42 protein-coding genes and 1 tRNA gene (2 of these 43 cut by a window edge) are annotated in these 57,671 nt (G+C 75.2%); 21 read left to right on the top strand and 22 right to left on the bottom strand.

Going from position 1 to position 57,671, the window contains the following annotated elements; genetic code table 11:
• Window positions 1-316 carry the 5' end (the start) of an MMPL family transporter gene (locus tag ACFY07_RS03980; RefSeq protein WP_390867244.1) on the bottom strand. The gene continues 1,865 nt to the left of window position 1, outside the view, so only the first 316 of its 2,181 coding nucleotides appear in the window; the start codon lies at window positions 314-316; the stop codon falls past the left edge of the window.
• A gap of 496 nt (window positions 317-812) precedes the next feature.
• Here ACFY07_RS03980 and ACFY07_RS03975 point away from each other — a divergent pair, with 496 nt between their 5' ends.
• Window positions 813-3,050: an MMPL family transporter gene (locus tag ACFY07_RS03975; protein ID WP_390867414.1), complete on the top strand. Its 2,238-nt coding sequence runs from the start codon at window positions 813-815 to the stop codon at window positions 3,048-3,050.
• Window positions 3,051-3,415: 365 nt separating this feature from the next.
• Window positions 3,416-4,312, top strand: a complete 897-nt coding sequence (locus ACFY07_RS03970) for a phosphotransferase enzyme family protein (RefSeq protein ID WP_390867243.1) — start codon at window positions 3,416-3,418, stop codon at window positions 4,310-4,312.
• 31 nt (window positions 4,313-4,343) lie between these two features.
• On the opposite strand, the gene ACFY07_RS03965 is transcribed toward ACFY07_RS03970, so the two are convergent.
• Window positions 4,344-5,054, bottom strand: coding sequence for a 3'-5' exonuclease (locus ACFY07_RS03965; protein WP_390867242.1), 711 nt, complete (start codon window positions 5,052-5,054; stop codon window positions 4,344-4,346).
• Window positions 5,055-5,384: 330 nt separating this feature from the next.
• Entirely contained in the window at window positions 5,385-6,611 is a 1,227-nt protein-coding gene (locus tag ACFY07_RS03960; RefSeq protein ID WP_390867241.1) for an SAV2148 family HEPN domain-containing protein, read from the bottom strand.
• 420 nt (window positions 6,612-7,031) lie between these two features.
• Here ACFY07_RS03960 and glgX point away from each other — a divergent pair, with 420 nt between their 5' ends.
• A complete protein-coding gene (gene glgX, locus ACFY07_RS03955; protein WP_390867240.1) occupies window positions 7,032-9,218 on the top strand; it encodes a glycogen debranching protein GlgX in 2,187 nt (728 codons plus the stop codon).
• A 232-nt stretch (window positions 9,219-9,450) separates the two neighbouring features.
• On the opposite strand, the gene ACFY07_RS03950 is transcribed toward glgX, so the two are convergent.
• From ACFY07_RS03950 to ACFY07_RS03930, 5 genes are all read right to left on the bottom strand, one after another.
• The gene (locus ACFY07_RS03950) at window positions 9,451-10,260 is read right to left on the bottom strand and encodes a hypothetical protein (protein WP_390867238.1); all 810 of its coding nucleotides are present in this window, start codon (window positions 10,258-10,260) and stop codon (window positions 9,451-9,453) included.
• Window positions 10,257-11,600, bottom strand: a complete 1,344-nt coding sequence (locus ACFY07_RS03945) for a UDP-glucose dehydrogenase family protein (RefSeq protein WP_390867237.1) — start codon at window positions 11,598-11,600, stop codon at window positions 10,257-10,259. The genes ACFY07_RS03950 and ACFY07_RS03945 overlap by 4 nt, the downstream gene beginning before the upstream one ends.
• A gap of 11 nt (window positions 11,601-11,611) precedes the next feature.
• Window positions 11,612-12,826 carry a right-handed parallel beta-helix repeat-containing protein gene (locus tag ACFY07_RS03940; protein WP_390867236.1) on the bottom strand — a complete coding sequence of 405 codons (1,215 nt, stop codon included), beginning with the start codon at window positions 12,824-12,826 and terminating at the stop codon, window positions 11,612-11,614.
• A 194-nt stretch (window positions 12,827-13,020) separates the two neighbouring features.
• Window positions 13,021-14,949, bottom strand: coding sequence for a right-handed parallel beta-helix repeat-containing protein (locus ACFY07_RS03935; protein WP_390867235.1), 1,929 nt, complete (start codon window positions 14,947-14,949; stop codon window positions 13,021-13,023).
• Complete coding sequence (locus ACFY07_RS03930; protein ID WP_390867234.1) at window positions 14,946-16,370, bottom strand: glycosyltransferase family 2 protein; 1,425 nt, start codon at window positions 16,368-16,370, stop codon at window positions 14,946-14,948. Before ACFY07_RS03930 ends, ACFY07_RS03935 begins: the two co-directional genes overlap by 4 nt.
• 416 nt (window positions 16,371-16,786) lie before the next feature.
• On the opposite strand from ACFY07_RS03930, the gene treY reads away from it, so the two are divergent.
• The 3 genes from treY (at window position 16,787) to ACFY07_RS03915 (ending at window position 22,447) form a co-directional block, all read left to right on the top strand.
• Entirely contained in the window at window positions 16,787-19,357 is a 2,571-nt protein-coding gene (gene treY, locus ACFY07_RS03925) for a malto-oligosyltrehalose synthase (RefSeq protein ID WP_390867233.1), read from the top strand.
• 171 nt (window positions 19,358-19,528) lie between these two features.
• Window positions 19,529-21,358 (top strand): malto-oligosyltrehalose trehalohydrolase, encoded by a 1,830-nt coding sequence (treZ, locus tag ACFY07_RS03920; RefSeq protein ID WP_390867232.1) that lies wholly within the window; start codon window positions 19,529-19,531, stop codon window positions 21,356-21,358.
• 249 nt (window positions 21,359-21,607) lie between these two features.
• Window positions 21,608-22,447, top strand: a complete 840-nt coding sequence (locus ACFY07_RS03915) for an SAM-dependent methyltransferase (protein ID WP_230648132.1) — start codon at window positions 21,608-21,610, stop codon at window positions 22,445-22,447.
• A gap of 74 nt (window positions 22,448-22,521) precedes the next feature.
• Here ACFY07_RS03915 and ACFY07_RS03910 read toward each other — a convergent pair whose 3' ends face one another.
• Window positions 22,522-22,950 (bottom strand): MerR family transcriptional regulator, encoded by a 429-nt coding sequence (locus tag ACFY07_RS03910; RefSeq protein WP_390867231.1) that lies wholly within the window; start codon window positions 22,948-22,950, stop codon window positions 22,522-22,524.
• Window positions 22,951-23,036: 86 nt separating this feature from the next.
• Here ACFY07_RS03910 and ACFY07_RS03905 point away from each other — a divergent pair, with 86 nt between their 5' ends.
• The gene (locus ACFY07_RS03905) at window positions 23,037-24,086 is read left to right on the top strand and encodes an aldo/keto reductase (protein WP_390867230.1); all 1,050 of its coding nucleotides are present in this window, start codon (window positions 23,037-23,039) and stop codon (window positions 24,084-24,086) included.
• Window positions 24,087-24,470: 384 nt separating this feature from the next.
• Here ACFY07_RS03905 and coaE read toward each other — a convergent pair whose 3' ends face one another.
• Together coaE and ACFY07_RS03895 are read right to left on the bottom strand one after the other, a co-directional pair.
• Entirely contained in the window at window positions 24,471-25,073 is a 603-nt protein-coding gene (coaE, locus tag ACFY07_RS03900) for a dephospho-CoA kinase (protein WP_390867229.1), read from the bottom strand.
• A gap of 9 nt (window positions 25,074-25,082) precedes the next feature.
• Window positions 25,083-25,601 carry a winged helix-turn-helix transcriptional regulator gene (locus ACFY07_RS03895; RefSeq protein ID WP_390867228.1) on the bottom strand — a complete coding sequence of 173 codons (519 nt, stop codon included), beginning with the start codon at window positions 25,599-25,601 and terminating at the stop codon, window positions 25,083-25,085.
• A 157-nt stretch (window positions 25,602-25,758) separates the two neighbouring features.
• On the opposite strand from ACFY07_RS03895, the gene ACFY07_RS03890 reads away from it, so the two are divergent.
• Complete coding sequence (locus ACFY07_RS03890) at window positions 25,759-26,715, top strand: NADP-dependent oxidoreductase (RefSeq protein WP_390867227.1); 957 nt, start codon at window positions 25,759-25,761, stop codon at window positions 26,713-26,715.
• A gap of 98 nt (window positions 26,716-26,813) precedes the next feature.
• Here the strand turns inward: ACFY07_RS03890 and ACFY07_RS03885 are convergent, their stop codons facing one another.
• Both ACFY07_RS03885 and rpsA read right to left on the bottom strand, forming a co-directional pair.
• The gene (locus ACFY07_RS03885) at window positions 26,814-29,342 is read right to left on the bottom strand and encodes an MMPL family transporter (RefSeq protein WP_390867226.1); all 2,529 of its coding nucleotides are present in this window, start codon (window positions 29,340-29,342) and stop codon (window positions 26,814-26,816) included.
• 269 nt (window positions 29,343-29,611) lie between these two features.
• Window positions 29,612-31,099: a 30S ribosomal protein S1 gene (rpsA, locus tag ACFY07_RS03880; RefSeq protein WP_230648139.1), complete on the bottom strand. Its 1,488-nt coding sequence runs from the start codon at window positions 31,097-31,099 to the stop codon at window positions 29,612-29,614.
• Window positions 31,100-31,541: 442 nt separating this feature from the next.
• On the opposite strand from rpsA, the gene ACFY07_RS03875 reads away from it, so the two are divergent.
• Together ACFY07_RS03875 and ACFY07_RS03870 are read left to right on the top strand one after the other, a co-directional pair.
• Entirely contained in the window at window positions 31,542-32,510 is a 969-nt protein-coding gene (locus ACFY07_RS03875) for a class I SAM-dependent methyltransferase (RefSeq protein ID WP_390867225.1), read from the top strand.
• Between the two features lie 313 nt (window positions 32,511-32,823).
• Entirely contained in the window at window positions 32,824-35,604 is a 2,781-nt protein-coding gene (locus tag ACFY07_RS03870; RefSeq protein WP_390867224.1) for an ATP-dependent RNA helicase, read from the top strand.
• Window positions 35,605-35,727: 123 nt separating this feature from the next.
• Here the strand turns inward: ACFY07_RS03870 and polA are convergent, their stop codons facing one another.
• Window positions 35,728-38,424, bottom strand: coding sequence for a DNA polymerase I (gene polA / locus ACFY07_RS03865; RefSeq protein WP_390867413.1), 2,697 nt, complete (start codon window positions 38,422-38,424; stop codon window positions 35,728-35,730).
• 244 nt (window positions 38,425-38,668) lie between these two features.
• Between polA and ACFY07_RS03860 the strand changes: the two genes are divergently transcribed.
• A complete protein-coding gene (locus ACFY07_RS03860; RefSeq protein WP_390867223.1) occupies window positions 38,669-39,175 on the top strand; it encodes a PaaI family thioesterase in 507 nt (168 codons plus the stop codon).
• A 65-nt stretch (window positions 39,176-39,240) separates the two neighbouring features.
• On the opposite strand, the gene ACFY07_RS03855 is transcribed toward ACFY07_RS03860, so the two are convergent.
• The 5 genes from ACFY07_RS03855 to ACFY07_RS03835 form a co-directional block, all read right to left on the bottom strand.
• Window positions 39,241-40,167: an anti-sigma factor gene (locus ACFY07_RS03855; protein WP_390867222.1), complete on the bottom strand. Its 927-nt coding sequence runs from the start codon at window positions 40,165-40,167 to the stop codon at window positions 39,241-39,243.
• Window positions 40,154-40,705 carry a sigma-70 family RNA polymerase sigma factor gene (locus ACFY07_RS03850; RefSeq protein ID WP_230648144.1) on the bottom strand — a complete coding sequence of 184 codons (552 nt, stop codon included), beginning with the start codon at window positions 40,703-40,705 and terminating at the stop codon, window positions 40,154-40,156. Before ACFY07_RS03850 ends, ACFY07_RS03855 begins: the two co-directional genes overlap by 14 nt.
• A gap of 46 nt (window positions 40,706-40,751) precedes the next feature.
• Complete coding sequence (locus ACFY07_RS03845; protein ID WP_390867221.1) at window positions 40,752-41,450, bottom strand: class F sortase; 699 nt, start codon at window positions 41,448-41,450, stop codon at window positions 40,752-40,754.
• Between the two features lie 168 nt (window positions 41,451-41,618).
• Window positions 41,619-42,440: a DUF4397 domain-containing protein gene (locus tag ACFY07_RS03840; protein ID WP_390867220.1), complete on the bottom strand. Its 822-nt coding sequence runs from the start codon at window positions 42,438-42,440 to the stop codon at window positions 41,619-41,621.
• 300 nt (window positions 42,441-42,740) lie between these two features.
• Window positions 42,741-43,346, bottom strand: a complete 606-nt coding sequence (locus tag ACFY07_RS03835; RefSeq protein ID WP_390867219.1) for a GNAT family N-acetyltransferase — start codon at window positions 43,344-43,346, stop codon at window positions 42,741-42,743.
• Between the two features lie 289 nt (window positions 43,347-43,635).
• Here ACFY07_RS03835 and ACFY07_RS03830 point away from each other — a divergent pair, with 289 nt between their 5' ends.
• From ACFY07_RS03830 to ACFY07_RS03805, 6 genes are all read left to right on the top strand, one after another.
• Window positions 43,636-44,295, top strand: coding sequence for a Tat pathway signal sequence domain protein (locus ACFY07_RS03830; RefSeq protein ID WP_390867218.1), 660 nt, complete (start codon window positions 43,636-43,638; stop codon window positions 44,293-44,295).
• 304 nt (window positions 44,296-44,599) lie between these two features.
• Window positions 44,600-45,832 (top strand): branched-chain amino acid ABC transporter substrate-binding protein, encoded by a 1,233-nt coding sequence (locus ACFY07_RS03825; protein ID WP_390867217.1) that lies wholly within the window; start codon window positions 44,600-44,602, stop codon window positions 45,830-45,832.
• A 94-nt stretch (window positions 45,833-45,926) separates the two neighbouring features.
• Window positions 45,927-46,856, top strand: coding sequence for a branched-chain amino acid ABC transporter permease (locus ACFY07_RS03820; RefSeq protein ID WP_390867216.1), 930 nt, complete (start codon window positions 45,927-45,929; stop codon window positions 46,854-46,856).
• A 5-nt stretch (window positions 46,857-46,861) separates the two neighbouring features.
• Window positions 46,862-48,646, top strand: coding sequence for a branched-chain amino acid ABC transporter permease (locus ACFY07_RS03815; RefSeq protein WP_390867215.1), 1,785 nt, complete (start codon window positions 46,862-46,864; stop codon window positions 48,644-48,646).
• Window positions 48,647-48,654: 8 nt separating this feature from the next.
• Window positions 48,655-49,635: an ABC transporter ATP-binding protein gene (locus tag ACFY07_RS03810; protein ID WP_390867412.1), complete on the top strand. Its 981-nt coding sequence runs from the start codon at window positions 48,655-48,657 to the stop codon at window positions 49,633-49,635.
• A complete protein-coding gene (locus ACFY07_RS03805; protein ID WP_230648151.1) occupies window positions 49,632-50,348 on the top strand; it encodes an ABC transporter ATP-binding protein in 717 nt (238 codons plus the stop codon). The genes ACFY07_RS03810 and ACFY07_RS03805 overlap by 4 nt, the downstream gene beginning before the upstream one ends.
• Window positions 50,349-50,444: 96 nt before the next feature.
• Here ACFY07_RS03805 and ACFY07_RS03800 read toward each other — a convergent pair whose 3' ends face one another.
• Window positions 50,445-51,086 (bottom strand): ANTAR domain-containing response regulator, encoded by a 642-nt coding sequence (locus ACFY07_RS03800; RefSeq protein ID WP_390867214.1) that lies wholly within the window; start codon window positions 51,084-51,086, stop codon window positions 50,445-50,447.
• 98 nt (window positions 51,087-51,184) lie between these two features.
• Between ACFY07_RS03800 and ACFY07_RS03795 the strand changes: the two genes are divergently transcribed.
• Together ACFY07_RS03795 and ACFY07_RS03790 are read left to right on the top strand one after the other, a co-directional pair.
• Window positions 51,185-51,258 (top strand) — tRNA-Leu (locus ACFY07_RS03795).
• Between the two features lie 600 nt (window positions 51,259-51,858).
• A complete protein-coding gene (locus ACFY07_RS03790) occupies window positions 51,859-52,389 on the top strand; it encodes a helix-turn-helix domain-containing protein (protein ID WP_390867213.1) in 531 nt (176 codons plus the stop codon).
• 189 nt (window positions 52,390-52,578) lie between these two features.
• Here ACFY07_RS03790 and pyk read toward each other — a convergent pair whose 3' ends face one another.
• Entirely contained in the window at window positions 52,579-54,021 is a 1,443-nt protein-coding gene (gene pyk, locus ACFY07_RS03785; protein ID WP_390867212.1) for a pyruvate kinase, read from the bottom strand.
• Between the two features lie 286 nt (window positions 54,022-54,307).
• On the opposite strand from pyk, the gene ACFY07_RS03780 reads away from it, so the two are divergent.
• Window positions 54,308-56,128 carry a bifunctional metallophosphatase/5'-nucleotidase gene (locus tag ACFY07_RS03780; protein WP_390867211.1) on the top strand — a complete coding sequence of 607 codons (1,821 nt, stop codon included), beginning with the start codon at window positions 54,308-54,310 and terminating at the stop codon, window positions 56,126-56,128.
• 161 nt (window positions 56,129-56,289) lie between these two features.
• Entirely contained in the window at window positions 56,290-57,183 is an 894-nt protein-coding gene (locus ACFY07_RS03775) for a hypothetical protein (RefSeq protein WP_390867210.1), read from the top strand.
• Window positions 57,184-57,384: 201 nt separating this feature from the next.
• Here ACFY07_RS03775 and ACFY07_RS03770 read toward each other — a convergent pair whose 3' ends face one another.
• Window positions 57,385-57,671, bottom strand: the 3' portion of a protein-coding gene (locus ACFY07_RS03770; protein WP_230648157.1) for a glutamate synthase subunit beta. Its footprint extends 1,174 nt past the window's final position; only the last 287 of its 1,461 coding nucleotides appear in the window; its start codon lies beyond the right edge, outside the window; its stop codon occupies window positions 57,385-57,387.

The following is a 57,671-nucleotide window of genomic DNA, read 5'->3' as shown; positions in this document are numbered from 1 at the left end:
CCTCGACGGTGTCGATCCCCGCTGCGCCGAGGCCGGCGACGACCTTCTGCACGGCTCCCTGGTCGGCGGCGGTCAGGGCGCCGCCGTCGGTGCGCTCGAACAGGGCGATCGCCGAGGGGGTGAACGCCTGCGGGAAGGCCTTGGCCTGGACGTCCGCCGCCTTGATGGACTCGTAGTGGCGGGGCAGGAAGCTGCTCTCGTCGGTGTTGGTGGTGAGCTTGGGCGCGGTGGCCACGATGGCCGCCGCCGCGACGACCCACGCGAGGATCGTCCACCAGGGGTGGCGGACGACGGTGCGCCCCATGCGATGGAACATGCTCTGTGTGCCTCCTGGGCATGGCACCGCACAGCCCGGGGACGGGCACCCGCCGCCCGGAGCGGGGTGGCGGGGCATGGGGCTCGCGGCTGGGGACCGGACGCTCGCGGTCCGGTCGGCAGACAAGTACGCAGCGGCATCCCAGGAAGCTTGCTTGCCGACCGGCAAGTTGGTTGCGGCCTCCCCGGACACCGCACCCATCCTCCCGTTGCCGGAGGCCCCGCCGTCTCCTGCGCGGGGTGGATCCGCCTCCACCTGCGGGAGGAGCCACCGCCCCCGACAGCCCCTCAGGGGCGCCCGTAGGGAGAACCCCACCCCCCTCCTGGGGCCAGGACCAGGGTCGGGTCGGCCGCTGGCCGGATGTCCGCCCCGGCGCCGGATCCCTAGCGTCGTGGACAGCGCCGCAGCGAGCGGCGGCACCGATTCCGGCGGCCCGCACCGCCGTCTTCCCGAGGGGGGACCCGACGTGTCACACCGACCAGGCCTCGCCGCCGCCATGGGCGGCTGGAGCGCCCGGCACCGCTGGGCGGCCGTCACCGGCTGGCTGCTCTTCGTCGTCCTCGCCGCCTGGCTCGGCGGCGTCGCCGGCAGCGTGAGGATCGACGACTCCGAGCAGATGCCCGGCCAGGTCGCCCGCGCGCACCGGATCCTCGCCGACGCCGGGATCGAGCGGCCCTCCGGCGAGAGCGTCGTCGTCCAGAGCCCGTCCCTGACCGCCGCCGACCCGGCCTTCCGCAGCGCGGTCGCCGACGTGGTCCGCACGGTGCGCGCCACCGGCCTGGTCTCCGGCGTGAGGTCCCCGTACGACGGCGGGGCGGTCTCCGCGGACCGCCGCACGGCGCTGGTGGCCTTCACGATGACCGACGCCCGCGGGAAGGAGACCGACGCGGAGGTCGCCACCGTGCTGGACGCGGTCGCCGGGGTGCAGGCGCGCCACCGCGGCCTGGTGGTGGAGGAGTTCGGCGACGCCAGCGCCCACCGGTGGTTCCAGGACCAGTTCAGCCACGACTTCAAGCGCGCCGAGTGGACCGCCGTGCCGCTGGCGCTGGGCATCCTGCTGGTCGCCTTCGGCGCCCTGGTCGCGGCGGTGCTGCCGGTCGTCCTCGCCCTCACCGCCTTCGTCGCCGCCGGCGGCCTGGTCGCGCTCTCCAGCCACCTGCTGCACACCAGCGACGACGCGAGCTCGGTGATGCTGCTGGTCGGCCTCGCCGTCGGCGTCGACTACTGCCTGTTCTACCTGCGCCGCGAGCGCGAGGAGCGCGCCGCCGGGCACGACCCGGCGACGGCGCTGCGGATCGCCGCCGCCACCTCGGGCCGGGCGGTCCTGGTCTCCGGCCTCACAGTGGTGGTCGCGATGGCCGGCATGTTCCTCACCGGCATCGCCGACTTCCGGGCCATGGCCGCGGGCACCATCGTGGTCGTCGTCACCGCCGTCCTGGGATCGCTCACGGTGCTGCCCGCCCTGCTCTCCCTCCTCGGCGACCGCGTCGAGAGGGGCCGCGTCCCGCTGCTCGGCCGGCTGCGCCGCGCCGGCACCGCCGAGGGCGGCCGCGTCTGGAACGCGGTGCTCACCCCCGTGCTGCGCCGGCCGCTCGCCGCCGCCCTGCTCTCCACCGGCGTCCTGCTGGCCCTCGCCGCCCCGCTGCTGACCCTGCACACCGCGAACCTCACCTTCGAGCAGCAGATCCCCCGGGGCAACGCCCTGGTGACGACGTACCAGCGGATCCAGGCAGCCTTCCCCGGCGACCCGGCCCCCGCCACCGTCGTGGTCAAGGCGGCCGACATCGACTCCCCGCGGATGCGGCGGGCCGTCGCCGACTTCCGGCGGGCCGCCGTCTCCACGGGCCGCATGCACGAGCCGATCCGGGTCGAGGCGCACTCCGCGCAGGACGTCGCCGTGATCAGCGTCCCGCTGGCGGGCTCGGGCAACGACGCCGCCAGCGACGAGGCCCTGCGGACCCTCCGCGAGGAGGTCGTCCCGCGCACCCTCGGCGCGGTCCCCGGCACCGAGGCGCCCGTCACCGGTGAGACGGCCGGCAGCCACGACTTCAACCGGCAGATGTCCGACAGCCTGCTGCCCGTCCTCGGCTTCGTGACCGCCTTCGCCTTCCTGCTCATGCTGCTCTTCTTCCGCTCCCTGACGGTCGCGGCGACCGCGGTGGCGCTCAACCTGCTCTCGGTCGCCGCCGCCTACGGCGTGCTGGCGCTGGTCTTCCAGCACGGCGTCGGGGCCTCGCTGCTGGGCACGGCGGGGGTCGGCGCGGTGGAGTCGTGGGTGCCGCTCTTCCTCTTCGTGATCCTCTTCGGCCTGTCGATGGACTACCACGTCTTCGTGGTCTCCCGGATCAAGGAGGCCCGCGACCGGGGCATGGACACCCGCTCCGCCGTCTCGTACGGCATCCGCAGCACCGCGGGCGTGGTGACCAGCGCGGCCGTGATCATGGTGGCGGTGTTCTCGGTGTTCGGCACGCTCTCCGTGCAGTCGATGAAGCAGATGGGCGTGGGGCTGGCCGTGGCCGTCCTGGTGGACGCCACCGTCATCCGCGGGGTGCTGCTGCCCTCGGTGATGAGCCTGCTGGGCGAGCGCAACTGGTACCTGCCGCGGTGGCTGCGCCGCCTGCCGGAGCTCTCGCACGGCGGCCCGGTGCCCCCGGCGCCCGCGTCCGCCCCGCTGCCGTACCTCGTCGACGGCGAGGACGACCCGAGGAGCGAGCGGACCGCCGCCGAGGTGTGAGCGGCCCCGTGCCGCCCGCGTGCGGCGCCGGGTCCCGCGGCGTGCGGGGCCGGGCGCCGCACGGCCGTCCCCGGGGGCGGTCCCGGGGAGGGTCCCGGGGACCGCCTCGGAGCGCGGCGGGCGCGGGCGCGGAGGCGCCCTGCCCGGCCGGTCCGGGCACGCGCCGCCCCGATCGGCGCACCGGCCGCTCCGCCGACCGGGGCGCCCCCGGACAGGGCTGCCACAGGACAGGGCGCCCCGGGACGAGAAGCCTGGGACAGGCCTGCCACCGGGGGCCGAGCCGTCCGGCCGGGACGCCGACGCGGCCCGGCCGTCTGCGAGACTGGCCGGACCCGTACCGCCGCAGACCGGAGCACCGCCGCCGCATGAACAGCCTCCCCTTCGACGAGAGCCGCGCACGCACCGTCCTGGAGGCCGCCTGCGCCCGCGCCGGACTGCCCTCCCCCGCCGGCGCGCGCCTGCTCGCCCTCGGCGAGAACGCGGTCCTCGCCGTCGACCACGTGGTGGTGAAGATCGGCCGGGACGCCGGCCTCGCCGAGCGGGCCGAGCGGGAGCTGCGCGTCGCGGAGTGGCTCGCCGGGCAGGGCGTGCCCGCGCCGCGGCCGGCCGCGGCTCTGGCGGACGGCCGGCCGCTGGTCGTGGACGGCCACCCGGTGACCGTCTGGGAGCGGCTGCCGGACGCCGTACGCCCCGCCGGGCCGGCCGACCTGGCCGAGCTGCTGCGCGCCGTGCACCGGCTGCCCGCCCCGCCGGTGCCGCTGCCGCGCCGCGACCTGCTCTCCGGGGTGGAGCGCTGGCTGCTCGCCGCGGAGGGGCACATCGACCCGGCCGACGCCGCCTACCTGCGGTCCCGGCGCGACGGGTTCGCGGAGGCCGCGGCGGAGCTGGTGCCGCACCTGCCGCCCGGCCCGATCCACGGCGACGCCCTGACCCGCAACGTCCACATCGGGCCGGACGGGCCGGTCCTGCTGGACCTGGAGACCTTCTCCGGCGACCTGCGGGAGCACGACCTGGTGGTGATGGCGCTGAGCCACGACCGCTACGGCGTGCCCGCCGCCGCCTACCGCGCGTTCACCGGGACCTACGGGTGGGACGTGCGGGACTGGGAGGGGTGCGCGGTGCTGCGGGGCGCCCGGGAGACCGCGAGCGCCTCCTGGGTGGCGCAGCACGTGCCGGGCAACCCGGCGGCACGCGCCGAGTTCCGCCGCCGGGTGGAGTCGCTGCGCGCGGGCGACGCCTCCGTGCGCTGGTACCCCTTCTGAGGGGAGCGGCTGCGGCGGCCGCGCGCCCGGGTCACGGGCGCCGCAGCGGCCACCGGCCGTCCACCACGGCCCGGGGGTCCTTCTCCCGCCGCAGCCACGCCTGGAAGTCCTCCGCCCAGGCGGCGTACCAGCCGACCTGCTGCGTGTGGAGGTCGGCCGGGTGCGGCTCCCCCACCTGGCGCGGGTAGCGCTCGGCCAGCCGGACGGCGACCCGCACCGCGGCCAGGGCGTCGCTGCCCGCCTCGTGGGCGTCGGCCAGCTCCACGCCGTAGACCCCGCAGACGCTCTGCAGGCTGCGTGAGCCGCGGCGGTAGCGGTCGACCGAGCGGTCCACCACCAGCGGGTCGAGGACCGGTCCCACCGGGCGGCCCCCCAGCCGCTCCTCCAGGGAGGGCAGGCCGTGGCGGCGCAGCTCGGCGTCGAGCAGGCTGAGGTCGAAGGGCGCGTTGAAGGCCACCACCGGCACCCCGGTCTCCAGGCGGCGGCAGAGCAGCTCGGCGATCTCCCCGACCGCGCCGGGCGCCGGGCGCCCCTCGGCGGCGGCCCGCTCGGTGCTGATGCCGTGGATGGCCGCGGCCTCGGGCGGTATGGGCACGCCCGGGTCGACGAGCCAGGTGGTGGTGTGCACCGGCTCGCCGCCCTTGGTGTCCACCAGTGCGGCGGTGACGATGCGTGATGTGTCCGGGTCCGTCCCCGTCGTCTCCAGGTCGAACCCGACCAGCGGCTCGTGCCACCAGCTCATGTGCGGCGTCCTCTCCTCCGGCCCCCGTGAGGCGTCCATCATCCCGTGCGCCTCTGACAAGCGGACGCGGGACCCGGCGGCCCGGGCCGCGGAGCGGGGTCGCGGACCGAGGCCGCGGCACCGGCGGGGCCGGGGGCCGGGGCGTGCGGGGCCCGGTGCACAGGGCCCCGTCGGGGAGGCGGCCGCCCGGGGGCCGGTGCGCGCCGGGGGTCCGCGCGGCCCGGGCCGGGGGACGCGTGCGGGCGGACGGGGCGCGGCGCGGCGCGGCGCGGCGGAGAACCGGACCGGACGGCCAGGACGGACCGGACGGCCAGGACGGGGCCCGGCGCGTCAGGAGACCGGCCGGGAGTCGGCCCAGCTCCCCTCGAACTCCTCGCGGTAGACGTCCAGCAGCCCCGGCTCCGCGCCGGCCGCCTCCGGGTCGCGGGCGGTGCCGCGCAGCACCAGGGCGGGCGACTCGGCGCCGCGGGAGCGCCTCAGGTAGGGCTGGACCACGGCGAGGCCCTGCGGCCGGCCGCCCTCGACCAGGTAGGCGGTGAAGCGGGGCGTCTCGTCGAAGACCCGGATCTCGAAGCCGCGGGGATCGCGCAGCCGGGCCCGGACCCGGCGCACGTGCATGATGTTGGCCTCCACCGACCGGGCCAGTTCACCGCGCCCCAGGCCGAGCTCCCGCTCGCGGCGGCGCACCGCGCTGCTGGCGGGGTTGAGGAAGAGCAGGCGCGTCCGGCAGCCGCCGGCGGCCAGCCGGACCAGGCGCCTGCCGGTGAAGTTCTGGCAGAGCAGGGAGAGCCCTATGCCGACGGCGTCCAGCCGCTGCGCCCCGGCCAGGAGCTCCTCCACCGGCAGGTCGCGCTGGAGGCGGACCCGGTCGGAGTGGACCGAGGAGACGTCGGCGTAGCGGTCGCCGACGAGCTCCTCGACGACGTCGCCGGGGGTACCGGGCACGGCCGCCCGGCCGCCGTCCAGCAGGGCCAGCAGGCGGGCGGCGGCCCGCTCCGCCTGGGCGAGGACCGTCTCGGACAGCGCCCGGTTGCGGGAGACGACGTGCCGGGCCACCTCCAGCTCGTCCAGGGCGAGCTCCACCTCGCGCCGGTCGGCGAGGTGCGGCTCGAAGCAGGGCCAGTGCTGCACCATGAGCTCGCGCAGCTGCGGGAGGGTCAGGAAGACGACCAGCCGGTCGTCGGCGGGGTCGAGCAGGTAGCCCTTGCGGCGGCTGACCTCGCGGACCGCCCCGGCGCGGTGGGCCCACTCCTCGCCGGCGGGGCCGGCCGCGGCGGTGACCCAGTCCTCGCCGTGGGCGGGCTCGTACACGGGGCGCAGCACGTCGGAGACGAGGGCGCGCATCCGCTGCTCGACGAGGTTGAGCCAGACGTAGGCGCGGCCGGCGCGGCGCACCCGGCGGCGGGCCTCCTCCCAGGCGTCCGGCCCCCAGACGGGCCCGGCCTCCGGGCTCCCGCCCTGGCGGGGCACGGTTCGGCCGGCGGCCGCCCTCCCGGCGGCGGGCGCGTCTCCGCGCACCGTGCCTCCCGCGGCACCCCCGTCGGCGGGGACCACCATGGAGTACCTCACCCTCCCCTGCCGATCCGGACGATCAAGGGTACTTCGCCGCCGCCCGCCCCGCACGCGGATCGGCGGCCCGGACGTGCGTCCGAGGCCGCGACACGCGGGGGCGGTGCCGGGTCGCGCCCGGTTGCGGCGGTTTTCCGCCGGATAAGACACCCGTTCGGGCGAAGAAGTCACGAAAGGGCATCAGTACGGCCTTCCGGTCGGCAAGTATGCGGGGGAGGGACGCCGCAGGACCGCCGGCCGGAGGGGCGGTGGGAGAGGCCGAGGGGAGGGCCGGAAGGGAGGGCCCGAGGGTGCCGCGCCCCGGGGAGACATGGCGCCCGGCCCCACCGGGCATACGGCACGCATCGGCGGCGTGCCCAGGCACGGTCCGGGCAGCCGCCCGCCGCGACGACGGGAAGATGAGGGACGATGCAGGTCTGGCCGGGACACCCGTACCCCCTCGGTGCCACCTACGACGGGGCCGGAACCAACTTCGCGGTCTTCTCGGAGGCCGCCGACCGGATCGAGCTCTGCCTGATCGGCGACGACGGGTCGGAGACCGCGGTGGAGCTGCGGGAGACCGACGCCTTCGTGCGCCACGCCTACCTGCCCGGGGTCCAGCCCGGCCAGCGGTACGGCTTCCGGGTGCACGGCCCGTACGACCCGGAGCAGGGGCACCGCTGCAACAGCGCCAAGCTGCTGCTCGACCCGTACGCGAAGGCGATGAGCGGGTCGATCGACTGGCACGAGTCCGTGTACGGGTACCACTTCGGCGCGCCGGACCGGCGCAACGACCTGGACTCCGCCCCGCACACCATGCACTCGGTGGTGATCAACCCCTACTTCGACTGGGGCAACGACCGGCCGCCGCGCACCGACTACCACCGCACCGTGCTGTACGAGGCCCACGTGAAGGGGCTCACCAAGCTGCACCCCGGCATCCCGGAGGAGATCCGCGGCACCTACGCGGGCATCGCCCACCCGGCCGTGGTCGAGCACCTGGTGGACCTCGGGGTGACGGCGATCGAGCTGATGCCGGTGCACCAGTTCGTCCACGACCACCGCCTGGCGGACATGGGCCTGTCGAACTACTGGGGCTACAACACCATCGGGTTCTTCGCCCCGCACTGCTCCTACTCCTCGGTCGGGGACCGCGGGCAGCAGGTGCAGGAGTTCAAGTCGATGGTCAAGGCCCTGCACGCGGCCGGCATCGAGGTCATCCTCGACGTGGTCTACAACCACACCGCGGAGGGCAACCACCTCGGTCCGACCCTCTCCTTCCGCGGCCTGGACAACGACAACTACTACCGGCTGGTCGGCGACGACAAGCGGTACTACGAGGACACCACCGGCACCGGCAACTCCCTGCTGATGCGCAGCCCCCACGTGCTGCAGCTGATCATGGACTCGCTGCGCTACTGGGTCACCGACATGCACGTCGACGGCTTCCGCTTCGACCTGGCCGCCACCCTGGCGCGGCAGTTCCACGAGGTGGACCGGCTGTCGTCCTTCTTCGACCTCGTGCAGCAGGACCCGGTGGTCTCCCAGGTCAAGCTGATCGCCGAGCCGTGGGACGTCGGCGAGGGCGGGTACCAGGTGGGCAACTTCCCGCCGCTGTGGACCGAGTGGAACGGCAAGTACCGCGACACCGTGCGCGACCTGTGGCGCGGGGAGAACGCCACGCTCGCCGAGTTCGGCTCCCGGCTGACCGGCTCCTCCGACCTCTACCAGGACGACGGCCGCCGCCCGATCGCGTCCATCAACTTCGTCACCTGCCACGACGGCTTCACCCTGCGCGACCTGGTCTCGTACAACGAGAAGCACAACGAGGCCAACGGCGAGGACAACCGCGACGGCGAGAGCCACAACCGCTCGTGGAACTGCGGGGCCGAGGGCGAGACCGACGACGAGGGCGTGCAGGAGCTGCGCGCCCGCCAGCAGCGGAACTTCATCGCCACCCTCATGCTCTCCCAGGGCGTCCCGATGCTCTCCCACGGCGACGAGCTGGGCCGCACCCAGCAGGGCAACAACAACGCCTACTGCCAGGACAGCGAGATGGCCTGGATGCACTGGCCGAAGGCCGCCGCCCAGACCCCGCCCGCGAGCACCGGCGGCCTGCCGCACGGCACGGCGCAGCCGGAGGACGCGGCCGACCCGGCGGCGCAGCTGCTGGAGTTCACCCGGTCCATGGTGTGGCTGCGCCGCGACCACCCGGTCTTCCGCCGCCGGCGCTTCTTCCACGGCCGGCCCGTCTCCGGCACCCACGACGACCTCTCCGACATCGCCTGGTTCACCCCCGACGGCCGGGAGATGACCGACGACGACTGGAGCGCCTCGTACGCCAAGTCGATGACGGTCTTCCTCAACGGCTACGCCATCTCCGAGCCCGACCGGCGCGGCGGGAAGATCGTGGACGACTCCTTCCTGCTGATGTTCAACGCCCACTACGAGCCGCTGGACTTCGTGGTGCCGGTGAACCACGGCCGCGAGTGGCAGGTGGTGGTGGACACCGCCCTGCCCAGGACGATCACGCCGGGCACGGGGGCGCGGGTGAAGGCGGGAGACCGGCTGCGGCTGGCCGACCGCTCGCTGATCGTGCTCCAGCGTCCCGCGTAGCCCGCTCGGCCCCCACAGTCCGCGCGGCCCGCGCGATCCCGCCGGGTCCCGTACGACGGGGCGTGGCGGCAGCCGTCCGCCCCTCCCGGATGCTCCCCGGGAGGGGCGGACGGCTGCGTCACGGCCGCCGGTGACGGGCGGCCCCGCACGGCCGCCCGTCACGGGCGGCCGTGCGGGGGGTGCGCCGCCACGGGAGCGGACCGCCCCCGGCGGGGCGCGGAGGGCGGCCGGCTCAGCGGAAGGACGGGTGGATCTCGGCGGCCTTGTCGTCGCAGATCGCGAAGACCTGCGCGGGCGGCAGCAGGGCGAAGTCGGTCGCCCGGACCAGGCCGCGCGAGTACTTGGCCCGCACCACCTTGGTCTGGGACAGGCCGCCGTACACGTCCCTGACCGCGCCCTGCACGGTCAGCACCACCGAGCCGTAGGCGAACGACGAGTCCCGCACCGCGCCCAGCACGGCCAGGGCGTCGCGCCGGGCACGGTCCCGGGCCCCCCGGTCGGCGAGTGCGGAGCTGACCGTCCAGGTGACCGACAGCTGGTTGCCGGCGTGCGCGCTGAACGCCGTCCGCAGGTGGGCCGGCGGGTGGCCGCCGCGCTCCACGGCGGCGGAGAGCCGGGCGGTGAGGCGCACCAGCGCGGCATCGGTCGCCGCCCGGGCGGACCCGGCGCCGCCGCCGGGCGCCGACGGCCGGCCGCCCCCGCCCGGCGTCGCGGTCGCGGCCGGGTCGTAGACGCCGGACGCGGCGGCGGTGGGCAGCTGGTCGCCGGGCACGGCGGTCTGCGGGCCGACCTTGGCGGGGTCGGCGCCGTACCGCTGGGCGGGTCCGCTCGCGCAGCCTGCGGCGGCCAGGACCGGCAGCAGGACCGCGGCGACCGACCCGGCGGCCAGCGCCCGCCGGCGTCCGCGGGTCCGCCCCGGGCCGGCGGCGGACGCCGCGGGCGGGGCGGACGGCGCGCGGACCGCGGCCTCCGGGCGGGGGCCGGCCGCGGAAGCCGGGCCCGCCTCCTGCCCGCGCCCCCGGCGGGGGCCGGGGCCCGTCACGGACGTCCGAGCGCCCGGTACTCCCACCCGGCGGCGCGCCACCGGGCGGGGTCCAGGGCGTGCCGTCCGTCGACGATGCGGCGCCCGGCGACCACCGCGCCCATCGCCTCGGGGTCGATCTCGCGGAACTCGGTCCACTCGGTGAGCAGCGCCACCACGTCCGCCCCGGCGGCGACGTCCAGCGCGCTCTCCCCGTAGACGAGCTGCGGGTAGGAGCGCCGGGCGTTGTCCATGCCCGCCGGGTCGAAGACGCGGACCTCGGCGCCGGCCCGCTGGAGTGCGGCGGCCACGTCGAGGGCGGGGGCGTCGCGGATGTCGTCGGAGTTCGGCTTGAAGGTGGCGCCGAGAGCGGCGATCCGCACCCCGTCCAGCGAGCCGCCCGCCAGCTCCCGGACCAGGTCCACGGTCCGGGCGCGGCGGCGCTGGTTGATGGCGTCGACCTCGCGGAGGAAGGCCACCGCCTGGCCGACGCCGAGCTCCTCCGCCCGGTGCTTGAACGCCCGGATGTCCTTGGGCAGGCAGCCGCCGCCGAAGCCGAGGCCCGGCTTGAGGAACCGGCCGCCGATGCGGTCGTCGTACGCCAGCGCCTCGGCGAGGCGGGTGACGTCCGCGCCGGTGGCCTCGCAGACCTCGGCCATGGCGTTGATGTAGGAGATCTTGGTGGCCAGGAAGGAGTTGGCGGCGACCTTGACCAGTTCGGCGGTGGGCAGGTCGGTGACCACCACCGGCGAGCCCTGCGCGATGACGGGCGCGAAGGCGGCGCGCAGCCGCTGCTCGGCCCAGTCGGAGGCCACGCCGAAGACGAGCCTGTCGGGCCGCATGGTGTCGTCGACGGCGAAGCCCTCGCGGAGGAACTCGGGGTTCCAGGCGAGTTCGACCTCCTCCCGGGCGGGGGCGACGGCCTGCACGAGCGCGGTGAGGCGGGCGGCGGTGCCCACGGGCACGGTGGACTTGCCGACGATGAGGGAGCGCCGGTCCAAGTAGGCGGCGAGCGCCCGGACGGCGCCGTCGACGTAGCTGAGGTCGGCGGCCTGGGAGCCCTTCTGCTGCGGGGTGCCGACGCAGACGAAGTGCACGTCGCCGAAGGCGGCGGCCTCCTCGAAGGAGGTGGTGAAGGAGAGCCGGCCGGACTCCAGTGCCTTGGCGAGGAGCTCGGGCAGGCCGGGTTCGAAGAAGGGCACCTCGCCGGAGGCCAGCCGCTCGATCTTGCGCTCGTCCACGTCGACGCCGAGCACCTCGAAGCCGAGGACGGCCATGCAGACGGCGTGGGTGGCGCCGAGGTAGCCGGTGCCGATCACGGTGAGGCGGGGCGGTCTGTGCAGGTCGCTGTGCAGGTCCATGGAGTCCCCCTCTAGGAGCAGGTGCCGTTGGTGAGGCCCTTGGCGGCGGCGGTCGCCTTGTTGCTGCAGGCCACGGTGTTGCTGTCCGGCGACTGGACGTTGAAGCCGTAGCCCGGCCCGTCGACCTGGGCGGTGTTGTCCTTGAAGACGTTGCCCTTGCCCCAGCCGTCGACGACCTGGTGCGTCTGGAAGCCGTCGGCGAGGCTGTGGGTGCCGGTGTTGCCCTGGATCAGCCAGTCGTTGCCCTTGACGTCGACCCAGGAGTCGTTGTGGCTGCCCTTGAGCTTCGAGCCGTCGAAGGTGTTGTCCTCGAGGACGCCGTGCGAGGTGCCCTCCTTGATGTCGACGGACTCGGCGGTGGTGCCGCTGATGCGGTTGCCGCGGACGGTGTTGCGGTCGCTGTTGTCGGGCCTGCCGCCGCTGACGGTGGGCCAGTTGCTGACCGCGCTGCCGATGTAGATCCCCTCGCCGAACTTGTCGCGGCGCAGCCCGGTGTCGCTGACGGTGTTGCCCTCCACCGTGTTGTCGCTGGAGAAGTTGCGCAGGTGGATGGCCTCGTCGCCGATCTGCGTGACCGTCAGGCCCTTGATGAGGGTGTGCTGGACCTTGTCCGCCATCACGCCCTTCTGGCTGTTGCGGACGGTGAAGCCGATCACCCGCCACCAGCTGGCGCCGTCGAGGTGGAGGGCGTAGCCCTTCTTGACGCCTCCGCCGTCGATGACCGCGCCGGGTCCGCCGCACAGCACGATCGGCTGCTGCTCGGTGCCGGGGGTCTTCGCGGTGAACTTGCCGGTGTAGGTGCCGTCGGCGATCTGGATGACGTCGCCGGGCCTGGCGTCGGTGAGCGCCCGCTGGAGGCCGTCGGCGTCCTGCACGGTGGTGGTGGCGACGGGGCACGCGTCCGAGCCCGGGGCGGGCGGCACGGACGCCCCGTCGGAGGCGGACGGCGCGTCGGAGGGCTCCCCGGTGCCGGGCGCCGGGGAGGCCGGGGCGTCCGACGGGGTGCCGGTGGAGAGGGTGGGGCCGACCTGCCCGGTGGCCCCGGCGCCCGCGACCCGCTGCCCGCCGCCGTCGCCGCCGCCGGACAGGGCGACGACCAGGGCGACGAGGGCGATCAGGAACGCACCGCCGGCCAGCCAGACCGCGGGGCCGCGCATCCACTCCGGGCGGCCGCCGCCCGGCGGGGGCGTGGGCGGGCTGGTCGGCATGGGCGGTGTCTCGGGCATCGGGATCCTCGGTGGGTGGGGTTCGGGACGGACGGGGCGGACCTGCCGGACGGGTCGGGCCGGCCGGTGCGGGATCCTCTCACGGGCGGATCCCGCACCGGACCGGGCCGGCGCGCCGCGGGGCGGCCGTGCACACGGCCGGGGCCGGTTCGGGCCGGCGGGATGCCCGGCCGGGGCCGGCCCGCCGGCCGGGCTCAGTGCGCCGGGGCGGGCCCGGTCTCGCCGCCGGAGGTCCGGCGGTCGCCGCGGCGCAGCGCCCAGGACCGGCCGCCCAGCGGGCGCTTGTCGGTGTACGGGTGCGCACCGAGCACCCGCTGTCCGCGCTTCCGTCCCCGCAGTGCGGCGAACAGGATGAGCAGCAGGATCGCGGTCCACAGCATCGTCATGGGGCTCATGTAGTGCCGGAACCGGACCCAGAAGGAGCTGGTGTCGTGCCAGGCGAAGGTCTGGTTCTCCTTCACCGTGGCGCGGCCGCCGTAGGAGCGGGAGGTGTCGATGGCGCTGGGCCCGACGCCGGCCACCACGTTGTAGCTGACCAGCGAGCCCCCGGTGGTGCCGACGAGGCTGATGCCGTGGTTGCCGGCGTCCTGCACGGTGTTGCCGCGGACCTCGGCGAGCGAGTCGCGGACGTAGATCCCTGTGTCGCTGTCCTCGACCACGTTGCCGGTGACGGTGGCCTTGCGGACGTGGTCGCGCACGGCGATGCCCTGCCGCCGCTGTCCGGAGACCTGGTTGCCGGTGATGGAGACCTTCTCCACGCGCTGGCGGGCGACGATGCCCATGTCGCTGCCCTCGACGCGGTTGTTCTGCACGCCGATGTCGGTGCCGCCGACGACCTCGATGCCGTAGTGGCCGTTGTTGCGGGCCACGCTGTTGGAGACCGAGTTGGAGCCGTACTTGTCGACGGACTCACCCGAGGCGGACGGTCCCTCGGCGAGGGGCTGGCCGCTGAGGGTGAAGCCGTTGCCCCCGTTGTCGGCCGCGGTGGAGCCGCTGATGCGGACCTCCTCGGTGGCGCGGGCGAGGACGAAGCCGTCGCCGCCGTTGTGCCGGGAGGTGGTGCGCTCGACGACGGTGCTGGAGGCGAAGCGGTGCAGCACCAGGCCGTGCTCCAGGCTGTCCTCGATGGTGGAGTCGCTGACGGTGACGCCATTGGCGCTGGAGATGAAGAGGCCGAAGGCGTTGCCGCGCAGCGTGGAGTGGGCGACCTTGGCGGAGACGTAGCTCTGGCCCGGCACCGAGAAGCGGGCGTCGGGGGTGCCGAGGGGGCCGGCGGGGCTGGCCTGCACGTCGCCGCTGCTGAGGGGGGTGCCGGAGCTGGCCGGGCCGCCGCCGGAGAGCCGGTCGGCCTTGGCCTGGTGGCGCTCGTCCTTGGTCACGTGCTGCGAGGTCTCGACGTTGCCCGTGTTGGGGCGGTCGGTGCCGGTGAGGCTGAGGCCGCCGGTGCGGCCGGACCAGAAGCCCAGGCCGGTGATGTCCGCGTACTCCATGTCGAAGGTGCCGCCGATGGCGCGGATGTAGGCGCGGCCGTCGGCCACCTCGGTGTCGGACCGGCCGGTCCGCGGGTCCCAGCTGGTGATCTGCGCCGGGGCCTGGGGGGTGCCGGCGATGGTGAGGGTGCCGCCGAAGGAGACGATGGAGACGAAGCCGCGGTCGTTGCTGGCGAGGCGCAGCTTGAGTCCGCCGGGGTTGGAGAGCTTCAGCTTGGCGCCGGAGTTGAGGTAGAGGTTCTCCGTCAGCAGGTAGGAGCCGTCCCGCTGCCGGGTGAACGTCTGCGGGGCGAGGGTGAGCAGGTCCGCGACGGTGTAGGGGGCGCTGCGCTGGGTGAGGACCAGGGTGTAGCCGCCGCCGGTGTCCAGCCGGTAGGGCCTGGTCCAGGTCCGGCCGCGCAGGGGCGCGACGGCGGCCACCGAGCGGACCTCGATGAGCCGGCGGTCCTCCTCCGCGACGAGGGCGGCCTCCCGCTCGGCCGTCTGCGGCGAGGTCGTGGAGGGCCTCGCCGTGTCGGCGGCGGCCGGGGTCGCGGCGGCGACCGGCAGCAGGGCGGCGCCGGCGAGGGCGGCGAGCAGGGTCGCGGGGACCGCGCGGCGCGATGACGCGCCGCGCACGGGGGTGCGGGTCACGCTCCGATGACCTCTTCCTGGTGAACGGGGGTGCCGTGGGCCGGGGTGCCGTGGCCGGTGCCGCCGGAGGTGCGCTGGTGCGGCAGGGCGGCGTCCTGGCGGGGGGCGCCGGGCGCCTCGGCGGCCGGGGGGGCCTCGGCCAGCAGGTCGAGGGAGACGCCGGACGGCGGGGCGAGGGTGGCGGCGGTCTGCCCCTCGCCGCCGATCCGGTCGGCGCTGCGGGTGAGCCAGCCCTGCTTGTTCATGGTGACGAAGGCGTACAGCTTGACGGGCAGCGAGATCATGATGACGACCAGGGCCAGCAGCGGCAGGATCAGCAGGTCCTTCGGGTGCCGCCGCAGGTGCGAGTAGCCGCGCACGCCGCGGCCCAGCAGCAGCCAGACGAGGACCATGGCCGCGCTGCGCGGGGTCATCTCCAGGCGGCTGAGCAGCAGGTAGCCGACGGCCATGCCCATGGTGACGGGGGTGAGCAGGATCTGCAGCACCGTCACCTTGGTGACGAGCGGGGTCCGCCACAGCCAGCCCTTGGCGACGGCGGTGAGGTAGCAGCGGTAGGAGTTGCGGCTCCAGCGGACCCGCTGCTTGACGAAGGCCCGGAAGGAGTCCGGGAACATCGACACCGCGCGGGCGGAGGACTGGTGGACGGTCCGGTAGCCCTGGGCGAGGACCAGCCAGGTGAGCCGGCCGTCGTCGCCGGCGACGCAGCGGCGGCCGAGGAAGAACTCGTTCTCCAGGTTCTCCACGACCGGGAGGATCGCGGAGCGGCGGTAGGCGGCGGTGCGGCCGGAGAGGCAGGCGACGCCGCCGTACTTGCCCATGGCGGGCACGTAGTCGTAGTAGCGCAGGTTGACCAGCCAGTCGGCGATGCGGCGCCAGACGCTGGTCTCGCGTTGGTACACGTTCTGCTGGGTGCCCACGCCGCCCACGCCCGGGTCGGCGAAGGGCATCTGGACGGCGGCGAGCAGGCCGGGCGTCCAGCGGGTGTCGGAGTCGGCGAAGACGACGATCTCGCCGACGGCGGCGCGGATGCCGACGCCGAGGGCGGAGCGCTTCCCCGCGTGCTCGAAGACGATCACCCGGAGCCGGGGGTCCGCCACCTCGGCGAGCCGGCGCTGGACCTCGGTGTCGGCCACGTCGGGCACGACGATGACCTCGGTGGGGTCCTGCTCCAGCCAGGTGGCCAGACACTCCATGAGGATGTCCGGGTCCTCCCGGTAGGACGGCACGACCACCGAGGTGGTCGTGCGGAAGTCGTTGACCACGGGCTTGTTGAAGCGCGACACGACGGCGCGCACCAGCCACAGGGCCCAGACGAAGACGCCGGCGACGCCGAGCGGCATCACGTCGCGCCAGGAGGTCTCCGCGGTCGCCTGCACGACCCAGGACCAGACGCTGTCGGCGATTTCCGAAACGGAAGACACGCACCCTCCCCGCACACCGCGCGCCGTACGGCGCGCAGCCACCCCTCGCACTTCGGCCACATGTGCGGCCGGGGGACACACTAGCGACAAATTTTGGCCGCAGAACCGTCAGAAGTCCTCGGTAACTAGGGTTTCACCAGGTCGTCATACGAGCGGATGAATCGGATTCGTCCACCCCCGTCGATCGGCGGGGGTCATGACAACGATGACGCGGCCGCCTCAGGACGTCCGCCCGCCGACCGCCGGCATCTGCCGGCCCGGACGGCGGACGGCGGACGGCGGACGGCGGACGGCGGACGGCGGACGGCGGACGGCGGACGGCGGACGGCGGACGGCGGACGGCGGACGGCGGACGGATTCGCCCTCACGCCCGCGCCCGGATGTGCACCGCGCCTCCACCGGGTAGGCATGGGCACATGACAGCCGCCGCACCCGACCGCACCGGGCCGACCGCCACCTACCGGCTCCAGCTGCAGCCCGGTTTCACCCTCCACGACGCGGCGGCGGCCGTCCCCCACCTCGCCGCCCTCGGCGTCTCCCACCTGCACCTCTCCCCGCTGCTGGAGGCGGCACCGGGCTCCGCCCACGGCTACGACACCGTCGACCACACCCGGATCAGCGAGCAGCTCGGCGGCGAGCCCGCCCTGCGCACCCTCGCGGAGCGCGTCCGCGCCCACGGCCTGCGGCTGGTCGCCGACACCGTGCCCAACCACATGGCGCTCCCCGTCCCCGAGCACCTGAACCACCCGCTGTGGCACGTCCTGCGCGAGGGGCCCGACTCCCCGTACGCCCGCTGGTTCGACATCGACTGGACCGCCCAGACCGGCCCCGCCGACGCCCCCCACCGCGGGCGGGTGCTGCTGCCGCTCCTCGGCGACCGCCTCGGCGCCGTCCTGGACCAGCTCTCCCCCGGCAAGGCCGCCGTGCGGCACCCAGAGGCCGGCGACGCGCCCGCCGAGCCCGTCCTGCGCTACCACGAGCACGTCCTGCCGCTGCGGCCCGGCACCGAGCACCTGCCGCTGCCCGAGCTGCTCGACCACCAGTGGTACCGGCTCGCATGGTGGCGGCTGGCCCGCACCGACCTCAACTACCGCCGGTTCTTCACCGTCAACGACCTCATCGCGGTCCGCGCCGAGGACCCCGAGGTCTTCCGCGCCACCCACGGCGTGCTGCTGCGGCTGTACGAGGAGGGGGTGCTCGACGGCTTCCGCATCGACCACCCGGACGGCCTCGCCGACCCCCGCGGCTACCTGCGCCGGCTGGCGGGGGCCACCGGCGGCGCCTGGACGGTCGTGGAGAAGATCCTCACCGGCGACGAGCGGCTGCCCGAGGACTGGCCCTGCGCCGGCACCACCGGCTACGACGCGCTGCTGCACGTCGACGGGGTGCTCACCGACGCCGACGGCGTGCGGCGGATCGCCGAGGACGCCGCCGGCCTGCTCACCCCCTCCCCCGGCGCGCCCCCGGCCGACGCCGCCGACCCGTCCGCCGTCTACCGGCGGGCCGCCGCCGACGCCCGGCGCGAGGTCGTCCGCCGCGAGCTGGCCGCGGAGATCGCACGCCTGGGCCGCACCGCCGCCCGTGCCTGCAACGAGACCCCCGACGCCGGGGTCGCCGCCCACCGCGACCACCCCGGCTGGGCGCTGACCGAGGCCGCCGCCCAGCTCGTCGCGGCCCACCCCGTCTACCGGCCCTATGTCGTGCCCGGCGAGCCCGCGCCCGGCGAGGCCGCCCGGGAGCTGACCGCGCTCGCCGACGCCGCCCCCGCGCCCGGCGCGCCGCTCACCGTCCCGGCCGAGCCCGTGCCCGCCCCCTCCGACGCCGAGCAGCTCGCCGCCGCGCTGGAGACCGTCCGGGACCTCGCCCTGGGCCGGCTCGGGCGCGGCCCGGCCCGCGACGAGTTCGCCGCCCGCTTCGCCCAGACCTGCTCCGCAGCGGCGGCCAAGGGCCTGGAGGACAAGGCGTTCTACCGCTGGTACCCGCTGCTGTCGGTCAACGAGGTCGGCGGCGACCCCGGCCACCCGGGCACCACGCCCGACCGGTTCCACGCCTGGTGCGCGCACGTCCGGCGGCACTGGCCCGCCGGGCTCACCGCGCTCTCCACCCACGACACCAAGCGCAGCGCCGACGCCCGGGCCCGGCTCGCCGTGCTCGCCGAGACGCCCGGCACCTGGGCCGCCGCCCACCGCGCCTGGTCGCGGGCGGCCGCCCGGCACCGCACCGGCCCGCACCCGGGGCCCGCCGCCGAGTACCTGCTGTGGCAGACCCTCGCCGCCGCCTGGCCGATCGACGGCGACCGGCTGGTCGGGGCGCTGCTGAAGTCCGTCCGCGAGGCCGATCTGCAGACCTCCTGGACCGAGCCCGACCCCGGCTTCGAGGAGGCCCTGGAGCGGTACGCCCGCGCGGTGCTCGACGACCCGGAGGCCACCGGCCCCGTCGCGGCGTTCGTCGAGGCCCACGCCCCGTACGCGCGCAGCAACACCCTCGCCGCCGCGCTGCTGCACCTCACCGTCCCCGGCGTCCCCGACCTGTACCAGGGCAGCGAGGAGCCGCTGTACACCCTGGTCGACCCCGACAACCGGCGCCCCGTCGACCTCGCCGCCATGGGCCGCCGTCTGGCCGCCCTCGACGCCGGGGCGGCCCCGGACGGCCTCGCGGCCGAGAAGCTGCGCCTCACCGCCGCGGCGCTGCGGCTGCGCCGCGACCGGCCCGGCTCCTTCGCGGGCGGGTACACGCCGCTCGCCGCCCGCGGCACCGCGGCGGAGCACCTGCTGGCCCACGTGCGCGGCGACGACGTGCTGGCCGCCGCCACCCGCCTGCCGTACGGGCTGGAGCGGGACGGCGGCTGGGCGGACACCTCGCTGGAGCTGCCCGGCTGCCCCGCCGGACGCTGGACCGACCTGCTCACCGGCCGCACCTTCGCCCCCGGCGTGCTGCCGGTCGCCGAGCTGCTGGAGCACCTGCCGGTGGCGCTGCTGGCCGGCTGAACCCACCCGTCCGGCGCCGCGGGGGCATGCCCGGCGGCGCCGGGCGGGTACGCCTGTCCGTGGGCCCGGCCCGTCCGCCCGTCCGCCCGTACGTACGGGCGGACGGGCGGACGGTGCAGGACGCCGGCCGGGCCCCGCGCCGATCCGCCCGACGCATCCGAGGAGTCCCGCATGGCCGCACGCGCCACCGCCCACCCCTTCCGGCTCTGGGCCCCCGAGGCCGGACACGTCGAGGTGGAGGTCGACGGCGCCCGCCACCCCATGCACCCGGAGCCCGACCGGCCGGGATGGTGGCGCGCCGAGGCCCCGGCCGACCCCGGCGGCTCCGACTACGGGTTTCGCCTCGACGGCGGCGACCTGCTCCCCGACCCCCGCTCGGCCCGCCAGCCGCACGGCCCCGACGGCCCGAGCCGCCTGGTGGACCACGGCGCGTTCCCCTGGTCGCCGGACGTGGTGTGGCACGGCCGCGCCCTGCCCGGCAGCGTCCTGTACGAGCTGCACGTCGGCACCTTCACCCCCGAGGGCACCTTCGACGCGGCGGCCGCACGCCTGGACCACCTGGTGGAGCTGGGCGTGGACCTGGTGGAGCTGATGCCGGTCTGCCCCTTCCCGGGCCGCCACGGCTGGGGGTACGACGGCGTCAGCCTCTGGGCCGTGCACGAGCCCTACGGCGGGCCCGACGGCCTGAAGCGCTTCGTGGACGCCGCGCACCGGCGCGGGCTCGGCGTCGTCCTCGACGTCGTGCACAACCACCTCGGCCCGGCGGGCAACCACCTGCCCCGCTTCGGCCCCTACTTCACCGACCGCCACCACACCCCCTGGGGCGCGGCGGTCAACCTCGACGCCCCCGGCTCCGACGAGGTCCGGGCGTACCTGATCGGCAGCGCCCTGGCCTGGCTGCGCGACTACCGCGTCGACGGCCTGCGGCTGGACGCCGTGCACGCCCTCGCCGACGACCGCGCCACCCCCTTCCTGGAGGAGCTGTCCCGCACGGTCGACCGCCTGGGCGCCGCCACCGGCCGCCCGCTCTTCCTGGTCGCCGAGTCCGACCTCAACGACCCCCGCACCACCGCCCCCCGCGAGGCGGGCGGCCTCGGCCTGGCCGCCCAGTGGAGCGACGACTTCCACCACGCCCTGCACACCGCCCTCACCGGCGAGGACCAGGGCTACTACGCCGACTTCGCCGGGAAGCCCTCCGGCCCCCCGCACGCGGTGGCCGGCCTGCCCCGCGGCCCCCTCGGCGCGCTCGCCCGCACCCTGACCCGCGGCTGGCTGCACGACGGCACCTGGTCCTCCTTCCGGCAGCGCACCCACGGCCGCCCCCTGGACCTGCACCGCACCCCCGGGCACCGGCTGCTCGGCTACCTGCAGACCCACGACCAGGTGGGCAACCGCGCCCTCGGCGACCGGCTCTCCGCCACCGTCGCCCCCGGCCTGCTCGCCGCCGGGGCGGCCCTGGTGCTGACCTCGCCGTTCACCCCGATGCTCTTCATGGGCGAGGAGTGGGGCGCCGCCACGCCCTGGCAGTACTTCACCGACCACACCGATCCGGACCTCGCCGAGGCCGTCCGGCAGGGCCGCAGGCGGGAGTTCGCCGGGCACGGCTGGAAGGCCGACGAGATCCCCGACCCGCAGGCGTCCTCCACGGTGGCGGCCTCCACCCTCGACTGGTCCGAGCCGGACCGCGAACCGCACCGGGCGCTGCTCGCCTGGTACCGGGAGCTGATCGCGCTGCGCCGCGCCCACCCGGGGCTCACCGACCCGGACCTGTCGGCGGTCGAGGTCTCCTTCGACGAGGGCGAGCGGTGGCTCGTGGTGCACCGCGGACCGTACCGGACCGCCGTCAACCTCTCCTCCGCACCCCGGACCGTCCCCCTGGGCGGCACGCGCACCGAGGTCCTCGCCGCCTTCGGCTGCGACGGCGCCCCCGGCGGGGGCGGCCGGCGGGACGGCCTGGCGCTGCCGCCGGCCTCGGCGGCGGTGGTGCGCGTCGGGGGCTGAGCGGTCCGCTCCGGAGCGCGGCGGCCGTGGACGGTCCGGGACCGTCCGGCACGGCACGGCACCCCACGGCACGGCACCGCACGGCCCGGGACGGGACGGATCGGGACGGCCCGGGACAGGCCGCCGAGGGGCCGGGTGGCCGGAAACTACCGGCCGGTAGCGGGATCTGACGGGGCGGCGGCGTCCGAAGCGGGCCGCCGCCCTATCCTGCACGCACACGAAGGAGACCGACCCTCCCGGGGAGATGCGATGAGCCAGGGCCAGCAGTGGATGCACGCGGACGAGGACGGCGTCCGGCCTCCCACCGACCTGCGGACCGACATCCCGCACCCGGCACGGATGTACGACTACTTCCTGGGCGGCAAGGACAACTTCCCCGCCGACCGCGAGGCCGCCGAGCAGGCCCTGCGGATCAGCCCCGAGTTCCGCACCGGCGCGCTCGCCAACCGCGCCTTCCTGCAGCGGGCGGTGCGGCACGTCGCCCGCGAGGGCGTGCGGCAGTTCCTGGACATCGGCACCGGCATCCCCACCGCGGGCTCCACCCACCAGATCGCCGCCGAGGTGGCCCCCGACGTGCGGGTGGCCTACCTCGACAACGACCCCATCGTGCTGGTGCACGGCCGCGCCCTGCTGGCGGCCGCCGGCCGGGGCAACGCCACCGTGATCCAGGCCGACCTGCGGGATCCGGAGAAGATCCTCGCCGACGAGGAGGTCCGCGCCGTCCTGGACTTCGACCGGCCGATCGCGCTGATGCTGGTGTCCGTCCTGCACTTCCTCGGCGACGACCAGGACCCGGTGGGCATCGTCCGCCGCCTCACCGAGGCCCTGCCCTCCGGCAGCCGCCTGGTGCTCTCCCACGCCACCGGCGACTTCGCGACGCCCGAGCAGGTGGACCGGGCCCGCGCCCTGTACGCGAACTCCACCGCGCCGCTCGTCCCGCGGACCCGCGAGCAGGTCGCCGCCTTCTTCGAGGGGCTGGACCTGGAGGAGCCGGGCCTGGTCACCACCCCGCTGTGGCGCCCCGACGGGCCCCTCCAGGACGGCGACGACCGCGCGCCGGGCTACGCGGCGGTCGGCGTCAAGCCGTAGTCCCGGGCCTCCGCAGCGGCGTCCCCGGCACCCCTCGGGGGGTGTCGGGGACGCACCCCTCAGGCCGAGCGCCCTCACCCCGGCCGCGCTGGGCCTGCGGCATCGGCCTCAGCAAGGGCGGCAGCGCCGTCGAGGGCGCCCTCGTACACCCTCACCTTGTGATCGACGATCTCCCGGCACCGCCGGAGCTGCTCCATCTGCGCGTCCACCGCCTCCCGGTGCCGCAGCAGCAGCGCGAGGCGGTCCCGCTCGGTACCGGGCCCCTGCCGGGCGAGCTCGGTGTAACGGCGGATCTCCGGCAGGGGCATGCCGGACCCCCGCAGGACGACGCAGAGGTTCAGCCAGCCCACGTCCTGCTCCCCGTACACGCGCCGACCGCCGGGACCGCGCCGCACCGGGCCGAACATCACCCCTTCCTGCTCGTAGAAGCGCAGCGCGTGGACGCTCAGCCCGGTGCGCTCCGCCACTTGACCGATACTCAGGTCCTGCTCCCGCTCAGCCATCCCGCCACCCTAGAGGCTTGATCTCGAGTCGACTCGAGCTCCTAGGGTGCACAGCGCACCGCACCCACCGGCAAAGGAGCAGCACCATGCGCTATCGCGTCCTCGGCGGCACCGGCATCGAGGTGAGCACGCACTGCCTCGGCACCATGATGTTCGGCGCCGTGGGGAACCCCGACCACGACGCGTGCGTCCGCATCGTCCACGCGGCCCTCGACGCGGGCGTCAACGTCGTGGACACCGCCGACATGTACTCGGCGGGCGAGTCCGAGGAGATCACCGGCAAGGCGCTCCTGGGGCGCCGCGACGACGTGGTCCTCGCCACCAAGGTGCACTTCCCGCTCACGGAGGGCCGGAACCGCGGCGGCAACTCGCGGCGCTGGATCCTGCGCGCCGTGGAGGACAGCCTCCGGCGGCTGCGGACCGACTGGATCGACCTCTACCAGGTCCACCGGCCCGACCGCACCACCGACGTCGAGGAGACGCTCGGGGTCCTGGGCGACCTGGTGCGGGCGGGGAAGATCCGCGCCTTCGGCTGCTCGACCTTCCCGGCCGAGGACGTCGTGGAGGCCCACCACGTCGCCGAACGCCGCGGCCTGCAGCGCTTCAGGACCGAGCAGCCGCCCTACTCGCTGCTGGCCCGCGGGGTCGAGTCCTCCGTGCTGCCCACTTGCCGCCGCCTCGGCATGGGCGTCCTGACCTGGGGCCCGCTGGCCTCCGGCTTCCTGTCCGGCGCGTACCGGCAGGGCCGCCCCGTCGACCTCTCCACCGGGCGGGCCCGGCTCACCCCGCACCGCTTCGACCCGGCGGTCCCCGGGAACGCCGCCAAGCTGGCCGCAGCCGAGCAGCTGGCCGGCCTGGCCGACGAGCTCGGCTGCTCGCTCCCCCAGCTCGCGGTGGCCTTCCCCGCGGCGCACCCCGCCGTCACCTCGGTCATCATCGGACCCCGCACCGCCGAACAACTGGAGCACCTCCTCGCCGGGGCGTCGCTGGTGCTCGACGACTCCGCGCTCGACCGGATCGACGCGATCGTCCCGCCGGGGACCGACCTGTACCGGGCAGACGGGGCCTGGCGTCCTCCGGCGCTCGACGACGCCCTGTCCCGCCGCCGCCCGGCTGCGGACCGGGCCGCCGCGTAGGAGAGCCACGACAGGGCACGCCGCCGAAGGGGCCTCCGGCCCGGAAGGAGCCTCCCGGACGGGCCTGCCCCGTCCGGGAGGCCCGTCACGCCCCGCACCGGGAGTCGGGCCGGGGCCGCCCCCGGTGCTGCTTCCGTTCGGTGCGCAGCCCAGGGCGCCAGGGCCTGTTATTCCGACGAATCCGGCCGGACACACCGGGCCGAGCGTGTTCCCGCCGTGGACACCCGCGGCAGGCCCTGGTGGCTCCGGGGGCCGGACCTCGGTCCGGGAGGGACCCGGAACGGCGCGAGACGTCCGGCGGCACCAGCTCCCTGTCCGGCACCGCCGCGGCCCGGGAGGAACGGGCCCGGGACGCGCTCCCGGGCCCGACGTGGCCGCAAAGCCTCAGGAGGCGGCGGCCCGCTCCCGCAGCCGCTCCCACACCTCGCGGACCCGCGGCTCCAGGTCGGCGAGCGGGCCGCCGTTGTCGACGACCAGGTCGGCGGCGGCCAGCCGCTCCTCCCGGCCGGCCTGGGCCGCCATCCGGGCGCGGGCCTCGTCCTCGTCCATGCCGCGCAGCCGCACGAGGCGGTCGAGGCGCACGTCGTCCGGCGCGTCCACGACGACCACGACGTCGAAGAGCGTCCCCAGCCCGTTCTCGACGAGCAGCGGGATGTCCTGGACCACCACGTCCCCCGGTCCCGCGCCGGCCTCCAGCTCGGCGGACCGCTCCCGGACCAGCGGGTGGACGATCGCGTTGAGCGCGGCCAGCCGCCCGGGGTCGGAGAAGACGAGCGCGCCGAGGGCCCGCCGGTCCAGCGCGCCGTCCGGCCGCAGCACCCCCTCGCCGAACTCGGCGGCGACCGCCGCCAGGCCGGGGGTGCCGGGCTCGACGACCTCCCGGGCGATCAGGTCCGCGTCGACGAGGACCGCGCCCCAGGACGCGAGCAGCCGGGACACCTCGCTCTTGCCGGCGCCGATGCCGCCGGTCAGGCCCACTCTCAGCATCGGGCCAGGCTACCGCCGCGCCGCCGCGGGGGCCGAGGCGGGCGGTTCGGGCGGGGCGGCCCGCCGCAGCTCGGTGACGGCGGGCTCCGGCGGCCGGGCGTCGTAGGCGGCACGGGCGGCGTCGACGGCGTCGCGGTGGCGGTCGGTCCAGTCCCGGACGGCGGCCAGCGGCTCGGCGAGGGTGCGGCCGAGCGGGGTGAGGGCGTACCGGACCCGCAGCACCGGCCCGGGCTCGACCTCGCGGTCCACCAGGCCGTCGCGCTCCAGGGCGCGCAGGGTCCGGGTGAGGACCTGGCGGCTCACCTCGCCGCCCATGGCCCGGCGCAGCCCACCGTGGTACTCGGGCCCCTCGTGGAGGACGCACAGGGCGAGCGCGGACCAGCGGTCGCCGAGGCGGTCCAGCAGGAGGCGGCAGGGGCAGAGGTCGCCGTCGTCGGGGGCGGTGGGGGCGGCCGCGAGGCGCGGGCGCCGGGGGCGCTCGCCGGGGCGGCCCGGCCCTGCGGGGTCCGTGCGTCGTGCGGGGTCCATGCGGGGGGCAACGGCGGCGGGGCGGGCGGGTGTTCCCGGGGCAGGCACTCCGGAGTGCCGTCTACCGGCACACCCTCCCCCGGTCCAGGGTGGACGGTGGCAGACGCCGCACGGCGGGGACGACCGGCGCGGCGCACACGACGAAGGAGAGCAGGGCATGACTGCGCGGATGCAGGCGGTGGTCCAGGACCGCTTCGGCGGCCCCGAGGTGCTGCGGACGGCGGAGGTGGTCCGCCCGGAGCCGATCCCCACCGAGGTGCTGGTGCGGGTGCACGCGGCCGGGGTGAACCCGGTGGACGCCAAGACCAGGGCCGGGGCCGGCATGGCGGGGGTGCTGGGGGCGCCGCCGTTCGTGCTCGGCTGGGACGTGTCCGGGGTGGTGGAGGAGGTCGGCTTCGGTGTGACGACCCTGAAGCCGGGCGACGAGGTGTTCGGCATGCCGTGGTTCCCGCGGGCCGCCGGCGCGTTCGCCGAGTACGTGACCGCGCCGTCCCGGCACTTCGCGCCCAAGCCCGCCGGGCTCTCCCACACCGAGGCGGCGGCGCTGCCGCTGGCCGGGCTCACCGCCTGGCAGATCCTGGTCGACACCGCGCGGGTGGAGGCGGGGCAGCGGGTGCTGGTGCACGCCGCCGCGGGCGGGGTGGGGCACCTGGCGGTGCAGATCGCCAAGGCCCGCGGCGCGTACGTGGTCGGCACGGCCCGGGCCGCCAACCACGACCTCCTGCGGTCGCTGGGGGCGGACGAGGCGGTCGACTACACCGCCGTCCCCTTCGAGGAGGCGGTGCGGGACTTCGACGTGGTGGTGGACAGCATCGGCACCCCCGACCACCTGCGCCGGTCGCTGCGCACCCTGCGGCCGGGCGGCCTGGTGGTCGCGGTGCCGTCGGGCAGCGACCCGGCGGTGGCGCGGGAGGCCGAGGAGCGGGGCCTGCGGATGACCGGCTTCCTGGTGGAGCCGGACCTCGGCGGGCTGCTGGCGCTGAGGGCGCTGGTGGAGGAGGGGCGGCTGCGGCCGGTGGTGGAGAGCGTGCTGCCGCTGGCGGACGCGGCGAAGGCGCACGAGCTGGTGGAGGCGGGCCGCGTCCGGGGCAAGGTGGTGCTCGGCGTCGCCTGACGGGGCCGCCGGACCGCCGCCCGGTCCCCACCGCCCTGCGGCGGCGGGGACCGGCGGGCCGCGGCCCGGAGCGGGGTGCGGCCCGCCGGTCCCCGGCCCTACGGCTTGGCGACTGCCGCCGGACGGGGCAGGCGGGGGTGCGGGAGCCGGGCGGCGAGGTGCGGCGGGAGCTGCGGGATGGGCGGCAGCTGGGGCAGGGAGGACAGGGAGGACAGGGCCGGCAGCGAGGGCAGGTGCGGCCGGAGCGAGGGCAGCGGCGGCAGCACCACGTGCTCCCGCAGGCCGACCCGGCCGTGCAGCCGCTTCAGGGGGCGCGGCGCCCACCAGTTGAACTCGCCGAACAGGCTCATGGCGGCCGGTACCAGCAGGCAGCGGACCAGCGTGGCGTCGACCGCGACGGCGACGGCGAGCGCGATGCCCATCTCCTTGATCATCAGCATCTGCCCGGCGGCGAACCCGGCGAAGACGACCACCATCAGCAGGGCCGCGGAGTTGATGATCCGGCCGCTGCGCTGGAGGCCGAGCTCCACCGCGCGGGCGCTGCTGTGGCCCTCGTCCCGGAGCTCCTTGATCCGGGCGAGCAGGAAGACCTCGTAGTCCATGGAGAGGCCGAAGGCGAAGGCGAAGACCAGCACCGGCACGTAGCTCTCCAGGCCGCCCGTGGGCGTGAAGCCCAGCAGGCCGCTGAACCAGCCGTGCTGGAAGACCAGGGTGAGCGCGCCGAGGGAGCAGCCCAGCGACAGGACGTTCATCAGCAGGGCCTTGACGGGCACCACGACCGAGCCGGTCATGAGGAAGAGCAGGAGCAGGGTGCCGACCGCGACCAGGGCGAAGGCGGGCGGCCCGCGGTGGGCGATCTCCTGCTTGAAGTCGACCACGGTGGCGGCGTCGCCGGTGACCCAGGTGCGCAGCCCGTCGCGGTGGCCGCGCAGCTCGTCGACGACCGACTGGGCGGCGCCGCCCTGGGGGTCCCCGGCAACCATGACGTCGACGGTGCTCAGGCGGTCGCCGACCGGCTGGGCGGGGCGGACGCCGGCCACGCCGGGCAGGTCCGCGAGCGACCGTGCGTAGTCCTGCGCCCGCGCCTGCGGCGCCTCGACGACGACGGTGACCGGCGCCGGGGCCTGCTGCGGGAAGCGCTTCTCCACGGTGTCGGCGACCGCGCGGCTGGCGAAGGAGGCCGGCAGGACGTGGGCGCCGGCGCTCTGCGCGCGGGCGGTGAGGAACGGCGCGCCCGCGGCGGCCAGCAGGGCGACGGCCGCCAGTGCCACCGGCAGCGCCCGGCGCTGGACCAGCCGCACGGTGCGGGCGAAGAAGCCGTCGTCGGGCACCGGCCCGGCGGGCGCCTTGATGCGGTGCCCGGCGAAGCCGAGCAGGGCGGGCACGAGGGTGAGGGCGGCCGCGACGGTGATCACCACGACGCTGACGCCGGCCGCGCCGACGGCGCGGAAGACGGGGCTGGTGAAGACGAAGAGGCCGGAGAGGGCGACGGCCACGGTCACACCGGAGAAGGCGACGGTCCGGCCCGCGGTGGCGCTGGTGCGCTCCACGGCGGCGGCGACGGAGGCGCCGCGGCACCGCTCCTCGCGGAACCTGTTGACCATGAGCAGCGCGTAGTCGATCGAGAGGCCGAGACCGAGGACGGTGGCGATCGGCAGCACGCTGGTGTCCAGTGCCATAATCCGGCTGAAGCCGAAGATCGACAGCAGGGCGCCGCCGACGGAGGCGACCGCGCCGATCAGGGGCAGGCTCGCCGCGGCGAAGCCCCCGAAGACCAGCACCATGACGACGAGGGTGACCGGCAGGGTGACCAGCTCGCCGAACCGGGTGTCCCGGGCGGTCTGGTGCTTGACCTCCTGGGAGAGCACGAGGTCGCCGCCGACGGTGACGCGGGTGCCGGGGGCGGCCTGCTGGACCTCCTGGAGCCGCGCCGACACCGCGTCGACCTGCGCGTCGCCGGCGCTGTCGGCCATCCGGGCGACGACCAGGCTCGCCCGGCCGTCCTGGGACCGCAGGGCGGAGGCGGCCGGGCCGCTCCCGTAGGCGTCGGAGACGGAGGCGACGCCGGGAAGCGCGGAGACGGCGCGCGCGGCGTCCGTCACGGCGGAGCGGACCGCGGGGTCGTCCACCCGGGGGCCGTCGACCACGGCGGTGACCGTGCCGGCGGCGGGGTCGGCGGCGGCGACCGCGGCACTGCCCCGGGCGGACTCCGACCCGGCGGCCTGGGCGCCGGTGCCGGCGCTCTCGAAGACCCGCCCGCCGATCAGCACGCCCGCGGCCAGGACGACGGCCCACAGCGCCAGGACCCAGCGCCGGTGGCGGTGGGCGGTGCGGCCGACGGCGGCCAGGGTGCCGCCGCAGCGCGGCGCGCCGTCCTCCTCGCAGGGTCCGGACGGCGGCCCGCCGGCCGCGGGGGGCCTGCCGGGCACCGGGGAGGGTCGGCCGGAGGCCGAGGAGGAGCGGCGGGACACCGCCGGGGGCTGCCCGGGCGCCCCCTTCGTCCGGCGCAGTGAGCGGCCGCCGAGGACGGCGCCGGCGGTGGCGCCGGCGGTGGCGACGAGGACGGGGAGGAGCAGGAGCAGGATGCGGCGCGGACGCGGCAGCAGACCCAGGAGGGTGAGGAGCATGAAGAGGGAGACCTTGCTTCCGGGGCCGGGTGGGGCCCGTTCAGGTGTCGCCTCTCCAACCTAGGCAAGGGGCGCAAAGGTTCCCATACCTATCCGCTTTGAAACAGATCACACTTTACGGATGATCTCCTTACTCTCCGCATACATCCCATGCATGACATGTCCGGCGCATCGCTCTTCCCCCACCGCCCGGGGACGCAGCAGGGCCCCGAACCGGATGTCCGGTTCGGGGCCCTGCTTCAGGCGTCTACCTGGTCGCTACCGCGCGATCAGCTCTGGCCGCCGGCCAGCTTCTCGCGGAGCGCGGCGAGCGCCTCGTCCGACGCGAGGGCGCCGGAGCCCTCGTCGCTGGAGGACGAGTACGAGCCGCCGGCGGCCGCGGCCACCGCGTCGCCGCCCTCGGCCGCAGCCTCGGCGTCGGCCTCGCGGCTCTTGATGACCTGGGCCTGGTGCTGCTCGAAGCGGGACTGCGCCTCGGCGTACTGGCGCTCCCACTCCTCGCGCTGCTTCTCGTAGCCGGGCAGCCAGTCGTTGGCCTCCGGGTCGAAGCCCTCGGGGTAGATGTAGTTGCCCTGGTCGTCGTAGGACGCCGCCATGCCGTACAGGGTCGGGTCGAACTCAACCGACGCCGGGTCGGCACCGAAGGCCTCGTTGGCCTGCTTCAGCGAGAGGCTGATGCGGCGGCGCTCGAGGTCGATGTCGATGACCTTGACGAAGATCTCGTCGCCGACCTGGACGACCTGCTCCGGGATCTCCACGTGGCGCTCGGCCAGCTCGGAGATGTGGACCAGGCCCTCGATGCCCTCGTCCACGCGGACGAACGCACCGAACGGAACCAGCTTGGTGACCTTACCCGGGACGACCTGGCCGATCTGGTGGGTCCGGGCGAACTGCTGCCACGGGTCCTCCTGGGTCGCCTTCAGCGACAGGGAGACGCGCTCGCGGTCCATGTCGACGTCCAGGACCTCGACCGTGACCTCCTGGCCGACCTCGACGACCTCGGACGGGTGGTCGATGTGCTTCCAGGACAGCTCGGAGACGTGGACGAGGCCGTCGACGCCGCCCAGGTCCACGAAGGCACCGAAGTTGACGATCGAGGAGACGACGCCGGAGCGCACCTGGCCCTTCTGCAGGGTGGTGAGGAAGGTCTGGCGGACCTCGCTCTGGGTCTGCTCCAGCCAGGCACGGCGGGACAGGACCACGTTGTTGCGGTTCTTGTCCAGCTCGATGATCTTGGCCTCGAGCTCCTTGCCCACGTAGGGCTGCAGGTCGCGGACGCGGCGCATCTCGACCAGGGAGGCGGGGAGGAAGCCGCGGAGGCCGATGTCGAGGATGAGACCACCCTTGACGACCTCGATGACGGTACCGGTGACGATGCCGTCCTCTTCCTTGATCTTCTCGATGGTGCCCCAGGCGCGCTCGTACTGCGCCCGCTTCTTCGAGAGGATCAGGCGGCCCTCCTTGTCCTCCTTCTGGAGAACCAGGGCCTCGATGTTGTCGCCCACGGCGACGACCTCGTGCGGGTCGACGTCGTGCTTGATCGACAGCTCGCGGGAGGGGATGACACCTTCGGTCTTGTAACCGATGTCGAGCAGGACCTCGTCCCGGTCGACCTTCACGATGACGCCGTCGACGATGTCGCCGTCGTTGAAGTACTTGATCGTCTCGTCGATCGCGGCGAGGAAGTCTTCCTCGGAACCGATGTCGTTGACCGCCACCTGCGGGGTGGTGCGGGAAGAGTCGGTGCTGCTCGTCATTAGGAAAAGGGCTCCGGTACGGACATGAAGTCGTAGGTACTGCCACGCGGAGGGCCCGTATCGCTCCTACCGAGGGCCGGACAGCCAGGAGCCCGGCGCACCGCCCCTCCTGGAGACCAGGAAGATCGGCACCCCGCCTGCGACCGTGGGGTCTTCGACAGATGCGAGCGCGACCTGCTCCGTCCGAGGCGCGCAGGCCCGCAGCGCAACTTGTAGCATACGGGGACAGCCGGGCACGGTCAACGCCGGATGGCGCAGGTCTGCCCAGGCCGGGATGGATCAGGCCATATCCTCCGACCACCGCCGGTCCCGCCGCACCGCGAGGTGCGCGGGACGGTGGCCGCAGGGGCCCACTCCCCGGATGCCGCAGCCGAGCCCGCCCGCTGACGGGCCGGATCGGATGTGGCGCTTTCCGCACCCCCAACCCTACGCGATGGGCAGGATGACGCAGCCGACCACCCCCTCAGAGAAGCCGTTCGGGGCGGATTTCGCCCTGCCGGGCGACAGCGGCGGCCCGGACGCCCCCGCGCGCCCCGGCCGGACGGACCCCGACACGGCCCCCGGCGCGGAGCACGGCGCGGAGCACGGCGCGGACCCCGACGGGGAGGAGGCCGACGCCGTCCGCCGCTCCGCCGGGACCGGCGAGAGCAGCCGCGCCAGCCGCCACTGGTGGGACCGCAACGCCGACGAGTACCAGGAGGAGCACGGCTCCTTCCTCGGCGACGACCGGTTCGTCTGGGGTCCCGAGGGCCTGGACGAGGCCGACGCCCGGCTGCTCGGCGACCCGGCGGACCTGGCCGGCCGGCGGGTCCTGGAGATCGGCGCCGGGGCCGCCCAGTGCTCGCGCTGGCTCGCCGGACGCGGCGCGGAGCCCGTCGCCCTGGACATCTCCTTCCGCCAGCTCCAGCACTCCCGGCGCATCGACGTGTCGCGCGGCGGCGCCCCCGTGCCGGTGGTGCAGGCGGACGCGGCCGTGCTGCCCTTCGCCGACGGCTCGTTCGACCTCGCCTGCTCCGCGTACGGAGCCGTGCCGTTCAGCGCCGACACCGCCCGGCTGATGCGCGAGGTGCACCGGGTGCTGCGGCCCGGCGGCCGGTGGGTCTTCTCGGTCACCCACCCGATCCGGTGGGCGTTCCCCGACGAACCGGGTCCCGAGGGCCTCACCGCGCTCTCCTCCTACTTCGACCGGCGCCCCTACGTGGAGGAGGACGAGCAGGGCCGCGCCGTCTACGTCGAGCACCACCGCACGCTCGGCGACCGGGTGCGGGAGCTGGTCGCGGCGGGCTTCCGGCTGGTGGACCTGGTGGAGCCGGAGTGGCCGGAGGGCCTGGAGCAGGAGTGGGGCGGCTGGAGCCCGCTGCGGGGGCGGCTGCTGCCCGGCACGGCGGTCTTCGTCTCGGTACGGGACTGAGGGCGGTCCGGGGCCGGGGCGGCGGTCCGGGGCCGGTCCGGCGGTCCGGGGCCGGTCCGGCGGTCCGGGGCCGGGGCGGCGGTCCGGGGCCGGTCCGGCCCGGCGGTGCGGCGGGCGGGGCCGTCTCCCGCCCCTGCCAGGCCGTACGGCGGGCCGCGCGGGCGGTCCGGCGGCGGATCCGCGGGCCGGGCCGCCGCGGACGGCGGCGGGACGGCGGCAGCACCGCCCCGGGCGCGTCGCGCGCCTCCCGTCCGCGCGGCGCCGTCGCGGGCGGGCGGCGGGGCGCGGCCCCGGGTCCGGGAGACTGGTCGCCATGCGCACCGACCCCCTCTGGGCCGACCTGCCCGTCCGGCATGCCGTGCCGGAGCTCCACGCCGCCCTCGACGCCCGGGGCGCGGCGGTGCTCGCCGCCCCGCCCGGCACCGGCAAGACCACCCTGGTGCCGCTGGCCCTCGCCGGTTTGGCCCCGGAGCTGCCGGGCGGCCCGGCGGGGCCCCGCCGGGTCCTGGTGGCCGAGCCGCGGCGCCTGGCGGTGCGGGCGGCCGCCCGCCGGATGGCGTGGCTGCTGGGCGGGCGGCCCGGCGAGCGGGTGGGCTTCGCGGTGCGCGGCGAGCGGCGCGCCGGGCCGGACACGCTGGTCGAGGTGGTCACCACCGGCGTCCTGCTGCAGCGGCTCCAGCGCGACCCGGAACTGGCCGGGGTCGACGCCGTGCTGCTGGACGAGTGCCACGAGCGGCACCTGGACGCGGACACCGCCCTGGCGTTCCTGCTGGACGTGCGGGCGGCGCTCCGGCCCGAGCTGCGGCTGGTGGCCGCCTCCGCCACCTCCGACACCGCCGCGTGGGCGCGGCTGCTCGGCGGCGACGGCGGACCGGCGCCGGTCGTGGAGGCGCACGGGACCTCCCACGAGGTGGCGGTGGTGTGGGCACCCCCGCCGCGCCCGGTGCGGCCGCCGCAGGGCACCCGGGTCGACCCGGCGCTGCTGGAGCACGTGGCGGCGACCGCCCGCCGGGCGCTCGCCGAGTGCCCGGGCGACGTCCTCTGCTTCCTGCCCGGGGCGGGGGAGATCGCCCGGGTGGCCGGGCTGCTCGGCGGCGCCGACGGCCGGGACAGTGCGGGCGGCGCGGACGGTGCGGGCGGCTTCGAGGTGCTGCAGGTCCACGGCCGGGCGCCGCAGGCGGTGCAGGACGCGGTGCTCTCCCCCGGCGGCGGGCGTCGGCGGGTGGTGCTGGCCACCTCGGTCGCCGAGTCCAGCCTGACCGTGCCCGGCGTGCGGGCGGTCGTCGACAGCGGCCTGGCCCGCGAGCCGCGCACCGACCACGCGCGCGGCCTGTCGGCGCTGGTGACCGTGCGGGCGTCGCTGGCCGCCGCCCGGCAGCGGGCCGGGCGGGCCGGGCGCGAGGCGCCCGGGACGGTCTACCGGTGCTGGCAGCCCGTCGAGGACGCCCGCACCCCGCCGTGGCCGGCGCCGGAGATCGCCCTGGCCGACCTGTCGTCCTTCGCGCTGCAGGCCGCCTGCTGGGGTGACCCGGACGCGTCCGGACTGGCCCTGCCGGACCCGCCGCCGGCCGGCGCGCTGGCCGCGGCCCGCGAGGTGCTGCGGGCGGTCGGCGCGGTGGGCGCCGACGGCCGGGTCACCGCGCGGGGCCGGGCGATGGCCGCAGTGGGCGTTCACCCGCGGCTGGCCAGGGCGCTGCTGGACGGCGCCGGGCAGGTCGGCGCGCGGCGGGCGGCGGAGGTGGTGGCGCTGCTGTCCGAGGAGCCGCCGCGGGCGCTGGGCGAGGACCTGGCGGCCGTGTGGCGGCAGGCCCGGGCGGATGGCGGCGGCCATCCCGGCTGGGCGGCCCGCTGGCGCGAGGAGGCGCGCCGGCTGCGGCGCGGCCTGGCGGCGGCCGGGGACGCGGGGAGCGGCGACGCGGGGAGCGGGGCTGCCGCCCGGGGCGGTGCGGCCGGTACCGGTGCGGGGAGCGGCACGGCGGACGGGGACGTGTCCGCCGCGGACCGGGGGGTGCCGGACGCGGCGGCGGCCGGGCTGGTCGTGGCGCTGGCGTTTCCCGAGCGGGTGGCCCGCGTGCGCGGCGGCCGGACGGCGGCCGGAGGGGCCGGGGGCGGGGCGGCGGCGGACGGCCGGGCCGGGGACCGGGCGCGCGGCGGGCCGGGCTCTGCCCGGGTCCCCTACCTGATGGCGTCGGGGACCGCCGCCGAGGTCGCGGCCGGCTCCCCGCTGGCGGGCGAACCGTGGCTGGCGGTCGCCGTCGCCGACCGCCCGGCCGGGTCGCCCTCGGCGCGGGTGCTGCGGGCGGCCGCGATCGGCGAGGACACGGCCCGGCGGGCGGCGGCACCGCTGCTGGCGGTGCGGGAGGAGGTCGGCTGGGCGGTGCCGGACGGCGCCCGGCGCGGCGACGTGGCCGCGCGGCGGGTGGAGTCGCTGGGCGCGGTGGAGCTGTCGTCGGCGCCGCTGCGCGACCCGGACCCGGCGGCGGTGCGGGCCGCCCTGCTGGAGGGCCTGGCGCGGGAGGGGGTCCCGGCGCTGCTCGGGTGGGGGGAGTCCGCGCGGGGGCTGCGGGAACGGCTGGCGTTCCTGCACCGGGAGCTGGGCGACCCGTGGCCCGACGTGTCGGACGCGGCGCTGCTGGCGCGCGCGGAGGAGTGGCTGGGGCCGGAGCTGGACCGGGCGCGGCGCCGCGCCGACCTGGAGCGGACGGACACGGCGGAGGCGCTGCGGCGGCTGCTGCCCTGGGCCGGCGGGGAGGCACTGCGCCTCGATGAGCTGGCGCCGGAACGGATCGAGGTGCCCAGCGGGTCGCGGATCCGGGTGGACTACTCCGGGGAGCGGCCGGTGCTGGCGGTGAAGCTGCAGGAGCTCTTCGGATGGGCCGCCGCCCCCGCGCTGGCGGGCGGCCGGGTGCCGCTCACCGTGCACCTGCTCTCCCCCGCCGGGCGGCCCGCGGCGGTCACCGGCGACCTGGCGTCGTTCTGGCGGGACGGCTACCGGGCGGTCCGCGCCGAGCTGCGCGGCCGCTACCCGCGCCATCCGTGGCCGGAGGACCCGTCCACCGCCGCGCCGACCCGGCGCACCAACCCCCGCCGGTAGGCCGGGCCGGGGCGGACGGGTACCGCACCGGCACCGGCACCGGCACCGGCACCGGCACCGGGTGGCCGTGCCCCGGGGGCGGGCGGGCACTCCACGGCGTCCGCCCGCCCCCGGCAGCGCGGCTCAGTGCGCGGCGTCCTCCCAGTTCGGCCCGACGCCGACGGAGACGTCCAGCGGCGCCCGCAGCGGGTAGGCGGCGGCCATCTCGCGGCGCACCACCTCCTCCACGCGCTCCCGCTCGCCCGGGGCCAGCTCCAGCACGATCTCGTCGTGCACCTGGAGCAGCATCCGGGAGCGGAGCTGCTCCTTGGCCAGCCCCTCGTCGACCCGCAGCATGGCGATCTTGACGATGTCCGCGGCCGAGCCCTGGATCGGGGCGTTGAGCGCCATCCGCTCGGCCATCTCCCGGCGCTGCCGGTTGTCGCTGGTGAGGTCGGGCAGGTACCGGCGGCGGCCGAGCACGGTCTCGGTGTACCCGGTGACGCGGGCCTCCTCGACGACGCGGCGCAGGTAGTCCCGCACGCCGCCGAACCGCTCGAAGTAGTTCTCCATCAGCCGCCGGGCCTCGGCGGCGTCGATGCCGAGCTGCTGGGAGAGGCCGAACGCGGAGAGGCCGTAGGCCAGTCCGTAGGACATCGCCTTGATCTTGCGGCGCATCTCGGCGTCGACGGCGTCCTTGTCCACCTCGAAGACCTGGGAGGCGACGGTGGTGTGCAGGTCCTCGCCGGAGGTGAACGCCTCGATCAGCGCCTCGTCCTCCGACAGGTGGGCCATGATCCGCAGCTCGATCTGGGAGTAGTCCGCCGTCATGAGCGAGTCGTAGCCCTCGCCGACGACGAAGGCGCGGCGGATGGAGCGGCCCTCCTCGGTGCGCACCGGGATGTTCTGCAGGTTGGGGTCCTGCGAGGAGAGGCGGCCGGTGGCGGCGACCATCTGGTTGAAGGTGGTGTGGATCCGCCCGTCGTCGGCGACGGTCTTCACCAGGCCCTCGACGGTGGTGCGCAGCTTGGCCTGGTCGCGGTGGCGCAGCAGCACCACCGGCAGCGGGTGGTCGGTCTGCGCCGCGAGCCACAGCAGGGCGTCGGCGTCGGTGGTGTACCCGGTCTTGATCTTCTTGGTCCTCGGCAGCGCCAGCTCGCCGAAGAGGATCTCCTGGAGCTGCTTGGGCGATCCCAGGTTGAAGGGGTGTCCGACGGAGGCGTGGGCCTCCTCCACGGCCTGCTGCACGGCCGCGGCGAACCGCTCCTCCAGCGAGGAGAGCCAGGCCCGGTCGGCGGCGATGCCGGTGCGCTCCATGCGGGCCAGCAGGGCGGACAGCGGCAGCTCCACGTCGCGCATCAGCTCGACCGCGCCGTCCTTGGCCAGGCGCGCCTCGAAGACCTCGGCGAGGTCCAGCACCGTGCGGGCCTGCACCATGAGCGCCTGCGCGGCGGCCTCCGCGTCGTCCTCGCCGTCCCCGGAGGTGTCGAAGGACAGCTGGCCGCTCTCGGTCTCGGCCGCCGGCTGCAGGGAGCGGCCGAGGTACTCCTCGGCGAGCCCCTCCAGGGCGAAGGAGCGGCGGCCCGGCTTCTCCAGGTAGGCGGCGAGCGCCGAGTCGGCGGTGACGCCCGCGACCTCCCAGCCGTGCTCGGCGCAGGCCCGCATGACGTGCTTGGCGATGTGCAGGGCCTTGGGCCGCGAGGCGTCCGCGAGCCAGGACGCGAACGCCCGCTCGTCCTCCTCCGCGAGCCGCGCCGGGTCGAACCAGCCCGCCGGCCCGTCGGCGGTGGCCAGCGCGACCTCCCGCACCCGGCCGGCGCCCAGCGCCCACTCGTGCACGGTCGCCATGCCGACGCGGTCGCCGCCGGCGGCGTGCTCGGCGATCCAGGACGCGACCGCGCCGGGCGCGGCGAGCACCGCGCCGTCCACGTCGACGCCCGGACCGGCCGCGGCCTCGGCCTCCTCGGCGCCGGCGGCCGGGTCGACGGCGAGGAGCCGCTCGCGGAAGTTGGGGTTGCGGAACTCCAGCGTCTCCAGGAGCACCCCCACCGCGTCCCGGTCGTAGGGCGCGCGCTCCAGGTCGGCGACGCCCAGCGGCAGCTCCACGTCGCGGACCAGCTCGGTCAGCTCGCGGTTGCGCCGCACCGACTCCAGGTGCTCGCGCAGCTTCTCGCCGATCTTGCCCTTGACCTCGTCGACCCGCTCCACCAGCGCCTCGAACGAGCCGAACTGGTTGATCCACTTGGCGGCGGTCTTCTCCCCGACGCCGGGGATGCCGGGCAGGTTGTCCGACGGGTCGCCGCGCAGCGCCGCGAGGTCCGGGTACTGCACGGGCGTGACGCCGTACTTCTCCGCGACCTTCTCCGGGGTGTAGCGGGTCAGCTCGGAGACGCCCTTGGTCGGGTACAGCACCGTCACGCGGTCCGAGACCAGCTGCAGCGCGTCCCGGTCGCCGGTGACGATCAGCACGTCGAAGCCCTCGGCGGACGCCGCCGTGGCCAGGGTCGCGATGACGTCGTCGGCCTCGAAGCCCTCCAGCGCCATCCGGGGCAGCCGCATCGCGTCCAGCAGCTCGCCGATCAGGCCCACCTGGCTGCGGAACTCGTCGGGGGCGGACGAGCGGTTCGCCTTGTACTCGGGGAACCGCTCGGAGCGGAAGGTCTGCCGCGACACGTCGAACGCCACCGCCGCGTGCGTCGGCGCCTCGTCGCGCAGCGTGTTGGCCAGCATCGACGCGAAGCCGTACACCGCGTTGGTGGACTGGCCCGTGGTGGTGGTGAAGTTCTCCACCGGCAGCGCGTAGAACGCCCGGTAGGCCAGCGAATGTCCGTCCAGGAGCATCAGGCGGGGACGCCCGCCCCGGCCGCCCGCCCCGCTGTGCGCCGTGCTCTGACCCGCCACGTGTCCCGTCCGTCCTGCCGACTGCCCTGACACCCGAATCCTAGGGGGCGCCACCGACAACGGACGCGGAGCGGCGGGACGGCGGGCCCGTCCGGGGCCCCTCCCGGCCGCCCCCCGCGCCGGAAGTACGATCACCAGCAGCCAGCCCCGGCCCACCGGGACGACGACGTCTGCAGGGAGCACCATGGCCGAGTCCGCCGCCACAGCCGCCGCCACGAGCACGTCCGCCGGGCCGGACGGCCCGGAGAACGCACCCCACCTCGACATCCCCCAGGACGTGATCGACCACTTCGCCCGCCTCGGCGTCGACCCGGCCACGTTCTCCGGCGGCGACCTCGGCCGCCGCATGGGCATCCGCGTCGTGGAGGCCTCCCCCGAGCGGGTCGTCGGCACCATGCCGGTGGACGGCAACCGCCAGCCCTACGGGCTGCTGCACGGCGGCGCCTCGGCCGCGCTCGCCGAGACCCTCGGCTCGGTCGGCGCCATGCTGCACGCCGGGCCCGGCCGCTACGCCGTCGGCGTCGACCTCAACGCCACCCACCACCGCTCGGCGACCTCCGGCATCGTCACCGGCGTCGCCACCGCCGTGTACCGCGGCCGCACCGCCGCCACCTACGAGATCGCCGTCACCGACGACCAGGGCCGGCGCATCACCAGCTGCCGCCTGACCTGCATGCTGCGCGACACCTGAGCCGCCGGGAACGCGTACGGCCCGCGCCCCCGCGGGGGCGCGGGCCGGCCGGCACGCGGCGGGGCTCAGCTCGACAGCGGTCCCCGCACGACGCTGTCGCCCGAGTGCGCCGGGCTGCCGTTGTACGGCTGCACCGAGACGTCCACCACGGAGTACTCGTGCAGGTCGACGTTGTCCGGCAGGGTCAGCCGCGCCGAGCCGTCCGGCCCGAGGGTCCCGATCGCGATGAGCTTGCGGTGCGACGGGTCCATCAGCCACACCTCGAAGTACCCGGACGTGGCGGGCAGCCCCTTGACGCTGACCTCCAGCGAGCGGGACCCCGCCGGCACCCGGTCCAGCCGGGCCGTGCCGTCGGCGCGGGCGACCGCGACCGGCTGCAGGGACGCCTTCGCGGTGACCTGCGTGCCGGGCGTGTCCCCGCCCGTCGCGGCCAGGGTCGCGCCAATGCCGGCCACCGCACCCAGCAGGGCCGCGCAGGCCGCCAGCGCCCAGCGGGGCATCCGGCGCCGGCGGCGCACGCCCAGGGGCGCCGCACCATGCGGCATCACGCCGTGCGGCGTCAGGCCGTACGGCGTCACGCCGTTCGGCACCGCGCCGGCGGGACCGGCGGGCGGCGCGCCGTTCCGCAGGTGCTCCGGGGACTTCGCCGCCGACCCGTTCACCGGCCCCGGCCGGACCGGCGCCGGGTCCGGAAGGGCGGGCGCGGTCGCGCCGTCGGACCCGACCGGCCCCGTCGGGCGCGCCGGCGGCGGCGGGGTGCCGGCCCCGCTGTCCTGCAGGCGCAGCTCGCCGGCGATCGCCGCCCACACCCGGTCGGGCGGTGCGGCCGGCAGGTCCTCGTCGGTCGCGGTGCGGGCCGCCCCCACGACGCGGGTCAGGGACTCCAGTTCCTCGCTGCAGAGCGGGCAGTGCGCGAGATGGTCGGCATCCGGGGCGGGAGCCGGCCCGCCCAGGGCGACCAGGGCGAGAACGTCAGCGTCACAGTGCTCCACCGTCCACCTCCAATCTGCGTCGCAGCCGCTGCAGCCCCCTGCGGATGTGGCTCTTGACCGTCCCCAGCGGAAGGCCCGTGCGCTGGGCTATCTGAGCCTGGGTGAGGTCATCGTAGAAGGCCATCCGCAGGAGCTGCTGCTGCGGTTCGGGGAGCGTCGTCAGCTCGTCGGCCACCAGGACGCGGTCGACCGCCGCCTCCGGCGACACGGGGCCGGGCGCGTGCGCCGCGGCCTCGGTCGCGGAGGCGACGCTGCGGTCGCGGCGGGACCGGGCGGCCAGGGCGTCGGCGATCTTGTGGCGGGTGATGCCCACCAGCCAGCCCGCGAGCGTCCCCGACGCGGCACTGTAGGTGCCGCGGCCGCGCCAGGCGCTCACGAACACGGTCTGGGTCACGTCCTCCGCCTCGGCGGGGTCGCCCAGGGAGCGCACGGCCAGCGTGTGGACCAGCGGCCCCCACCGGCGGTACGCCTCCACGAGCGCGGAATCCTCGCCGCGGGCGAAGCCCGCCGCGATCTCCTCGTCGGTGAGTGTGGGCACGCCCGCCACACTAGCGCTCAGTACGCCTGTTGCGCCCCAGGTCATCTCAGACTCCCGTGCGGACCGCGGTGACGACCAGGTTGCGCAGGTAGCCGCCGCGCGCCGGGTCGAAGGGTGCCGTGCAGGTGATCAGGGTCAGCACCGGGGGGCCGTCCCGGCGGAACAGCCGTGCCAGCGGCACCGCGGCCTTGTCGTAGCTGCGGCGGGACACCACCCGGTAGGCCAGGGTCCGGCGGTCGGCGAGCGCCACCGTGACGCGGTCGCCCGCCCGCACCGACCCGAGCGCCGCGAGGACGCCGAGGCCCTGGGTACGGGAGTCGACGTGCCCGACGACCACCGCCGAACCGGCCGCCGAACCGGGCGCAGCACCGAACCGGTACCAGCCGACGTGCTCGGCGTTCCCGGGTACGGCGACCTGCCCGTCCCGGCCGACGCCGACCGCCTCCACCGGGGCGCGCACGCCCAGCCGCGGGATGGCCAGCACCAGCGGGCGCGGCGGGTCGGCGGCGGGCGGCGGGGCCTCGGAGACCCGCACCGGGAACCGCCCGGCCGGCGCCGCGGGCGCGGCCGGCGACGGAGGCGCCGTGCGCTGCGGCAGGGCGGAGCGCCCGGCCGCGGCGGGGGCGGGGCCGAAGTCCGCCGGGGCGCCGGGCCGGTCCAGCGCGATCACCGCGGCGACCGCCGCGACCACGGCCAGGCACACCGCCAGGACGGCCAGGTGGAGCCGTCTGCGCCGGTCACGCACCGCACCCTCCTCCCGTTGCCGTGCACCTCGGACCTCCCGGGCGGAGCGGTCCCGCCGGGCGCACCGGGGCGGACCGCCCCCGGCGCCCGGCGGCGTCCGGCCGCCGGGCCCGCCGGGGCGTCACCCCGACGGGCCCGGCCGCCACCGGCCGCACCGCCACCGCCACCGTCACCGGCGGCCGGCGGCCAGCCGGCGCCCGGCCAGCAGCGCACCCGCCGCCGCCACGCCGCCCACCGCGTACAGCCACACCGGCTGCCCGCCGCGGTCCGCCAGGCCCGCGTTGACACCGCCGGGCGCGGAGTCCATGCCGGTGAGCGTCTGGACCTTCAGCGCCAGGTTCTTGTCCGCGGCGCTGCCCCAGGCGTAGACGACCGTGTTGCTGCCCTCGGCCAGCTTCAGCGAGGCCGGGCCGATCGCGACCTTGTCCGTGCCGGCGAGGACGACGTCCGCGTTCACCGTGCCGGCGTCGACGACGGCCGAGGCCTGCTTGGGGTTCTCCAGGTCCTTGAAGACGGGCGTGCCGCCGGCCCGGACGTCGACGGCGGGCGCCGCCGCGACGTGGCGCACGGTCAGCCGCGCCTTGCCCGCCGGCACCTTCGAGACGTCGTTGACGAACGCGTCCAGGGCCGGCTTGCCGTCGGCCGTCAGGTGGGCGGCGAGGGTGGCGTTCGCCCCGGCGGGCACGTCGACCTTCTTCTCGATCGCCGGGGTGCCCTTGGGCGACGACCCGGCCTTGAAGATCGTGATGTCGTAGCTGCCGGCGGGCAGCGGCATCGGGCTGGTCAGCGTGCCCGGCTTGAAGTCCGGGATCAGCTCCTTGCCGTTGGCGTACACGTCGACGGTGAGGCCGGGCACCCCGTGGAAGACGGAGACCATGGCCGTGCCGGAGGAGTCCGCGGCCGGGGCGGCGCCCGCCGGGGCGGCCACGGCGATTCCGAGGCCCGCGGCGGTCGCAGCGGTGATGCCGGCCGCAATGAGTCGCTGGTTCATCGTCCTGACGTCCCTTCGCTCGTGCTCCCGGGCGGGAGTCCGTGACCAGTGCTTCCGCCACGGCCCGCATCCGGATGCACCGGAGGCGCGAGGTTTTTTCGGGAGGTTCTCCAGGACGTTTCTGCGGGGCGCTCCTCCGGGGCGTCCCTCCGGGACCGCTGCGCAGGACGCGCCGCAGGGCTGCCCTCCCGGGGTCCGGGGGTCAGGGGGTCCGGGGGTCCGGGGGTCCGGGGGTCAGGGGGTCCGGGGGTCCGGGGGTCAGGGGGTCCGGGGGTCACGGGACGCCGCGGGCCCGCCCGCTCAGGACAGCGCCCGCTCCGCACCCTCCGTCAGCGGCGCCGGGCGCCTCAGCTGCAGCACCCGGCGCGCCGCCTCCCGGCCGCGCGCCGGCGTCCGCGCCCCGGCGGCGTCCCCCAGCAGCCTGCGCCGCAGCGCCGCCACCGGCACGGCGCGGCGCACCACGACCGGGGCGAAGCCCCAGCGGGCGAAGAACCGGTTGGCGTCCCGCAGGCCCGGGTGCACGTTCACCGCCACCTGGGGGACCCCCGCCTCCTCCGCGTACGAGGCCGCGGCGGCCAGCAGCGCCCGCCCCACCCCGCCGCGCCGGAAGCCGTCGCGCACGTGCAGGTAGTCGACGTGCGCCGCCCGCACCCCGTGCAGCGGCGACAGCGGACGGAGCGTCAGATAGGCCATCCCCGCGGCGGCGCCGTCCACCGACGCCACCAGGAACCGGGCGTCGGGCGAACCCGCCGCCCGCTCCAGCACCTCGGCCAGGTCCTCCGCCGACGGGCCGGGCAGGCCGCGTGACCAGCGGCCCAGCAGCCCGTGCACCAGTGCCCAGACCTCGGCCAGCTCCGGCAGGTCCGCCGGGCGGGCCTCGCGCACCGAGATCACCGTCCGCGCCACGGCGCACGCACCTCCCACCACCGCGCGGGCACGACGACGTGCCCGGACACCGCGCCTCGACCGGCGCGGCCCCGCCCGGCGGCGGCACCGCCCCGGACCAGGTGGAGCGGAGCGTACGGCACCCGGCCGACGCCGGTACAGCCCCGGCCGACGCCGGTACAGCCCCGTCCGCGCCGCACCCCGCGGCGGGCCGCCGCGGGCCGCGGGCCACGCGGGAGCGGAGCCGGTGCGGACCGCCCGTTTGCCCCCGGGCACGGCGGGGCATGCCCCAGCCGCGGAGGGGGAGCGCATGTCGAGCAGGCGGCAGGCGGGCGGGCGCACCGGAGCGGTCGGCCCCGTCGAGGCGGGGGACACCCCGGACACCGTCGCCGCGCCCGAAAGGCCCCCGGAGCGGCTGCTCCCGGCCCTCGGGCGGTACTGGTCGCGCGCCCCGCGCCGCACCCGGCTCCTGCTGGCCGCCCTGCCGGCCGTCCTCGCCGCCGCCCTGGTCCCGGCGGCGCTGGCGCGGCACCGGGAGCACACCCCGCCCGCACCCCCGCCGTGGCCGGCCCAGGTGTCCCTCGTGGTCTACCGGGGGCCCGGCGCGGCACCCGACCCGGCCGCCCGGGCCTTCTCGTCCCGCGTCGAGGTCTCCGTCAGCGGCGGCGCCCCGGTCACGGTGACCGCGGTCACGCAGGAGTACGCCGGACTGGCGCTCAGCGCCTCCCCCGCTCCCCCCTTCGAGGTGCGGCCCGGCCGGCCGCGCGCGGTGGAGCTGCGCACCCGGGTGACCGACTGCGGTGCGGCGCCGCGGGACCTGGCCCTGCCTTTCATCAATGTAACGCTGCGTAACACGCACGCCATACAGACCGAGAGCGAAATACTGGGCGCACGGTACGCGCACGACCTTTCCGAGGCCCTGCGACTGCTCTGCACCCCGTCCGCCCACCGGAGCCGCGGGGTTCCGTGAGCGAACGGAAGGCTACTGTCCGGTATTCGGACAGTACTACTCCGACCTGCGGATATCCCCGCAAGGCGATTTCAGTGGTCGGACAGGCCGTCCCGGCCGTCCACGCGGCACCACCAGCGCACACGGGCATGCCGACCCGTCATAACAAGACAATCACAGCCTGCCCTGCCCCCTGCCCGGATGTTCCGGGGCCATCTAGAGTCACGGCCAGTCACCGCGCCGACGGACCGGCCGTACACACTCGGACCGGCGCGCGACTCGGCGCCTCGCCACGAGGAGCCTCCTGAAGAGGAAAGGACTGATCGTGCGTCATCGTTCCCTGCTCGTGCTGAGCGCCGCCGTCACCGCCGGCGCCCTGTCGCTCAGCGCCTGCGGCTCCCGCGGGGAGAACAAGTCCGGCGACAACAGCGCTTCGGGCGGCACCACCGTCGTCATCGGCGTCGACGCCCCGCTCTCCGGCGACCTGTCCGCCCTCGGGCTCGGCATCAAGAACTCCGTCGACCTGGCCGTCAAGCAGGCCAACGCCAAGAACTACGTCCCCGGCGTCAAGTTCGACATCAAGGCCCTGGACGACCAGGCGCAGGCCTCCTCCGGCCAGCAGAACGCCACCGCCCTCGTCGCCGACAAGAGCGTCCTCGGCGTCGTCGGCCCGCTGAACTCCAGCGTGGCCCAGTCCATGCAGAAGGTCTTCGACGAGGCCAAGCTCGTCGAGGTCTCGCCGGCCAACACCAACCCCGCCCTCACCCAGGGCGACAGCTGGGCCAGCGGCACCAAGGCGCGCCCCTTCAAGTCCTACTTCCGGACCGCGACCACCGACGCGATCCAGGGCCCCTTCGCCGCCCAGTACCTCTACAACGAGGCCAAGAAGACCAAGGTCTTCGTCGTCGACGACAAGAAGACCTACGGCGCGGGCCTGGCCGGCACCTTCAAGGGCGAGTTCACCAAGCTCAAGGGCACCGTCGTCGGCGAGGACCACGTCAACCCCGACGACCGCGACTTCTCCGCCATCGTCACCAAGATCAAGAACTCGGGCGCGCAGGCCGTCTACTACGGCGGCGAGTACCCCGCCGCCGCCCCGCTGTCCCAGCAGCTCAAGAAGGCCGGCGCCAACATCCCCCTGATGGGCGGCGACGGCGTCTACAGCGGCGAGTTCATCAAGCTCAACAAGAGCGCCGCCGGCGACCTCGCCACCTCCGTCGGCTACCCGGTCGAGCAGCTCCCCTCCGCCAAGGAGTTCGTCGCCAACTACCAGAAGGCCGGCTACAAGGACGCCTTCGAGGCCTACGGCGGCTACTCCTACGACTCCGCCTGGGCCATCATCGAGGCCGTCAAGTCCGTCGTCGCCGCCAACAACGGCAAGCTCCCCGACGACGCCCGCGCCAAGATCCTCGACGCCATGGGCAAGGTCTCCTTCGACGGCGTCACCGGCAAGGTCTCCTTCGACGAGTACGGCGACACCACCAACAAGCAGCTGACCGTGTACCAGGTGAAGGGCGCGGCCTGGGCCCCCGTCAAGAGCGGCACCTTCACCGGCTGACCCGACCCCACCCCGAACGATCCACCACCGCGCGGGGGCGCCACAGCGCCCCCGCGCGGCGTCACATCCGACACCCTTCAACGGAGGCCCTGCGGTGCACGAACTGCCGCAACAGCTGGCCAACGGCCTGGCTCTCGGCGCCATGTACGGCCTGATCGCCGTCGGCTACACGATGGTCTACGGCATCGTCCAGCTCATCAACTTCGCCCACGGCGAGATCTTCATGGTCGGCGGCTTCGGCGCGCTCACCGTCTCCACCGCCCTCCCCGACGGCACCACCCTCTGGCTCGCCGTCCCCCTCATGATCCTCGGCGGCATACTCGTCTCCGTCCTCGTCGCCACCGCGGCCGAGCGCTTCGCCTACCGGCCCCTGCGCACCGCCCCCCGCCTGGCCCCCCTCATCACCGCCATCGGCCTCTCCATCGCCCTCCAGCAGCTCGTCTGGGCCTTCTACCCCGACGCCAAGAAGGCGAAGAACTTCCCCCAGTTCCCCGGTGACGCCTTCCACCTCGGCTCCGTGACCATCCAGCGCGCCGACGTCTTCCTCTTCGTCGCCGCCCCGCTGTGCATGCTCGCCCTCGGCTTCTTCGTCGGGAAGACCCGCAGCGGCCGCGGCATGCAGGCCACCGCCCAGGACCCCGACACCGCCAAGCTCATGGGCGTCAACACCGACCGCATCATCGTCCTCGCCTTCGCCATCGGCGCCGCCTTCGCCGCCATCGCCGCCGTCGCCTACGGGCTGCGCACCGGCCAGGTCGACTTCCGCATGGGCTTCATCGCCGGCCTCAAGGCCTTCACCGCAGCCGTGCTCGGCGGCATCGGCAACATCTACGGAGCCATGCTCGGCGGCATCGTCCTCGGCCTCGCCGAGGCACTGGCCACCGCCTACGTCCAGGACATCCCCGGGCTGCACCAGCTCGGCAGCGGCGCCTGGAAGGACGTCTGGGCATTCGTACTCCTCATCGTCGTGCTCCTCGTCAGGCCACAGGGCCTCCTCGGCGAGCGCGTCGCGGACAGGGCGTGAGACCGATGACCAACGAGACCACCACCGGTACCGCCGCCGGAGCGCCGGAGGCCGCCCCCCGCACCGCCCCCCTGGGCGGCGCGCTCCCCCCCGCCGCCGCCCGTGCCCTCACCACCGCGGGCGCGGCCGCCACCATCGGCTCCACCCTCCTCGCCTGGACCTGGACCGCGGACTTCCCCGGCGACCTCACCTACGCCATGGACCCCGGCGGCCTCCAGATCCTCACCCTGGCCGCCGGCATCCTCACCCTCCTGCACGCCGTCGCCTCCTACGGCGTCCGGGGCCTGCGCTGGCTCGCCCCGACCGGCACCACCAGCGCCCTGCGGCTCCTGGCCGTCGGCGGCGCGGCCACCACCTGGTACACCCTCGTCGCCATCTCCTGGGAGCTCGGCGGCCTCGCCAACCTCGAACCCGGCGGCTGGGCGGCCGGCGTCGCCTCCCTCCTCCCCGTCATCGGCGCCCTGGCCCTCCCCGACGACGCCCGCCCCGCGGCGCCCCCCAGGGCCCTCCCCTCCTGGGCCGAGATCCTGCTCATCGTCGCCGGGTTCGCGGCCGGACTGCTCGTCTTCAGCTACGGCATCGACACCGCCTACGGCGAGCTCTTCGTCGGCTTCCTCATCACCGTCTGCTTCGCCGCCACCGCGCTCTTCAGGTCCGGGCTCGTCGGACGCCTCTCCGGCCTCACCGCCAAGCACCGGCCCGTCGCCACCGCCGCCGCCTTCGCCGCCGCGGCCGGCTTCCCCTTCACGCAGACCAGCGACGAGTACACCTCGGTCGCCGCCAACATCCTGATCTTCGCCACCGTCGCCCTCGGCCTGAACGTCGTCGTCGGCCTCGCCGGACTCCTCGACCTCGGCTACGTCGCCTTCCTCGGCGTCGGCGCCTACACCGCCGCCCTCGTCTCCGGCTCCACCGCCTCCCCCCTGCACGTCCACTTCCCCTTCTGGGCCGCCGCCCTCGCCGGCGCCGCCGCCTCCATGGTCTTCGGCGTCCTCATCGGCGCCCCCACCCTGCGGCTGCGCGGCGACTACCTCGCCATCGTCACCCTCGGCTTCGGCGAGATCTTCCGCATCGCCATGAACAACCTCGACGGGACCAACGGACCCGACGTCACCAACGGCTCCAACGGCATCCCCAACATCCCCGACCTGGACATCCTCGGCTTCGACTTCGGCCGGACCCACGACCTCGGCTTCGTCACCCTCGGCAGGTTCTCCAACTACTACCTGCTGATGCTGCTCTTCACCGCCATCGTCGTCACCGTCTTCGCCCGCAGCGGCAACTCCCGCATCGGGCGCGCCTGGGTCGCCATCCGCGAGGACGAGACCGCCGCCGGCGCCATGGGCATCAACGGCTTCCGCCTCAAGCTCCTCGCGTTCGCCCTCGGCGCCTCCCTCGCCGGCCTCGCCGGCACCGTCCAGGCCCACGTCACGTACACCGTGACCCCCGAGCAGTACCAGTTCGCCGGCTCCGTGCCCCCCAACTCCGCCTTCCTCCTCGCCGCCGTCATCCTCGGCGGCATGGGGACCATCAGCGGACCCCTGCTCGGCGCCTCGCTGCTCTACCTCATCCCCAAGAAGCTGGAGTTCCTCCAGGACTACCAGCTCCTCCTCTTCGGAATCGCCCTCATCATCCTCATGCGCGTCCGCCCCGAAGGCCTCATCGCCAGCCGCCGCCAGAAGCTCGAGTTCCACGACGAGGACCCGGCCACCGGCTCCGGGGCCCTGGACGCCGACCCCGGGGCCAACCCCGGCGGGCCCACCGCCGGCCTCACCAAGGCAGGGGCGTGAACACCGCCATGACCACCGACACCACCACCGCCCCTGCCGCCCCGGCGGCCCCCGCACCCGGCACCCCGCTCCTGCAGGCCAGCGGCGTCACCATGCGGTTCGGCGGCCTCACCGCCGTCAACAACGTCGACCTCACCGTCAACACCGGCGAGATCATCGGCCTCATCGGCCCCAACGGCGCCGGCAAGACCACCTTCTTCAACTGCCTCACCGGCCTCTACGTCCCCACCGAGGGCACCGTCACCTACAAGGGCGAGGTCCTGCCGCCCAAGCCCCATCTGGTGACCAAGGCCGGCATGGCCCGCACCTTCCAGAACATCCGGCTGTTCTCCAACATGACCGTCCTGGAGAACGTCCTTGTCGGACGCCACACCCGCACCAAGGAGGGCCTCCTCTCCGCCCTCCTGCGCGGCCCCGGCTTCCGCCGCAGCGAGGCCGAGTCCCGCGAGAGGGCCATGGAGCTCCTCGCCTTCGTCGGCCTCGACGGCAAGGCCGACCACCTCGCCCGCAACCTCCCCTACGGCGAGCAGCGCAAGCTGGAGATCGCCCGCGCCCTCGCCAGCGACCCCGGCCTCCTCCTGCTCGACGAGCCCACCGCCGGCATGAACCCCCAGGAGACGCGGGTCACCGAGGAGCTCATCTTCGCCATCCGCGACCAGGGCGTCGCCGTCCTCGTCATCGAGCACGACATGCGGTTCATCTTCAACCTCTGCGACCGCACCGCCGTCCTCGTCCAGGGCCAGAAGCTGGTCGAGGGCGACTCCGCCACCGTCCAGAGCGACGAACGCGTCATCGCCGCCTACCTCGGCACGCCCTTCGAGGGCGCCCCCGGCGCCGACGAGGCCGCCGAGGTCGCCGCCGCCGAGGAGCACGCCGCCGGGGCCGCAACCGCGCCCGCGACCGAGCCCGCGACCGGGGCCGCGAGCGACGGCACCGCCGAGGACAGCGCCCCCCGCTCCACCCCCGCCTCCCAGGAGGACCCCAAGTGACCGCCCTGCTCGAAGTCGAGGACCTCCGCGTCGCCTACGGCAAGATCGAAGCCGTCAAGGGCATCAGCTTCAAGGTCGACGCCGGCGAGGTCGTCACCCTCATCGGCACCAACGGCGCCGGCAAGACCACCACCCTGCGCACCCTCTCCGGACTCCTCAAGCCCGTCGGCGGGCAGATCCGCTTCGAGGGCAAGCCCCTCAACGGCGTCCCCGCCCACCGGATCGTCTCCCTCGGCCTCGCCCACTCCCCCGAGGGCCGGCACATCTTCCCCCGGATGACCATCGAGGAGAACCTCCTCCTCGGCGCCTTCCTCCGCCGCGACGCCGCCGGCATCCAGAAGGACGTCCGGAAGGCCTACGACCTCTTCCCCATCCTCGGCGAACGCCGCAGGCAGGCCGCAGGCACCCTCTCCGGCGGCGAGCAGCAGATGCTCGCCATGGGCCGGGCCCTCATGTCCCAGCCCAAACTGCTCATGCTGGACGAGCCCTCCATGGGCCTCTCCCCCATCATGATGCAGAAGATCATGTCCACCATCACCGAGCTGCGCGCCACCGGCACCACCATCCTGCTCGTCGAGCAGAACGCCCAGGCCGCGCTCTCCCTCGCCGACCAGGGCCACGTCATGGAGACCGGCCGCGTCGTCCTCTCCGGCACCGGACGCGACCTCCTCCACGACGAGTCCGTCCGCAAGGCCTACCTCGGCGAGGACTGACCCGCACCCCGCACCCACGGAGGGGCCCGGCCGCACCAGCGGCCGGGCCCCTCCGTGCACGGACCCCGCGAGGACGCCGGAAGGGGCCGTGAGGGGCTACTGCCCGTTCTCGGACTTCTTCCGGTCCTGCGCCTCGCCCTCCTCGATCACGGCCTCCGCCACGGCCCGCATCGTCATCCGGCGGTCCATCGACGTCTTCTGGATCCAGCGGAACGCCGCCGGCTCCGACAGGCCGAACTTCGTCTGCAGCACGCTCTTCGCCCGGTCCACCAGCTTCCGCGTCTCCAGGCGCTGGTTCAGGTCCGCGATCTCGTCCTCCAGCGCCCGGATCTCGGTGTACCGCGACACGGCCATCTCGATCGCCGGCACCAGGTCGCTCTTGCTGAACGGCTTCACGATGTAGGCCATCGCACCCGCGTCCCGCGCCCGGTCCACCAGCTCGCGCTGCGAGAACGCCGTCAGCATCAGCGTCGGCGCGATGTGGGCCTCGTGGATCCGCTCGGCGGCGGACAGGCCGTCCAGGACCGGCATCTTGACGTCGAGGATCACCAGGTCGGGGCGGAGCTCCTCGGCGAGCTTCACCGCCTCCTCGCCGTCCCCGGCCTCACCGACGACGGTGTAGCCCTCCTCCTCCAGCATCTCCTTGAGGTCCATGCGGATCAGCGCCTCGTCCTCGGCGATGACGATGCGGGTGATCTGGGACGACACGGGCTCGTTCTGCTCGTCGGCGGTGCTCACGGGGCTCCTCGTTCAGGCCGGGTGCTGCATGCACGAGGGTACCCAGACACGGTATGTTTGGTCGGCAGCGGGGCTCCCTCGACCTTCGATTCCCGCAGGCTCCGGTAGTCCAATCGGCAGAGACGATATCCTCAAAAGATATTCAGTGTGGGTTCGAGTCCCACCCGGGGCACTTTTCCTTCGTTTCCAAGGGCGCAAGTCGGTGGCCCGTTTTTCACCAGGTTCGGTGAACCGGTCGGGGAATCGGCGCGCTTCTCCGGAACTCCCTCTCCAGCGGCTGCGTGGGCCCGCTCCGGCCCCCTTGGGCACACGGCAATGCCCGTCCAAGGACGGGTCGCTCCGCGGCTGATCGGCTTCGGGAGCGCCTCCGGATTCGAGGCCCGACCCCTGTGGCCGGGGCGCAGCACGTCAATCACTCTCGAGAGTCATGCACGCGCAGGACCGTTGACGCACTCCACCCGATCGAATGGACGTTCCCCGAATGTCCTGAGCCGCCTCGCGGGGATCTCGCATCGTGGACGCCATGACATGGCCGATCGAAATCCGCAATCAGGTCCTCCGGGACTGCCGGGCGGGAGAACCGTACCGGGAGGTTTCCGCGCGCTACGGAATTCCGCGCGGCACGGTGGGGTACTGGGTGCACCGGGACAGGGTGGTGCGGGGCGTCCCCGCCCCTCCTCGCGAGAGCTTCTGCCCCCGGTGCGACGGAGCACCGTTCCCGGAGGACGCCTACGCCTATGTCCTCGGCCTGTATCTGGGCGACGGGCACATCGTGTCCAGGAAGAGGCAGCACCACCTGGCGATCTCCTGCTGCGACGCCTGGCCGGGGCTGATCGAGGCCGCGGAGGCAGCGGTGAAAGCGGTCCTCCCCCGGTACGCCACCCGTCGGCGCAGGCGGAGGGGATGCACCGACGTCGAGTCGCACACCCGGCACTGGGTGTGCATGCTCCCCCAGCACGGCCCCGGCAGGAAGCACGAGCGCGAGATCACCCTGGAGCCCTGGCAGCGGGAGATCGTGCGGCGCCACCCGTGGCCCCTCATCCGGGGGCTGATCCACTCCGACGGGTGCCGGATCACCAACTGGGCCACGCGGACGGTGGCGGGCGAGAGGAAGCGGTACGAGTACCCGCGGTACTTCTTCACCAACACCTCCGCCGACATCGTGCGGCTCTTCACCGACACGCTGGACGCCGTGGGCGTGGAGTGGCGGGTCGCGCGGCGGGCCGGCGCGGCGGTGAACGTGTCGGTGGCGCGGCGGGGGTCGGTGGCGCTGATGGACCGGTTCGTGGGGGCGAAGTACTGAGGCCCGGGCGCCGCCGGGGGTGGTGGGGCGTCCGGGCCCTGCAGGGCTGCGGCGTCGGGGTGTGCGCCGCGGAGGGGCACGGGCCGGTGGGGCCGGTGCCGGGGCTGGTGCGGTGGTTCGGGTGGTGCGGTGGTTCGGGTGGTGCGGTGGTTCAGGCGGCACGGGCGGTGCCCGTGGTGGTGCGGGGTGTCAGTGCTGCCGGGGGGCGTCGTCCTCGCCGACGTGGTGGACGCGGACGAGGTTGGTGCGGCCGGCGAGTCCGGGCGGGGAGCCGGCGGTGATGACGACGGTGTCGCCCTTCTGGCAGCGGCCGATCTTCAGCAGCTGGGCGTCGACCTGCTCGACCATCTCGTCGGTGTTGGCGGCGAGGGGGCCGAGGAAGGTCTCGACGCCCCAGGTGAGGGCGAGGCGGCTGCGGACGGCGGGTTCGTAGGTGAAGGCGAGGACGGGGATGGGCGAGCGGTAGCGGGCGAGGCGGCGGGCGGTGTCGCCGCTCTGGGTGAAGGCGACCAGGAACTCGGCGTCGAGGAAGTCGCCGATCTCGGCGGCCGCGCGGGCGACGGCGCCGCCCTGGGTGCGGGGCTTGCCGGAGGCGGCGAGCGGGGGGAGGCCCTGGGCGAGGACGTCGTCCTCGACGGCGGTGATGATGCGGGCCATGGTCCTGACGGTCTCGACGGGGTACTTCCCGACGCTGGTCTCGCCGGAGAGCATGACGGCGTCGGTGCCGTCGAGGACGGCGTTGGCGACGTCGCTGGCCTCGGCGCGGGTGGGGCGGGAGGCGTTGATCATCGAGTCGAGCATCTGGGTGGCGACGATGACCGGCTTGGCGTTGCGGCGGGCGAGGGCGATGACGCGCTTCTGGACGAGGGGGACCTGTTCGAGGGGCATCTCGACGCCGAGGTCGCCGCGGGCGACCATGAAGCCGTCGAAGGCCTCGATGACGGAGTCGAGGTTGTCGACGGCCTGGGGCTTCTCGATCTTGGCGATGACGGGGACGCGGCGGCCCTCCTCGTCCATGACGCGGCGGACGTCGTCGGCGTCGCGGCCGGTGCGGACGAAGGAGAGGGCGACCATGTCGGCGCCGGTGCGGAGGGCCCAGCGCAGGTCTGCGACGTCCTTGTCGGAGAGCGCGGGGACGCCGACGGCGACGCCGGGGAGGTTGAGCCCCTTGTGGTCGGAGACCATGCCGCCCTCGATGACGATGCAGTGGACGCGGGGTCCGTCGACCTCGGTGACCTCGAGGGTGACGCGGCCGTCGTCGACGAGGATGCGTTCGCCGCGGGTGACGTCGGCGGCGAGGCCGCGGTAGGTGGTGCCGCACATGGTGCGGTCGCCCTCGACGCCGTCCTCGGTGGTGATGGTGAAGTCGTCGCCGCGTTCCAGGAGGACGGGGCCCTCGGCGAAGGTGCCGAGGCGGATCTTGGGTCCCTGGAGGTCGGCGAGGATGCCGACGCTGCGGCCGGTCTCGTCGGAGGCCTTGCGGACGCGGCGGTAGCGTTCTTCGTGCTCGGCGTGGGTTCCGTGGCTGAGGTTGAGGCGGGCGACGTCCATGCCGGCGTCGACCAGGGCCTTGATCTGGTCGTAGCCGTCGGCGGCGGGCCCGAGGGTGCAGACGATTTTTGCTCGGCGCATGGTCCGAGCCTAGGGATTACCGGCGCGTAGGGCCGAAGCGTCGGCGGTCCGCCACATGTCGGTCAGCGGACGCGTGGCTGAACTCTGCGGATACGGGGGCGGCGGGGTGTCTTTGCCGGGCGCTCATCCGATCGAAACCTGAAGGGTCTATCGCGGGGGGCTGATGGGGGTGCAGACTTCTACGCGCGTCGCCCGGGCGTATCGGCCGGGCGGCGGCCCTCCCCTGTCCCGTTTCGGCCCTCCCTGACCCTTTCCGGCCGATCCCGCCCTGTTCTGGAGAGTATGCATGCCCCTCAACCGTCGTGATTTCGTGGCCCGTTCCACTGCGGCCGCGGCCGGTGCCGCGCTGGCCGGCGGTGTGTCGGCGGCCGCGGCGCAGCCGGCCGGTGCGGCCGAGCCGGCGAGGAAGCCGGGGAGCCGGATCACCGAGTCGTTCACCGTGATGGGGACGACGGACCTGCACGGCAACGTGTTGAACTGGGACTACTTCACGGACGCGGAGTACGACGACAAGGCGCACAACGACGTCGGCCTGGCGAAGATCTCGACGCTGGTGAACGGGATCCGTGAGGAGAAGGGGCGCCACCGGACGCTGCTGATCGACGCGGGCGACACGATCCAGGGCACCCAGCTCAGCTACTACTACGCGCGCGTGGAGCCGATCACGGAGGGCGGCCGGCTGGCGCCGGTGCACCCGATGGCGCTGGCGATGAACCACATCGGCTACGACGCGGCGGCGCTGGGCAACCACGAGTTCAACTACGGCATCCCGGTGCTGCGGGCGTTCGAGAAGCAGTGCGACTTCCCGCTGCTGGGGGCGAACGCGCTGGACGCGAGGACCGAGAAGCCGGCGTTCCCGCCGTACGTGATCCGGACGGTGTCGTCGCGCCGGGGCCCGAACATCAAGGTCGGCATCCTCGGCCTGACGAACCCGGGCATCGCGGTGTGGGACAGGGCGAACGTCCGGGGGAGGATGACGTTCGGCGGCATCGTGGAGCTGGCGAAGGTGTGGGTGCCGAAGCTGCGGGCGGCGGGTGCCGACGTGGTGATCGTGTCGGCGCACACGGGTGCGGACCAGCCGTCGAGCTACGGCGACCAGGTGCCGTGGCCGGAGAACGCGGGTGTGGCGGTCGCGGAGCAGGTGCCGGGCATCGACGCGATGCTGATCGGCCACGCGCACGTGGAGATCCCGCAGCGGATCGTGGCGAACAAGGAGACGGGCCGGAACGTCGTCATCTCGGAGCCCCTGAAGTGGGGCGAGCGGCTGACGCGGTTCGACTTCGACGCGGAGTTCGTGCACGGGTCGTGGGAGGTGACCGGGGTGCGCTCCACGGTCGTCAACTCGAACACGGTGCCGGAGGACCCGGCGGTGGTGTCGCTGCTGGCGGCGGAGCACAAGAAGGTCGTGGCGTACGTCAACCAGGTCATCGGCACCTGCAAGGAGACGCTGTCGATCGCGGAGGCGCCGTTCACGGACACGCCGATCATCGACCTGATCGGGCGGGTGCAGGCGGACGCGGTGAAGGCGGCCCTGGCGGGCACGGCGTACGCCTCGCTGCCGGTGCTGGCGCAGGCGGCGCCGTTCAACCGGACGGCGGCGATCCCGGCGGGCGAGGTGAAGCTGCGGGACGCGGCGGGGCTCTACGTCTTCGAGAACACCCTGGAGGCCCGGAAGCTGACGGGTGCCCAGATCAAGGACTACCTCGAGTTCTCGATGCGGTACTTCGCGCAGGTGCCGGTGGGCGCGCCGGTGGACAAGGCGACGCTGACGAACGCGGGGAACACGCCGGACTACAACTTCGACTCGGTGTACGGCGTGTCGTACGACGTGGACATCTCGAAGCCGGTGGGCCAGCGGATCGTGAACCTGTCCTTCGAGGGGAAGCCGGTCGACCCCGCGGCGGAGTTCGTGCTGGCGGTGAACAACTACCGGGCGAACGGCGGCGGCAACTTCCCGCACGTGGCGACGGCGCCGGTGCTGTGGACGAACTCGGAGGAGATCCGCAACACGATGATCTCGTGGGTGAAGGCGAAGGGCGTCATCGACCCGGCGGACTTCGCCTCGGTGGACTGGCGCCTGGTGCGCGAGGGCGTGCCGGTGTTCTGACGCCCCTCCCCCCGGACGCGTCCTGCGGGCGTGCGTCCCGCCCGGGTGTGCCCTGCCGCCCCCGGCCCGGTTCCGCGGAACCGGGCCGGGGGCGGTCGCGTCCCAGGGGTGTCCGCGGGGCCGTCGGGGTTCCGCAGGGATGCCGTGCAGGGGGATCAGGCATGTTGGTGAGGCGTGTGGCGGTGGCGGTGGCGGCCCTTCTGGTGCTGGGCGGGGGGATCGCGTGGGGGGTGGCGGCGCGGGGGCCGTCGGAGGCGGGGTCCGCCCGGCGGGAGCAGGAGCTCTTCCGGGACCGGGCGGCGGCGGTGGCACGTGCGTGGCCGGGTTCGGCGGCGGAGCGCGCGTGGCGGTCGGGGTACCACCCGCTGGGGGCGCTGTCGGTGCCGCCGGAGGGCGGGTTCCGCGACGTGGCGGACCGCCGGGCGTTCGACGGGGGCCTGTTCGAGCTGCGGGCGGCGCTGCCGCGGTCGGGCGGCCCGGAGGGGGCGGTGGTGTGGGCGGACGGCTCCCGGGCGTCGGTGGGGGTGCTGTCGGCACGGGACGCCTACGCGGGGCTGACGCGGTTGCGGCCGGCCTGCTCGGCGCGCTGCACGGGACACCGCCTGGTGGTGACGGCCGTGCGGCCGGGGACGGCCCGGCTGGCGACCAGCAGGGGCCGGGCGACCGTCCCGGCGTGGCTGTTCACGGTGCGGGGGTACGACCGGCCGGTGGTGCGGGTGGCGACGGCGGGGAACGGCCCGGCCCTGGGTGCGCTGCCGGAGGCGGAGTACTCCGGGCCGGGCAGGGAGGCGGTGGAGTACGTGGCCCCGGCGGCGCCCGGGGACCGGCGGCTGACGGTGGGGACCGGGCACGGCGGGTGCGCCACGGGCTGGGGGGTGCGGGTGTACGAGACCGACCGGGTGGTGGTGGTCGGGGGATGGAGTCGCGACGCCGGGGGACCGTGCACGTCGGAACTGCTGGTGGATCCGGTGACGGTGGCGCTGGCGCGGCCGCTGGGCTCGCGGACGGTGCTGGACGCGGTGACGGCGGCACCGCTGGAGGCGCGGCCCTGGTAGAAAGCCCTGGCAGGAGGTCCCTGGCAGGAGGTCCCCAGCAGGGGGCCCTGGCAGGGGGTCGCCGGCAGAGGGGCCGTCGTGGAGGACCGGACACAGGGGTGCCGCGGCGCCTGCTCCGGTGCGGTCGGGGTGGGGCAGGCGCCGCGGCGTCGGTGTCCCCGGCCCGCTCCCCCATGGCGGGCCGGGGCCGTGCGGGGCCCGTCAGACGGTGAGGGGCCGGTCGGTGGGCCGGATGGGGGCGGGCAGGGAGGCGGTGCCGCCGAGGTAGGCGTCGACGGCGGCTGCCGCGGAGCGTCCTTCGGCGATGGCCCAGACGATGAGGGACTGGCCGCGGCCGGCGTCGCCGCAGACGAAGACGCCGTCCTGGTTGGTGGCGAACCTCTGGTCGCGGGCGATGTTGCCGCGGGCGTCGAGGTCGACGCCGAGCTGCTCGACGAGGCCGTTGGCCTGGTCGGTGCCGGTGAAGCCCATGGCGAGGGTGACGAGCT

The organism is Streptomyces sp. NPDC001380 (assembly GCF_042895785.1).
GTDB lineage: Bacteria > Actinomycetota > Actinomycetes > Streptomycetales > Streptomycetaceae > Peterkaempfera.
Note: the sequence above shows the minus strand (reverse complement) of the source record. Positions and strands in the feature narration are given on the sequence as shown.

Excerpts from the sequence above, each read along its gene's own strand:
- ACFY07_RS03975 (WP_390867414.1), top strand. The coding sequence starts at position 813 with ATGGGCGGCTGGAGCGCCCGGCACCGCTGGGCGGCCGTCACCGGCTGG.
- ACFY07_RS03970 (WP_390867243.1), top strand. The coding sequence starts at position 3,416 with ATGAACAGCCTCCCCTTCGACGAGAGCCGCGCACGCACCGTCCTGGAG.
- ACFY07_RS03965 (WP_390867242.1), bottom strand. The coding sequence starts at position 5,054 with ATGAGCTGGTGGCACGAGCCGCTGGTCGGGTTCGACCTGGAGACGACG.
- ACFY07_RS03960 (WP_390867241.1), bottom strand. The coding sequence starts at position 6,611 with ATGGTGGTCCCCGCCGACGGGGGTGCCGCGGGAGGCACGGTGCGCGGA.
- glgX (WP_390867240.1), top strand. The coding sequence starts at position 7,032 with ATGCAGGTCTGGCCGGGACACCCGTACCCCCTCGGTGCCACCTACGAC.
- ACFY07_RS03945 (WP_390867237.1), bottom strand. The coding sequence starts at position 11,600 with ATGGACCTGCACAGCGACCTGCACAGACCGCCCCGCCTCACCGTGATC.
- ACFY07_RS03940 (WP_390867236.1), bottom strand. The coding sequence starts at position 12,826 with ATGCCCGAGACACCGCCCATGCCGACCAGCCCGCCCACGCCCCCGCCG.
- treY (WP_390867233.1), top strand. The coding sequence starts at position 16,787 with ATGACAGCCGCCGCACCCGACCGCACCGGGCCGACCGCCACCTACCGG.
- treZ (WP_390867232.1), top strand. The coding sequence starts at position 19,529 with ATGGCCGCACGCGCCACCGCCCACCCCTTCCGGCTCTGGGCCCCCGAG.
- ACFY07_RS03915 (WP_230648132.1), top strand. The coding sequence starts at position 21,608 with ATGAGCCAGGGCCAGCAGTGGATGCACGCGGACGAGGACGGCGTCCGG.
- ACFY07_RS03910 (WP_390867231.1), bottom strand. The coding sequence starts at position 22,950 with ATGGCTGAGCGGGAGCAGGACCTGAGTATCGGTCAAGTGGCGGAGCGC.
- ACFY07_RS03905 (WP_390867230.1), top strand. The coding sequence starts at position 23,037 with ATGCGCTATCGCGTCCTCGGCGGCACCGGCATCGAGGTGAGCACGCAC.
- coaE (WP_390867229.1), bottom strand. The coding sequence starts at position 25,073 with ATGCTGAGAGTGGGCCTGACCGGCGGCATCGGCGCCGGCAAGAGCGAG.
- ACFY07_RS03895 (WP_390867228.1), bottom strand. The coding sequence starts at position 25,601 with ATGGACCCCGCACGACGCACGGACCCCGCAGGGCCGGGCCGCCCCGGC.
- ACFY07_RS03890 (WP_390867227.1), top strand. The coding sequence starts at position 25,759 with ATGACTGCGCGGATGCAGGCGGTGGTCCAGGACCGCTTCGGCGGCCCC.
- ACFY07_RS03885 (WP_390867226.1), bottom strand. The coding sequence starts at position 29,342 with ATGCTCCTCACCCTCCTGGGTCTGCTGCCGCGTCCGCGCCGCATCCTG.
- rpsA (WP_230648139.1), bottom strand. The coding sequence starts at position 31,099 with ATGACGAGCAGCACCGACTCTTCCCGCACCACCCCGCAGGTGGCGGTC.
- ACFY07_RS03875 (WP_390867225.1), top strand. The coding sequence starts at position 31,542 with ATGACGCAGCCGACCACCCCCTCAGAGAAGCCGTTCGGGGCGGATTTC.
- ACFY07_RS03870 (WP_390867224.1), top strand. The coding sequence starts at position 32,824 with ATGCGCACCGACCCCCTCTGGGCCGACCTGCCCGTCCGGCATGCCGTG.
- polA (WP_390867413.1), bottom strand. The coding sequence starts at position 38,424 with ATGCTCCTGGACGGACATTCGCTGGCCTACCGGGCGTTCTACGCGCTG.
- ACFY07_RS03860 (WP_390867223.1), top strand. The coding sequence starts at position 38,669 with ATGGCCGAGTCCGCCGCCACAGCCGCCGCCACGAGCACGTCCGCCGGG.
- ACFY07_RS03840 (WP_390867220.1), bottom strand. The coding sequence starts at position 42,440 with ATGAACCAGCGACTCATTGCGGCCGGCATCACCGCTGCGACCGCCGCG.
- ACFY07_RS03830 (WP_390867218.1), top strand. The coding sequence starts at position 43,636 with ATGTCGAGCAGGCGGCAGGCGGGCGGGCGCACCGGAGCGGTCGGCCCC.
- ACFY07_RS03815 (WP_390867215.1), top strand. The coding sequence starts at position 46,862 with ATGACCAACGAGACCACCACCGGTACCGCCGCCGGAGCGCCGGAGGCC.
- ACFY07_RS03810 (WP_390867412.1), top strand. The coding sequence starts at position 48,655 with ATGACCACCGACACCACCACCGCCCCTGCCGCCCCGGCGGCCCCCGCA.
- pyk (WP_390867212.1), bottom strand. The coding sequence starts at position 54,021 with ATGCGCCGAGCAAAAATCGTCTGCACCCTCGGGCCCGCCGCCGACGGC.
- ACFY07_RS03780 (WP_390867211.1), top strand. The coding sequence starts at position 54,308 with ATGCCCCTCAACCGTCGTGATTTCGTGGCCCGTTCCACTGCGGCCGCG.
- ACFY07_RS03775 (WP_390867210.1), top strand. The coding sequence starts at position 56,290 with ATGTTGGTGAGGCGTGTGGCGGTGGCGGTGGCGGCCCTTCTGGTGCTG.